39 protein-coding genes (1 of these 39 only partly in view) are annotated in these 57,671 nt (G+C 39.9%); 26 read left to right on the top strand and 13 right to left on the bottom strand.

Features of this window, described 5'->3' with window-relative positions; genetic code table 11:
- Nucleotides 1-552: 552 nt before the first annotated feature.
- The 4 genes from B4U84_RS07295 to B4U84_RS07310 form a co-directional block, all read right to left on the bottom strand.
- Entirely contained in the window at nucleotides 553-2,598 is a 2,046-nt protein-coding gene (locus B4U84_RS07295) for a ribonuclease catalytic domain-containing protein (RefSeq protein ID WP_131116520.1), read from the bottom strand.
- A 221-nt stretch (nucleotides 2,599-2,819) separates the two neighbouring features.
- On the bottom strand, nucleotides 2,820-3,035 hold the full coding sequence (rpsR, locus tag B4U84_RS07300) for a 30S ribosomal protein S18 (protein WP_131116523.1): 216 nt from the start codon (nucleotides 3,033-3,035) through the stop codon (nucleotides 2,820-2,822).
- Between the two features lie 6 nt (nucleotides 3,036-3,041).
- The gene (gene rpmG / locus B4U84_RS07305) at nucleotides 3,042-3,236 is read right to left on the bottom strand and encodes a 50S ribosomal protein L33 (RefSeq protein ID WP_071524727.1); all 195 of its coding nucleotides are present in this window, start codon (nucleotides 3,234-3,236) and stop codon (nucleotides 3,042-3,044) included.
- Between the two features lie 43 nt (nucleotides 3,237-3,279).
- Nucleotides 3,280-3,825: an RDD family protein gene (locus B4U84_RS07310; protein WP_131116526.1), complete on the bottom strand. Its 546-nt coding sequence runs from the start codon at nucleotides 3,823-3,825 to the stop codon at nucleotides 3,280-3,282.
- Nucleotides 3,826-4,068: 243 nt separating this feature from the next.
- On the opposite strand from B4U84_RS07310, the gene B4U84_RS07315 reads away from it, so the two are divergent.
- The 4 genes from B4U84_RS07315 to B4U84_RS07330 all read left to right on the top strand — a co-directional run bounded on the left by B4U84_RS07315 (nucleotide 4,069) and on the right by B4U84_RS07330 (nucleotide 10,919).
- Nucleotides 4,069-5,262 (top strand): acyltransferase family protein, encoded by a 1,194-nt coding sequence (locus B4U84_RS07315; protein ID WP_131116529.1) that lies wholly within the window; start codon nucleotides 4,069-4,071, stop codon nucleotides 5,260-5,262.
- 656 nt (nucleotides 5,263-5,918) lie between these two features.
- Entirely contained in the window at nucleotides 5,919-6,311 is a 393-nt protein-coding gene (locus tag B4U84_RS07320; RefSeq protein WP_044450756.1) for a C6orf136 family protein, read from the top strand.
- Nucleotides 6,312-6,349: 38 nt separating this feature from the next.
- On the top strand, nucleotides 6,350-7,537 hold the full coding sequence (locus tag B4U84_RS07325) for a TRC40/GET3/ArsA family transport-energizing ATPase (RefSeq protein WP_131116531.1): 1,188 nt from the start codon (nucleotides 6,350-6,352) through the stop codon (nucleotides 7,535-7,537).
- Between the two features lie 844 nt (nucleotides 7,538-8,381).
- Entirely contained in the window at nucleotides 8,382-10,919 is a 2,538-nt protein-coding gene (locus B4U84_RS07330; protein ID WP_044450759.1) for a GAF domain-containing protein, read from the top strand.
- A 17-nt stretch (nucleotides 10,920-10,936) separates the two neighbouring features.
- Here the strand turns inward: B4U84_RS07330 and B4U84_RS07335 are convergent, their stop codons facing one another.
- From B4U84_RS07335 to B4U84_RS07345, 3 genes are all read right to left on the bottom strand, one after another.
- Nucleotides 10,937-12,112, bottom strand: a complete 1,176-nt coding sequence (locus tag B4U84_RS07335) for an MFS transporter (RefSeq protein WP_017308922.1) — start codon at nucleotides 12,110-12,112, stop codon at nucleotides 10,937-10,939.
- 78 nt (nucleotides 12,113-12,190) lie between these two features.
- Nucleotides 12,191-13,384, bottom strand: a complete 1,194-nt coding sequence (schE, locus tag B4U84_RS07340) for a schizokinen exporter SchE (protein WP_131116535.1) — start codon at nucleotides 13,382-13,384, stop codon at nucleotides 12,191-12,193.
- Between the two features lie 130 nt (nucleotides 13,385-13,514).
- On the bottom strand, nucleotides 13,515-16,067 hold the full coding sequence (locus B4U84_RS07345) for a TonB-dependent receptor domain-containing protein (RefSeq protein ID WP_131116537.1): 2,553 nt from the start codon (nucleotides 16,065-16,067) through the stop codon (nucleotides 13,515-13,517).
- A gap of 628 nt (nucleotides 16,068-16,695) precedes the next feature.
- On the opposite strand from B4U84_RS07345, the gene B4U84_RS07350 reads away from it, so the two are divergent.
- From B4U84_RS07350 to B4U84_RS07380, 7 genes are all read left to right on the top strand, one after another.
- Nucleotides 16,696-17,595 (top strand): TauD/TfdA family dioxygenase, encoded by a 900-nt coding sequence (locus B4U84_RS07350; RefSeq protein ID WP_242677561.1) that lies wholly within the window; start codon nucleotides 16,696-16,698, stop codon nucleotides 17,593-17,595.
- 85 nt (nucleotides 17,596-17,680) lie between these two features.
- The gene (locus B4U84_RS07355) at nucleotides 17,681-18,250 is read left to right on the top strand and encodes an FcoT family thioesterase (protein WP_131116540.1); all 570 of its coding nucleotides are present in this window, start codon (nucleotides 17,681-17,683) and stop codon (nucleotides 18,248-18,250) included.
- A 5-nt stretch (nucleotides 18,251-18,255) separates the two neighbouring features.
- On the top strand, nucleotides 18,256-18,549 hold the full coding sequence (locus tag B4U84_RS07360) for an acyl carrier protein (protein ID WP_131116541.1): 294 nt from the start codon (nucleotides 18,256-18,258) through the stop codon (nucleotides 18,547-18,549).
- Nucleotides 18,546-25,898 (top strand): non-ribosomal peptide synthetase, encoded by a 7,353-nt coding sequence (locus B4U84_RS07365; protein WP_131116544.1) that lies wholly within the window; start codon nucleotides 18,546-18,548, stop codon nucleotides 25,896-25,898. The genes B4U84_RS07360 and B4U84_RS07365 overlap by 4 nt, the downstream gene beginning before the upstream one ends.
- 202 nt (nucleotides 25,899-26,100) lie before the next feature.
- Nucleotides 26,101-29,478, top strand: a complete 3,378-nt coding sequence (locus B4U84_RS07370) for a non-ribosomal peptide synthetase (RefSeq protein WP_131116547.1) — start codon at nucleotides 26,101-26,103, stop codon at nucleotides 29,476-29,478.
- A gap of 97 nt (nucleotides 29,479-29,575) precedes the next feature.
- Nucleotides 29,576-31,132 carry a long-chain-fatty-acid--CoA ligase gene (locus B4U84_RS07375; RefSeq protein WP_131116550.1) on the top strand — a complete coding sequence of 519 codons (1,557 nt, stop codon included), beginning with the start codon at nucleotides 29,576-29,578 and terminating at the stop codon, nucleotides 31,130-31,132.
- Between the two features lie 234 nt (nucleotides 31,133-31,366).
- Nucleotides 31,367-32,665: an MFS transporter gene (locus tag B4U84_RS07380; protein ID WP_131116553.1), complete on the top strand. Its 1,299-nt coding sequence runs from the start codon at nucleotides 31,367-31,369 to the stop codon at nucleotides 32,663-32,665.
- Between the two features lie 41 nt (nucleotides 32,666-32,706).
- On the opposite strand, the gene dnaN is transcribed toward B4U84_RS07380, so the two are convergent.
- Both dnaN and dnaA read right to left on the bottom strand, forming a co-directional pair.
- A complete protein-coding gene (gene dnaN, locus B4U84_RS07385) occupies nucleotides 32,707-33,876 on the bottom strand; it encodes a DNA polymerase III subunit beta (RefSeq protein ID WP_131116556.1) in 1,170 nt (389 codons plus the stop codon).
- A 386-nt stretch (nucleotides 33,877-34,262) separates the two neighbouring features.
- Entirely contained in the window at nucleotides 34,263-35,636 is a 1,374-nt protein-coding gene (dnaA, locus tag B4U84_RS07390; protein ID WP_017308933.1) for a chromosomal replication initiator protein DnaA, read from the bottom strand.
- A gap of 204 nt (nucleotides 35,637-35,840) precedes the next feature.
- On the opposite strand from dnaA, the gene B4U84_RS07395 reads away from it, so the two are divergent.
- The 7 genes from B4U84_RS07395 (at nucleotide 35,841) to B4U84_RS07425 (ending at nucleotide 44,053) form a co-directional block, all read left to right on the top strand.
- A complete protein-coding gene (locus B4U84_RS07395; RefSeq protein WP_131116558.1) occupies nucleotides 35,841-37,145 on the top strand; it encodes an HhoA/HhoB/HtrA family serine endopeptidase in 1,305 nt (434 codons plus the stop codon).
- A 63-nt stretch (nucleotides 37,146-37,208) separates the two neighbouring features.
- Nucleotides 37,209-37,742, top strand: a complete 534-nt coding sequence (def, locus tag B4U84_RS07400; protein WP_131116561.1) for a peptide deformylase — start codon at nucleotides 37,209-37,211, stop codon at nucleotides 37,740-37,742.
- Between the two features lie 95 nt (nucleotides 37,743-37,837).
- Entirely contained in the window at nucleotides 37,838-39,043 is a 1,206-nt protein-coding gene (locus tag B4U84_RS07405; protein ID WP_131116564.1) for an HMA2 domain-containing protein, read from the top strand.
- 15 nt (nucleotides 39,044-39,058) lie between these two features.
- Nucleotides 39,059-40,354, top strand: a complete 1,296-nt coding sequence (locus B4U84_RS07410) for a hypothetical protein (protein WP_131116567.1) — start codon at nucleotides 39,059-39,061, stop codon at nucleotides 40,352-40,354.
- A gap of 322 nt (nucleotides 40,355-40,676) precedes the next feature.
- On the top strand, nucleotides 40,677-42,908 hold the full coding sequence (locus B4U84_RS07415) for a heavy metal translocating P-type ATPase (protein WP_131116570.1): 2,232 nt from the start codon (nucleotides 40,677-40,679) through the stop codon (nucleotides 42,906-42,908).
- Between the two features lie 132 nt (nucleotides 42,909-43,040).
- On the top strand, nucleotides 43,041-43,337 hold the full coding sequence (locus B4U84_RS07420; protein ID WP_016860963.1) for a DUF5132 domain-containing protein: 297 nt from the start codon (nucleotides 43,041-43,043) through the stop codon (nucleotides 43,335-43,337).
- Nucleotides 43,338-43,468: 131 nt separating this feature from the next.
- Entirely contained in the window at nucleotides 43,469-44,053 is a 585-nt protein-coding gene (locus tag B4U84_RS07425) for an HMA2 domain-containing protein (protein WP_131116572.1), read from the top strand.
- A 6-nt stretch (nucleotides 44,054-44,059) separates the two neighbouring features.
- Here the strand turns inward: B4U84_RS07425 and B4U84_RS07430 are convergent, their stop codons facing one another.
- A complete protein-coding gene (locus B4U84_RS07430) occupies nucleotides 44,060-45,055 on the bottom strand; it encodes a phytanoyl-CoA dioxygenase family protein (protein WP_131116575.1) in 996 nt (331 codons plus the stop codon).
- A gap of 902 nt (nucleotides 45,056-45,957) precedes the next feature.
- Here B4U84_RS07430 and dhaK point away from each other — a divergent pair.
- Nucleotides 45,958-47,031 carry a dihydroxyacetone kinase subunit DhaK gene (gene dhaK, locus B4U84_RS07435; RefSeq protein WP_131116579.1) on the top strand — a complete coding sequence of 358 codons (1,074 nt, stop codon included), beginning with the start codon at nucleotides 45,958-45,960 and terminating at the stop codon, nucleotides 47,029-47,031.
- Nucleotides 47,032-47,067: 36 nt separating this feature from the next.
- On the opposite strand, the gene B4U84_RS07440 is transcribed toward dhaK, so the two are convergent.
- Nucleotides 47,068-49,053 carry a glycosyl hydrolase family 28-related protein gene (locus B4U84_RS07440; RefSeq protein WP_131116581.1) on the bottom strand — a complete coding sequence of 662 codons (1,986 nt, stop codon included), beginning with the start codon at nucleotides 49,051-49,053 and terminating at the stop codon, nucleotides 47,068-47,070.
- 112 nt (nucleotides 49,054-49,165) lie between these two features.
- On the opposite strand from B4U84_RS07440, the gene dhaL reads away from it, so the two are divergent.
- The 7 genes from dhaL (at nucleotide 49,166) to B4U84_RS07475 (ending at nucleotide 54,948) form a co-directional block, all read left to right on the top strand.
- The gene (gene dhaL, locus B4U84_RS07445; RefSeq protein WP_017308943.1) at nucleotides 49,166-49,795 is read left to right on the top strand and encodes a dihydroxyacetone kinase subunit DhaL; all 630 of its coding nucleotides are present in this window, start codon (nucleotides 49,166-49,168) and stop codon (nucleotides 49,793-49,795) included.
- A gap of 492 nt (nucleotides 49,796-50,287) precedes the next feature.
- Nucleotides 50,288-51,445: a sulfate ABC transporter substrate-binding protein gene (locus B4U84_RS07450; RefSeq protein ID WP_017308944.1), complete on the top strand. Its 1,158-nt coding sequence runs from the start codon at nucleotides 50,288-50,290 to the stop codon at nucleotides 51,443-51,445.
- Nucleotides 51,446-51,578: 133 nt separating this feature from the next.
- Nucleotides 51,579-52,463 (top strand): sulfate ABC transporter permease subunit CysT, encoded by an 885-nt coding sequence (gene cysT, locus B4U84_RS07455; RefSeq protein WP_131116584.1) that lies wholly within the window; start codon nucleotides 51,579-51,581, stop codon nucleotides 52,461-52,463.
- Entirely contained in the window at nucleotides 52,450-53,349 is a 900-nt protein-coding gene (cysW, locus tag B4U84_RS07460) for a sulfate ABC transporter permease subunit CysW (protein WP_131116586.1), read from the top strand. The genes cysT and cysW overlap by 14 nt, the downstream gene beginning before the upstream one ends.
- A 110-nt stretch (nucleotides 53,350-53,459) precedes the next feature.
- Nucleotides 53,460-53,726: an NIL domain-containing protein gene (locus tag B4U84_RS07465; RefSeq protein ID WP_017308948.1), complete on the top strand. Its 267-nt coding sequence runs from the start codon at nucleotides 53,460-53,462 to the stop codon at nucleotides 53,724-53,726.
- Between the two features lie 160 nt (nucleotides 53,727-53,886).
- Entirely contained in the window at nucleotides 53,887-54,504 is a 618-nt protein-coding gene (locus B4U84_RS07470; protein WP_017308949.1) for an NIL domain-containing protein, read from the top strand.
- Between the two features lie 105 nt (nucleotides 54,505-54,609).
- Complete coding sequence (locus B4U84_RS07475; RefSeq protein ID WP_044452380.1) at nucleotides 54,610-54,948, top strand: NIL domain-containing protein; 339 nt, start codon at nucleotides 54,610-54,612, stop codon at nucleotides 54,946-54,948.
- 106 nt (nucleotides 54,949-55,054) lie between these two features.
- On the opposite strand, the gene B4U84_RS07480 is transcribed toward B4U84_RS07475, so the two are convergent.
- Together B4U84_RS07480 and B4U84_RS07485 are read right to left on the bottom strand one after the other, a co-directional pair.
- Nucleotides 55,055-55,645 carry a Crp/Fnr family transcriptional regulator gene (locus B4U84_RS07480; protein ID WP_017308951.1) on the bottom strand — a complete coding sequence of 197 codons (591 nt, stop codon included), beginning with the start codon at nucleotides 55,643-55,645 and terminating at the stop codon, nucleotides 55,055-55,057.
- A 205-nt stretch (nucleotides 55,646-55,850) separates the two neighbouring features.
- Nucleotides 55,851-57,671 carry the 3' portion of a BsuBI/PstI family type II restriction endonuclease gene (locus B4U84_RS07485; protein ID WP_242677563.1) on the bottom strand. The gene runs 678 nt beyond the window's last position, so 1,821 of the gene's 2,499 nt are visible here — the last part of the coding sequence; its start codon lies beyond the right edge, outside the window — the gene reads right to left on this strand; the stop codon is at nucleotides 55,851-55,853.

The raw sequence follows: 57,671 nt of genomic DNA on the forward strand, positions 1-57,671 counted from the left end.
CTGGTTTGTCTTAGAACATATTAATGGTAGATGCACCCTGATAACAAACTCCCCTTGATAGCTGTCGGCTACTAGGGGATTTTTTTTATGTACAGAAACAAACATGTAGCCAAATTTCTGCACAAATTTATCCGGAGCATACTGGTTTTTCTCAGAACATATTAATGGTAGATGCACCCTGATAACTCGCTCCCCTTGATAGCTGTCGGCTACTAGGGGATTTTTTTATGTACAGAAACAAACATGTAGCCAAATTTCTGCACAAATTTATCCGGAGCATACTGGTTTTTCTCAGAACATATTAGTGGTAGATGCACCCTGATAACTCGCTCCCCTTGATAGCTGTCGGCTACTAGGGGATTTTTTTGCTCAGAAAAACACATGATAACGCATCTTGGCAAAAATTGCTCAGATGTTTGAAAACTTTATGTTTTGTTTGCACTTCAGATACATTTGTGTATGAGTTAATTGCAAACTAATTTATTTTATCATTTTTATTGTTAGCTACATCGTTAGTTTATGTTGTGATGTGGAAGCACATGTCATTGCTGCTTAGGCTTCTTGATAAATTACTTCCTGAAATTGAATTACATCTTTTTGTGGGTCAGCGTGGGAAACTTTCACTGCAACTTGTTCACCCAATTTTAAAGTACGCCGAAAGGACATTGGCAACTGCAAACCCAAATCTTCCAAAAGAATGAGTGCTAAACCACTATCTTCTCTCAACCACATCAATACTGTGGCGTGCCAAACGTTATCTGTACAACGGCGCAAGTACTCTAATGCCCAATATCTGTTAGTCTGCCGTTCTACCATTGTTACTTCTTGGGTGATGGTGCTGACAGTCATCATTACTTCTTTGAGCTGTTCGGCAGAAAAGGGGAGAATATCTCCGCGCAGATGTGCTTTGATCTGAAAATGGGTGAGCAAGTCGCTGTAGCGGCGAATAGGAGAGGTAGCTTGAGTATAAGTATCTAAGCCTAAACCAGCATGACGCACTGGTGTTATGCTCATTTCACTCTTAGGCATACAACGACGCATAGCACAGGCTCGGACAAAACCTGCTGGTAGTTGGAGTAATTCTTGTTCGGGGGGTAATTCTGGTTGGGGTTGACCACGAAAAGGTAGTGGAATTTTATGAACTTGACCATAACGGGCAGCAACTTCACCAGCTAGTATCATCATCTCTGCTACTAGTTGCCTGGAGAGAGAGTCGTCTAAAACATAGATGTTAATGTCGTCTTCTTTGACTTTAATCATCGCCTCCGGCATATTAATGCTGATGGCTCCTTGGGCATATCTCCAAGTTTTACGCTGATTTGCCCATTTGGCGATCGCTGCAATTTCTGGTTCCGCCTGCACGCCTAAGTCTAACACTTCGTCTACGTCTTCGTAGGTGAGGCGATAAGTCGGTTTAATCAAACTGGCATGAATGTCGTAATCTTCTACCGCCCCAGATGTATCTAAAATGATTCCAAAGCTCAAAGCACAGCAAACTTGTCCTTGCACCAAACTCATCGGTCCAGTTGCCAATATTTCTGGAAACATGGGTACCATACCAGTAGGTAAATAAACTGTGCTACCCCGCTTTCTGGCTTCTAAGTCTAACTCGTCTTCTGGCATCAAAAAGCGTGTTGGGTCAGCGATATGCACCCACAATTTTTCCCGCCCATCTGGAAGTTTCTCCCAACTCAAACCATCATCTATTTCTGTAGTACTTTCATCATCAATTGTGTACACTTTGAGATAGGTCAGATCTAAGCGGTTAGAATCTGGATCAGGTGGGGGTGATTGCCATCGCTGTTGCGACACTTCTAGTACCTTTGGAGGAAATTGAACTGGAATTGAGGAACGACGCAGAAATAAATTTTCATGAGGACTCCACCAACCCAAGTCTACCAATAATTGCAAGGCTCCTTGGGGTGTTGCAGAACGTCCTAGCATGTTCATCGTTTCCAGGACTGGTGCTGGCGGCGGATAGGCACGAGCCAGTGAGTCATAACTTAACCCTACACGCACAATATCGGCAAGCAGTGCGGCATATTTTTCTAAAGCTTCTAAGCGGTGGCGGTCATGTCTTTGCCACTCGACTGCTTCACCTTTGAGCGCTTGCTCGACACGAGTTAAAAATTCTTGTTGTCCTTTTGCTTTGAGCGCTTCTACTTCTAGTTGGTGTTTGCGTTCTGCTACCTGAGCTGCTGTGCGGGGTTCGTAAGAGTCTCCTTTTTGCTTGAAATAGATTTTATCGTCTGATAGCAAGCAATAAGCAGCGTAACACTGAGGTGCTTGTGAACCCGAAAACAGTAGATTTGCCATCGCTTGTGGCGTTACTGTTTCCCCATCCTCTACTAGTAGTTCCCAAGCTACTTCTAAACTTGATGGATCTAAGTAAGGCTTGATTTCTTCTAAAAAACTAGCAATTTGTGAGGATTTATAGCTTTGTCCGTTGACTGTGTAGGTGATTTGTCTAGGCGCGAGACTGTGAGATTGACCCCGTTCATCGATGACGAACCAACGGGTTTTACCGTCTGGACGATCTACCACACCCAAACGGCGATCGCCTTGAAGTCTAAATTCAACTAGCGTCCCCTTCTCCACAAGCCTCGCATCTTAATTAAAATTTTAGATTTTTGGTTTTAGATTTTGGATGAAATAACTTGCTATTAAATCCTAAATCTAATTGATTTTAAGCTTGACTCAACCGATTTTACACTTAACTTTCTTAGATTTTAGATTTTGGACTCAGAAACGCCAAGTGCAATGCTACGTAAACTCAGCTGATTGCTCTAAAATCCAAAATCCAAAAATTATGATTATACTTAGCCTTCTGCATTGATAAACGGCAACAAAGCCAAAATTCTAGCGCGTTTAATCGCTAATGTTAACGCTCGCTGTTGCTGACATGTCAATCCAGTGATTCGACGAGGTAATATTTTACCGCGCTCGGTAATAAATTTACGCAGCAGGTCTACATCTTTGTAGTCAATTGGTTCTCCCGGCTTAATCGGAGACAAACGACGACGGTAATAACTCATGGTTGCCTATTTAATTTCCTTATGAACGGTATGTTTGTTGCAGTGAGTGCAGAACTTTTTGAGTTCTAAGCGATTGGTGGTGTTACGACGGTTCTTAGTCGAGGTATAACGTGAAACACCTGGAGAGCGTTTATCTGGATTTGTACGGCACTCCGTACATTCCAGTGTCAGTATGATTCGGACACCTTTAGCCTTAGCCATAATTTTACAAACAATTAAGCCTGAGAATAATTAACACAAATATCTATCTTCGCACATTTCGTTGCAAAGTTTCAAGCATTCGCTTGACTTTTATATCTAGCGAATAGCCACGACTTGCCGAAACGATTATAGTCTTAGCATAGCGGTCATGCAAAGCTTGCCGCAGCTGGTTGTCAGATGCAGCTGTACCACAATCGATGGCTAAGGGAAGTATTAGCAGTATAGCAGTGGGATTGCGGATAATATTGCTGAAGGCGATCGCAAGTAAAAGCGCACCTAAACCAATGATCGCTTCTCGTTTCAAAAGAGCTTGTAAATCTGGGACTTTTCCCCGTTCAACTTCCAGTACTCTCATATCCAGAGCATACTGACCTAAACTTTGTCCCTGGTTGTTATACACAACTAATACTCGTAACACCAGCCAAGCGATCGCAAAAACTAGTATTTGGAGAAATTGAATCCCAAGCGCACTACTTCCTAACAAAGAGCTTACTGACCAAACAATCAAAAAATCAATCCCAAATGCCATAATTCGTCGCCCAAATTCAACTCTGGGATATTTTGGTGGGGGTCTGTGTTCAATAGCCATTCGATTTTAGATTTTGGATTTTGGATTGACTCTACTTAGAGCATAAAATATTGCATCTGTATAATTTTTAATAAGTATTTTTTGCTTTTTATATATTTTTAATCTTAAAAGTTTTTGACTCTAAATGTTGCGATCGCGATTTAACCAATTCTTAATTGAAGATAAGCATTTTTTATAAGCTAAATACAAAAAACATGAGTAATATTGAGTAAATCTCAAAATAACGAAAATAAAGTTGATTAAATGAGTAAATTAACAGATAAGACCCACGAGAAGAGAGTACATCTTCATTATCTAGATGGTTTACGTGGTTTGGCAGCTTTATACGTGGTTTTTTCCCATCTATGGGAATTACAAGGACATGATTTACCAGGGATATGGCTGAATTTTAGCAAAATTTTTAGATATGGACTTTTTAGTGTAGCTATATTTATTGTCCTTTCAGGATACTGTTTAATGCTGCCAGTAGCTCGTTCTCAAACGGGCTATATTTCCGGTGGTTTATTGAATTATATAAAGCGACGAGCGCGTCGAATATTGCCACCATATTATTCGGCATTGATATTGTCACTAATTGTAGGGATATTACTCACAATTTTAATTAATCTTCACTTTTTGTATTGGAATAATAACATTTGGGGACATTTTGAGCATAACTTTTCACTTTTTGATGTTGTTTGTCATCTATTTTTAATTCACAATCTTATTCCCAATGATGAAATTTATAAAATCAACGGGCCAATGTGGAGTGTTGCTACCGAATGGCAAATTTACTTCTTATTTCCTCTGATTTTACTGCCTATATGGCGGCGTTTCGGCTGGTTTTTAGTGATTAGTTTGGCTTTTTTATTAGGATTATTGCCTTATTATTTATCTCATGGATTAATCGGTAGAGCGCATACATGGTATCTTGGTTTGTTTGCTTTAGGAATGATGGCAGCAGATATTGGATTTTCTCAAAAACACTATTTGCAAAGAATCAGAAAATCACTACCGTGGGGTTTACTAGCCGCAATGTTTTTTGGGATAGCTTTATTAGCTGATATGTTGCAAAAATTTGGCTTAGAAATATGGGTAAATGAATTGTGTGTTGGTTTAGCTGCTGCGTGTTTGTTAGTCTATTGTACTAACTGCATAGTAGAAGAGAAAACACCACCTTTAGTATTAAAAATTTTGCAATCTCCTGGCGCGATCGCACTAGGAACATTTTCTTACAGCTTATATTTAATGCACTCTATAGTTTTAACTGTTCTCAATCAATATCTACATGCTTTACAATTTACCCCTCTCCAAAGAGAGATTATTTTCTATACAACTGGTTTGTCACTATCATTATTGATTGCCTATATTTTCTATTTAATCTTTGAGCGTCCGTTTATGTCTGGCTTCTTACAAAAACGGAAGGTTCAAGATGCTGTGAAAATCGATGGGAATTGATGAGTTGTAAATATTGAGAGAGCTAGTACTCTGACAACCTAACTTTGAGGGGTTAAATAAAAAACCGCAGAGGAAGCAGCGAAAAGTTTGAGCGCCGGCTTCCGGCGATCAAAGCTTTTCAAGAGAGAGAACGCAGAGGAAGAGGAGGAGAGGATAAGATGAGAAATTGGTTTACTCGGCAAAGATGACTTGCAAGACCACTAGTAGTCCGTCAAGCCAACTTTGCTAGGTAAACCAATTTTAGATTCACCTTCTTTTCCTCTTCTCTTGGCGTACTACCTTACGGTAGACACGTAGTGGCTTCCGCAGGTAGCCGCTTGCGCGTCTAAGGCGCCTTGGCGGTAGCCTACGGCAAGCCGCTGTCGCGTCTACATTCCTTTACCCCTCAAAGTTAGGTTGTCAGACCACTAGTACATCCCCCAATACGGTTCGGTTAAGAATTTTTCGTCATAATTTTGGATATGTAGAGACGCGATATATCGCGTCTCTACAGGATTTAAATGCCAATCGATTTGTCTTATCCGAACCGTATTGGTACATCCCCGACCATTCATGCGAAGTCGGGGATTTTGTTGTTCACGAGCAAGCATGAACTATTTGGGGATTTGAGGTAATCTCAAAATAAAGGATTGTCACATCAGGCTGTGTACTGAACTATGGATATCATTCAAATCCTGAAAGAAGATTATCAAAGATTTCCAGCAAATCAAACTTACAGTATCTACGCTGAAGAGGTTTATTTTCAAGACCAAGTATTTAAATTTCGGGGTATTCAGCTATACAAGCTGATGATTAAATTTATTGAGACTTTTTTTCTAAATCCCAAAATGGATTTGCATGATATTCAAAAAGAGGGAGACACAATTACAACTAAGTGGACACTCAGTTGGAATACTCCGCTTCCCTGGAAACCACGCATTTCTATCCCTGGTTGGAGTGAATTACGTCTCAACTCTGATGGTTTAATCGCTTCTCACATAGATTATTGGAATTGTTCGCGTCTAGATGTGATCAAACAACATTTCTCTGCTAAACAATCGATAATGTAAATAAATGTAAAAACCTCTCAGATAAAGCAGAATCATCCATGCGCGTAATTTTAATGACCGGGAAAGGTGGTGTAGGTAAAACTTCCGTAGCTGCTGCTACTGGATTGCGTTGTGCAGAACTTGGTTATCGTACCCTGGTTTTGAGTACAGACCCCGCTCACTCTTTAGCTGATAGTTTTGATTTGGAACTAGAACACGCTCCTCGGAAAATTCGCCCAAACTTGTGGGGTGCGGAACTAGATGCGCTACAAGAATTAGAGGGTAATTGGGGTGCTGTCAAGCGCTACATCACTCAAGTTTTACAAGCGCGAGGTTTGGATGGAGTACAAGCGGAAGAGTTAGCTATCTTACCAGGAATGGATGAGATTTTTAGCTTGGTAAGAATGAAACGCCATTACGATGAAGGCGATTTTGATGTTTTGATTATTGACTCCGCTCCAACAGGTACAGCGTTGCGACTGCTGAGTTTACCAGAGGTCGGTGGTTGGTATATGCGCCGTTTTTACAAACCGTTTCAAAATATTTCTGTTGCTCTGAGACCTCTGGTTGAACCTTTGTTTAAACCTATTGCTGGTTTTTCTTTACCAGATAAAGAAGTGATGGATGCACCTTATGAGTTTTATCAACAAATAGAAGCGCTTGAAAAAGTCTTAACTGACAATAATCAAACCTCAGTGCGTCTGATTACCAACCCGGAAAAAATGGTAATTAAAGAATCTCTTCGCGCCCATGCTTACTTGAGTTTATATAATGTTGCGACCGATTTAGTTGTCGCAAATCGCATTATTCCTAACGAAGTCCAAGACTCATTCTTTCAGAAATGGAAAGAAAATCAACAGCAATATCGTCAGGAAATTCACGACAATTTTCATCCTTTACCTGTGAAAGAAGTTCCTCTGTTTTCTGAAGAAATGTGTGGTTTAGCAGCCCTAGAACGATTAAAGGAAACTCTCTATAAAGATGAAGACCCCAGTCAGGTTTATTACAAAGAAAACACGATTAGAGTTGTACAAGATCACAATCAATACAGCTTGGAGTTGTATTTACCAGGAATTCCGAAAAACCAAGTTCAACTTAGTAAAACAGGTGATGAATTAAATATTACTATTGGTAATCATCGCCGAAATTTAGTTTTGCCACAAGCATTAGCTACACTGCAACCAGCAGGGGCAAAAATGGAAGATGATTATTTGAAAATTCGCTTTGCTGAGGCTGTAAATAGTTAATTTTTAGAGGTGGGTAATCCCCACTTCATCAATAATTTTGCAATTCAGTAAGTCGCACAAATAAAGCTAATTCGTGAGGATCGTCATTTGTCATTTGTCCTTTGTCATTAGTAAGCGTCAGGACTTACGCACGGGTCACAGAAAAATAAACCACAGAGACGCAGAGTACACAGAGGAATGAGAGTTTGAGAGGTTTTTTGCGTAAGTCCTATAATGATTGCAACATACAGCAGTTTTCAGGTAAATGAGGTACAAATTTAAAAAAAAGCCATATACCAAAAAACTTTCAACTCTGTTCACTGTTTAGAGTTCCCTGTTCCCTGCTGTATTTTTGGTAAAGACGCGATCGCACGCTAAATTTTGTCTCGAAAAACCTATAAAATCGTTGGGTTGAGGGATTAGACCCATGATTCACCAGCTACATCCGCATAAATTGTCGGGAAACTGGGTCTGTCAATATGAAGATGTTCTTAAATAAACTGTACAGACGGTTGCATTAACAATGTAGGTCGATACATTAACAATGCAGGTCGATACATTAACAATGCAGGTCGATACATTAACAATGTAGGTCGATACATTAACAATGTAGGTCGATACATTAACAATGCAGGTCGATACATTAACAATGCAGGTCATCCGATTTTGGAATCATTGGTCAGCAGTTCTTAATTAATATTTCTTAATGACATAGTAGATACACTAAATTGCTATTATGTTTCAATAAAAATTATATTAACTTTCGTATAAATTAAAACTAAGTTTTATTGATGCAGTATATATGATTATACACTGTTACTTAACTTTCTCTTAATCACAACTAATACGTCATTTTTTTTAACACATGCAGGTTATTATCAAGCCAGAAACCCTACGGCTTCGGATTGCCAACCGTATTCGTCTTTCTTCAGAATTGCAAGATGTTTTGACAACAACGGTAGCAGAATTACGCTCATTTCTTGAAAGCGATCGCGTCAAGATTTATAAATTCCATCCGGATCAAAGCGGTCAAGTGATTGCGGAATCTGTGGATAGTAATAAGTTACCTTCGCTACTAGGTTTAAATTTTCCCGCAGATGATATTCCGCCGGAAGCTAGAGAACTATTTATCAATTCACGGGTGCGCTCAATAGTGAATGTTGATAGTCAACAAATTGGTCGCATACCCCTATGTGAAGATTTGGAAGACGCAGAAAATTTTTCTGAACAAGACTTTTACCGTCCGGTAGATCCTTGTCATGTGGAGTATTTAACGGCGATGGGAGTTAAGTCTTCTGTTGTAGTTCCGATTATGCATCACAACCAACTTTGGGGACTGTTGGTATCTCACGATTCGGAATCTCGTTTGATTCCAGAATCAGAATTAGAAGTGTTACAAATGGTGGTTGATCAACTTTCCTTAGCGATCGCTCAAAGTACTCTGACTATCCAAGCCAAGGAAAAAGCCACAAGGGAAATCATCAGCAAACGTATTGCTACTCTGCTACATTCATTACCCACAATTGAGTATCAGTCAGCTTTAGCAGAAACCATTGCTGCTTTTGGTGGTTCTGGTGGTAGGCTTTGTATTAAAAATCCAGCCGTGATGGAAAGCTTTGCGGATTGTTTGCAACTTGATAATGAGCATATCAAAATTTATGCTTACGGCAAACAACCTGTGATCCCAGACCAGGCAAAATACAGACATATGGAGCAATATAACGTCTGGCAGGAACGCTATAAGTCTGGTAAATATCATATCTGGGCGATTTTAGACGTTTATAAAGTTCCTGGTTTGCGAACTTTGCAAGTTGCTTTTCGAGCCACCAAAATTCGCAGTATTTTAATGATTCCACTCAATTATCGTCAAGAATTGCTAGGATATTTAAGTATTTTTCGGGACGAAGTTGAAACAAAAATTCTTTGGGCGGGTGAATTTGACCCTGATGGACGACAACTGTATCCCCGTCAATCCTTTGAAGTTTGGCAAGAATCGAAAGCCGCCCAACCTCGTGAGTGGAGTGTCGAAGAAGTAGAATTAGCACGAGAGCTAGGTCAACAATTTGCCTTTGCAATTCACGAAAACGAGCAATCTCAACAAATACGAACGCTTGTTACCAACGCCAGCACTCCAGTTCAACAAGATACTACCAACTTAGAGCAATCGATCAAACAACAACAAGCTCTCTCAGAGGTGATTGCGAAAATCAGAACCTCTCTTGATATTGAAACGATTTTTCAAACGACGAGCAAAGAAGTTTGTGAATTATTACAAGCGGATCGTGTAAGTGTGTATCGCTTCAACAGTGATTGGGGTGGTGAGTTTGTCGGTGATTATGAGGTGAGTAACCCAGAGTGGTTACATTTATCTAAACTCGGCGTTAATACAGTTTGGAACGATACTTATTTACAGCAAACACAAGGGGGACGTTACCGCGATAATCAGACATTGGCGGTGGATGATATTTATCAAATGAAATTTGAGCAATGTCATATCCAACTTTTGGAACAATATCAGATTAAAGCCTTTGCGATCGCTCCGATTTTTGTTGGTGAACAACTTTGGGGTTTGCTAGCAGCTTATCAACACTCAGCCCCCCGCCATTGGGAATCTTCTGACATTCACTTCCTAACTCAAACAGCAGCTCAACTAGGAGTAGCACTCCAGCAAGCTGAATTACTTACAACAACAAAACAACAGGCTGTTGAATTGCAAAAGGTAGCAGAACAACAGCAGTTATTATTAGATGTGGTGACAAAAATTCGCGCCTCTCTCGATCTCGCGACGATTTTTCAAACGACTACCAAAGAACTTTGTCAATTACTGCAAGCGGATCGCGTGAGTGTTTATCGCTTTAACAATGATTGGAGTGGTGAGTTTGTCGGTAGTTTTGAAGCAGCTAATCCAGAGTGGTCAAATTTAGACAAACTTGGCATTAATAGTATTTGGCATGATACTTATTTACAAGAAACACAAGGGGGACGCTATCGCCACAATCAAACATGCGTCGTTGATGACATTTATCAAATGGAATTTACTCCCTGTCATATTGATATTTTAGAGCAGTTTCAGATCAAAGCCTTTGCGATCGCTCCGATTTTTGTCGGTCAAAAACTTTGGGGTTTGTTAGCAGCTTATCAACACTCAGCCTCCCGTCACTGGGATTCATCTGAGATTAAATTCCTAACTCAAATAGCAGCCCAACTTGGGGTAGCACTTCAGCAAGTTGAATTGCTTGCCAAAACCCAACAGCAAGCGGTTGATTTACGAAAAGCACTGGATGAATTGCAAGCGACAGGAGAACAGAAGCAGTTCTTGATTAGAGTGGTTGAAAAGATGCGGAAGTCTTTGACATTTTCTACATACGATCACGATATCGAGGACAATTCATCACTTAAGTAAAGTTTTCTAAAAGCAAATTAATCATTCTGCACATTCATATCTGCTTGCGACTTTACCCATAACAAGAAAGGAATTGCTAACAGTTGACTAATCACGGAAAAGCCAATTAAAACAGTAATTGACCAATCGTATAACACACCCATCATAGTACTACCTAAAAACCATGCCAAACCATAGCCAGCACTGAATATTCCATAAGCAGAAGCCCGTTTGTATTTTGGTACAATTCCAGCAATGGTAGCTTTTAAAATTGATTCTTGAGCGCCCATACCAATCCCCCACAAAATCATACCTGTAAGAGCAAAACTCGTGTTACCAGAAAAAGTTAATGGTGCAAATAAGCAGGAAATCAGCACTGCCAAAATCAAGATAAATATTCCACTGCGGTCAAATAATCGCCCAAATATCAGTGCAGCTATAGCATCAACGCCCATCGCCAATGCATAAATTAAAGGAATTATTAACCCAGAAGCAATTTCTTGTTTTTGTAAATGATAGGCAATGAGGGGAAAGTCTGCATATCCAGCTGCTACAAGGGCGACAGCACCCAAATAAATCCAAAAAACTTGTGGTAATTCTTCCTGCTGTTGGCTAGTTGTTTCTGCTTCTAAATCTTGGGGGTTTGGATATAAATAAGGCAATACCAATAGCATCATTAAACCCAAAATTGCTGGCACAATCAGAATGAGAAAACTATTTTGATAACCGCCCTGAAAATACAAAACAGCCGCAACAGCTAAAGGCCCCATAACTGCACCAGTCTGATCCATCGCTTCATGCAGTCCAAAGCCAAAACCTCTACCAATTTGGCTGACACCGTGAGACAGCAGTGCATCGCGGGGTGGTGTGCGAATAGCTTTACCTGTACGTTCAGCAATCATCAAACCAGCTGCAACTTCCCATCTACCTGCGAAAGCTAAAAGAGGGACGACAGCTGTATTTACAAAGTAACCAATAGTAGTAATATTCCAATATTGATGGGTTCTGTCACTCAAATAACCAATAGCAAGACGCAAACCGTAACCGACTAATTCCCCAAATCCAGCGATTAAGCCGACTAAAGTGCCACTCGCTCCCAAAGTTTCGAGATATGCACCTGTAATGCTACGCGCTCCTTCATAAGTAGCATCCGCACATAAACTGACAAAACCTAGTAAGATTACAAACTTTAAAGCAGTGGTGTTTTTTCCCATTCCCTAAATCTTTTTGATGTTTTACCCTTCCAATTGAATCATTAGGTTTTGCCAAAAACCGTTTGGGTAAAACAGCCTTTATCTGTTTTCTATGTTTTCTTGAGCGTATGCTTTCGGAATCACAAGTACACTTAATAAACTCACAACTGCACTGATGATAAACATCACCGTGTATCCTGCTCGTTGAGCAATAATTCCACTGAGAATCGTGGCAGCAATTCCACCTAAAAACATAACCGAAACTTGAATAGTATAATCAGTTGCAGCAGTTGCGCGATCGCTCTTATCCATCATGGCACTAAGCAAGGCTGTATAAGCCATACTTTGAGTGGCGCTGACTAGAATGCACACTGCATACAACACAGGCAAACTGGCAACGCCCATTGCTGGTACGATGTACAAAAGTGTGGTCAAAGCTGCTACCAGTCCAAACAAAATTAAAGACTGTCTGCGTCCCAAACGTGTAATTATCACTCCAGCAACCAAGGCTAGAGCAATGCGGGCGCTGTAGCTAACTATACCCAATAACCAGCCAATGTCTGATAAAGACAAACCCCTATCTACCAAAAGCGGACGAATCATTGTACTCGTCATACTTTCACCCGCCATATACAGCAGAACAACGAAAAGCCACGGTAGGATTTTTGGGCGAGAGAAAAAGCGAACAAATATTTGGAAATAGGATTTGTTAACTTTTGAATTTGCTAACGCTTGTTCTCTATAAAGCAAAGTTGGTATTAAATTGAGCAGTATAAAAACCGACATAGCAATTAAACTATACTGCCATCCCACTTTTTCCAACAGAATCAGCGCCCCACCACCGCCAATAATTGCTCCGAAAAAATTTCCCCCAGCTTGAATTGCATTACCTAATCCTCGTTCTTGAGGTTCGAGCAAATTTACCGCTAATGCATCAGTAGCAATATCTTGGCTAGCAGAGAACAAAGACGCCAAAAACATGCAAATAAGCAAACCCGTCAAGTTATTTTGAATATCAATAAAAGCATTAAAAAATATAATTGCTGCTAATAACAATTGAAAACAAATAATCCAACCGCGATAATGTCCTAAATTACCTATACGGTAACGATCAATTAATGGCGACCAAAGAAACTTTAGCCCCGAAGGAAGAATTAAAAAACCCAAAAATCCAATCACATTCAGCGACATATTTTGTTGTCGCATAAAAACAGGTAATGCCTGAATAAAAAATGTGGTAGGAATGAACTGAGAAATATAAAGAGTAGCAAGCAAAATCAGTTTATAAAGCATAAAACAAAGCAGGGTAACGCCTTTTTTAAACCACACCGAATATACATCCCACCCCTTAATCCCCTCCCCGCAAGGGGGGAGGGGCGGTTTTGGCGTTAGACAAAACCGGGGTGGGGTTCTTTGTTTTGTTTCAAAGATTCGCACGGACTTGCACACCATATGTTACCGGATCACCAAATCCCGCCGTCACATTTGGTGGTGGGAAAAAGAATCCAGAAGTAATATAGCGAGTATCAAATAGGTTATTTGCATATAAATAAATGCCGTAGTTAGGCCCTTCGTAACCAATACGAGCATTTACTAATGCGAAGGGATCTTGTTTAATTGCATTGGCATCATCAAAATAATTTGTCCCGTAGCCGCGTAATTCTAAACGAGCAAAAATCCCACCGGGACTACGATATTGAGCTGCTAAATTATAGGTAAATTCTGGCGAGAGGGGAACGCGATTGTCACTAAAATTTGCACCAGTAAATGGATTTGTATAATCTTGGAATCTGCTGTCTACATAGCCAACTGAGCCAATTAAATCTAGTCCTTGTACAGGAGTGGCTTTAATTTCAAATTCTACTCCGGTGATGTTGACATCAGCATTGGCGACGTTGCGGAAAAATCCGAAGTTATCAGCTAGTAAGATTTGATAACCATCAACATTGGTATGAAATACTGACAAGTTTGCTGTTAAGCGATTGTCTAGCCAGGAAGATTTTAAACCGATTTCGTAAGTCCAAGATTTTTCCTCTCCATATCGGCGTGTGTCTTCTGTGTCGGCGCGGTAGTTGAAACCGCTTGGTCGATAACCTTTGGAGATTGTGCCATAGGCCAATAAATTTGGGTTGAATTGATATTGCAAGCCAAACCGAGGAATCCATTCATCGCTTTTTTGATCTGCTCCCCGTAGTTCGGGACTGCTAGGGATGACTCCGCCATTGGGAATTTCATAGACACGGCGGCGATCTAGGGAGAGGTTAGAAGATTCATAGCGCAGACCTGCAAAGAGGGTCAATGGTTCAATTGGTTTGTAATCTAGTTGTCCGAAAACGGCGTGGGTATTACGAAACTGTTCTGCGGAAAGGCGATCGCGTCCTGGGGAAAATAAGCCAAAAGCTGTGGCTCCAGTTTCTGTGTATTCGATTGTGTCATTGGCGGCATTGAATTCGCGAGACTCGTAGTATCCACCTAAAAGCCAGCGTAAGCGATTAGCACTTTCTGGGGATTGAAACCGGATTTCCTGTGACCAGACTGTAGAATTTATATCGACAATCTGCCGCAGAAAGTCGCGCTGGGGGACGTTATCTCCTAAAAAGTTATCTTGATTGGTAAAGCGTCGTGCTGTAATTGAGGTAACTTGGAATCCTGCACCGTCATAGTTAACTTTTAGGGCTTGGGTATCACTACTGACTCGCGCGTGACCATCAACTGTTTGTTCACTTTTGAAGGGATCGTCACTGTTGCGGGGGACAAAGGTAGGATTACCACTATCGGTATAATTAGCGTACGTGTTAAATGATACGTTCCATTCTGGTGTTGGTGTCCAAAGGAATTGCGCTCGTCCGACGAGTTGCGATCGCTCTCCAACTGTGCGATCAAGAAAGACATTATCTACCAAACCATCTCGTCCGCTGTAGACTCCAGCAAATCGAAACCCAAGCTTGTCAGGAATCACCGCATTGCTCAGTGATAGTTGCACTTCCCGGCTATTATAGTTGCCGTAACTAGCTGAAAATCGCATTTCAGGAGAATCCGTTGGCTGACGGGAAATGATATTCACCACCCCACCAGGACTGCTTCTACCATAAAGCGTACTTTGTGGACCTCGCAGTACTTCTACCTGTTGCAAATCAATCAAACCCAAGTCTAAAAAGCCACCGTAATCAAACGGAACATCATCGATATAAAAGGCGACACTATCTTGGCTAGCGAGAAAGTTAAAGTTGCTCAAACCCCGCATACTGTAGTAGTTAAATTCCGCACCCCCGGAAGATGTCGGAAAAAAGCTAAAGTTGGGTGTGTTATTGGCGATCTCACTGAAAGAACTAATTTGAGCATCTTCGAGTTCTTGCTGAGGAATCACCGTCAGACTCAGTGGTACATTCTGTGCGTCTTCTGAGCGCTTCTGCGCGGTTACTGTCAGTTCAATATCTGGTTCGCTGGGTTTTTGGTTATTGGCTGACGGTTGAGTTTCTGGTGTTGTTGGTGTCACTCCTAAAACTAAACCTTCATCGCTGTCAAACAGTTCGACGTTTGGGATCTGTGTTGTTCCCACTACGGTGATTTGGATACTATTTGCATCTTGATTCACCGCCACTATTTCCGTAATTCCCGCAACTGGCTTTTCTTGACGGAATGTATTACCACTTGCTAAACGCAGTTGTGCATTGGGAATATTTGCAATAAAGTTATTACCTTCAATTTTAGTTGTGACTTGCAATTTGTCAGATGCAGTTGTTTCTAAAATAACTTCTAATCCACTAGCTGTTTGATTCAACTTTATCCCTGTTACTGGAATAGTAGACTGCTTTTGTTGAGCTAGCCACTGCTTAACAGTTCTATGAGGAAGCTGAATATCTGAAAGTTGGGGAATTTGATTATCTTCTTTTGTTGTAGCTAAAGCTTGTTGATTGATAAATATGGCTAGTATTACAGCTAGTCCAAAATTTCCCAGTAGATACAGTTTCCTCATTCGCTCCTCACACCAAAAAATGATCTCAAATTGTCAAGAAAATTTAACTAAAATTAGGCTATTAGTAGCAAATTTACTCAAGCGTTTATGTTGCTCAATTGTTTGCCTTTGCGGTAACAGTGTCAAATGACGAACTGTCATACTTTCGTAAATGGTGTTCTCGGTTGAAAAGGGGTGTGGGGGTGTGGGGTGTAGGAGGAGTCAAACAATTTTGGATTTATTCCCAGGATAAATCCCCTTTCTTATACCCTGCTCGGAATGGTCGGTCAATCGATTTTGGATTTTCGATTTTGGAAAATGGAATTGACAATCTGTCTTACAACTCACCTCCACCTTGTTCAGTAGAGGAGAAAGTGTGATGCTTTTTGATGTTTTGTGGTAAAAATTTTTTGCTCAGGTATTAGTTCACTAACTGTAATGTTTGACAGCCTGTCGTTTGACAGTTATGGATGCATTGGTCACAATGAATTTTAACGTTTAATCTGATATTTAATAATGCAAAATACTCATAAAAATAGTATTTTTGCTTTATACAATCAAGATTTTATTCAATAAATATTCATTTTAAATATTTAAATAATTAGCTAATAATTCGACTTGTTTTAGATTTTTTCAAGGGTAAAATTAATTGAATAACGGTGAAATTATGAAAATAAATTTACCATCTTTAAAATCTATTGGTGCAGAAATTTTAGATATAGATGTTGTTTGCGTTACTCCATCAGAAGTTAAACTAATTAAACAACTTGTATATGAGCATAAGTTGATTGTCTTCAGAGAACAAAATATTAATGAAGACCAATATTTAGAATTTGCCCGCAAAATAGGAACGCCACAAATCTATCCTCAAGATAATTATCATCATCCAGATTATCCCGAAATATTTGTGTCTGCGAATATTGCTAAAGATGGGAAAAAATTTGGAGTCAAAGGAACTGGTAGATATTGGCATACTGACTGTGCGTTTCTGGATGAACCTCTACCATTGACGATGTTATATCCGCAGATTTTGCCAAATTCGATGAGAGAAACTTACTACATTGATATGCAGGAAGTTTATAAAAATCTGCCTACTAATTTGCGGGATTATGTTGATGGGAAATACATGATACATGAAGCTAAATGGCGTTATAAAGTGCAAGAGTGGGATATTGACAGAGCGATCATTGATATTATGAATGATTTTGAACAAAAATTTCCGCCTGTTAAACATCCAGCGATTATTACTCACCCCGTTACTCAGGAAAAAATATTGTACATGAATCAAGGTTTTACCACTGGAATTGTGGGTTTTGATTATGAAATTAATCAAAAAGTTTTGCCAGAATTATTTGCATTTATTGAACGTGATGAGCATATTTATACGCACGTATGGAAAGAGGGTGACATTATTTTGTGGGAGAACAGGTCTTTGAATCATAAAGCATCTATAGTACCGGAAGGTGAAAAAAGTGTGAGCTATCGTATCGGTATTTATGATGGATTACCATTTTATGTTGTTGATGAAGAGCTAACTTTAATATCCTGATATTGAGTTGAGTACTAAAGTACTCACTACGAACGAGAAGTTAATTTTACTGACAAATCCATTGAGTTCAATAATTAGCAAATTTATGGATATAAGACATAATTTTCATAATATAGATGATGTAAATCAGAATTTATTAGATACTTTTTTGGAGCCATATAAACAAGGTTGTAAATATCTGAAAAAGGCTCAATTTCAATATTGCGAACCAGTAAATCAAGGACAATGGTTTTTGAAAGCTGATTTTTCGATTCCTGAATCTTGCTATATTGCTGATACTGGACATTTTAATTCGGTAGAGTTTAATATTTGCTATAACCAATTATTCTATGTGATGATAGCTTATTTGGTAGAAAATAAGTTATTGGATGTCATGAAAGATTGGGATTTAGAAATATATAAACGCCGTCAATTAAGTGATTTTTTGATTGTCAAATTTTTCAGCACTTTTAAAAAACCAATTAACTCTAGTAATTTTCAAGGAACTCTAGGAATTAATAAATTTTCGGCTCGTGGTGATTTAATTATGCTTAAGACATCATGCGCCTTTTATGATGATAATGGTGGTTGGTCTGAAGGTGAAGTTACTATCGCCATTCTGAATAGGAAATCGAATCAAGATATTCATAGCGATCGCTCAACTATTCTTGCTTAAACCGCATGTCTAAAATTGCATTTTTCACAACTTATATTCAAGAAGAAATAGCTAAAGCAATTGGAATCAGCGCCTCTCAATTAGATGTTGAGATGTCTTTGAATTATTTGGGACTTGATTCACTGATTGCTGTAAAGCTGAGAAATAAGTTTAGAAAAGAGTTGGAAGTAGATGTTCCGGCGGTAAAATTTCTAGAAGATACTAGTGTTGCAAATCTAGCAATATTAGTAAATGAATTGAGCGAAAATGCTGACTCGAAAATAGAAAAGGATGATGAGTGGTTGGAAGGAGAATTATGAATTTAGTTGAGTTTCTCACGCACCTCTCACAGCAAAATATAGAATTGTGGATTGAAGATCATAAACTGCGTTATCGCGGTCCCAAAGAAGTATTAACTTCCACAGTTTTAAATCAAATTAAGCAGTACAAAGCAGAAATTATCGATTTGCTGCGCCAAGGTGTTTACTCTTCTAAATCTTATCCTCTTACTTACGGTCAGCAAGGTTTATGGTTTTTATATAAACTTGCACCCACAAGTGCAGCTTATAATATTGCTTTTACAGCTCGCATCCGCTCTTATTTAAATATTCCAGCTTTACAACGAGCGTTTGAGAAGTTGATTGCTCGTCATCCGACTCTACGAACGACATTTGGACAAAAAGATGGTGAACCTTTTCAACAGGTTCATGAATACCAAGAAGTTTGTTTCGAGAACACCGACGCTTCAGCTTGGAATGAAGATGAGTTGACGAGTAAAGTCATCGCAACATATCAGCGTCCCTTCGATTTGGAACAAGGTCCTTTATTGCGGGTAAATCTCTTTATTTGCTCTGAACAAAATTATCTAATTTTACTGACGATACATCACATTGTTGTTGATGGTTTTTCTTTTGGAATTCTTCTTGATGAGTTGCGTCTGCTCTACGAAGCGGAAAATACGGGTCGAGTCGTATCCTTACCTGCTATTAAGTACCAATATCTAGACTTCGTACAGTGGCAAAGAAATATTTTAGCAAGTTCTGTGGGCGATGAACTGTGGAATTACTGGCGCCAACAATTAGCGGGTGAGTTACCAATATTAAAATTACCAACTGATCGACCACGACCACCAATTCAGAGCTATCGGGGAGCTTCCCATACTTTTGAATTAAATCAACAGTTGATTTCTGAGCTTCGAGAAATGGCGAAAGTTCAAGGAGCAACCCTTTATATGACTTTGTTAACAGCATTTCAAGTGTTGCTTTACCGCTTGTCAGGTCAGGAAGATATAATCGTGGGTGCGCCTGTTGAGGGTAGAAGTCAGCCGGAATTTGCCGAAACTGTGGGGTTGTTTGTCAATATGTTGGCTTTACGGGTAAATTTGGCTGGAAATCCGACATTTTCTCAGCTTTTAACTCAAGTCCGCCAAACTGTATTGGATGCTCTAGCTCATCAAGATTATCCCTCTACTTTATTAATAGAGCGATCGCAACTCAACCGCGATCCGAGTCTTCCAGGTCTTTTTCGAGTTTCCTTTAACTTGTTAAAGCTCAGTGAAATTGCTAAAGACTATGAATTATCTGTATTGAATCAAACTCAAATTCGAGAAGATTGGGGTGGGTTAACTCTCGAACCTTTTGTGATTCCCCAGCAAGAAGGACAGAATGATCTTGTCTTCGATATGATGGAGACAACTGAATCATTACTTGGTATCTTCAGGTACAACACCGATTTATTTGAACAGGCGACAATTACCAGGATAGCGAGTCATTTTCAGACTTTGCTCGCAGGGATTATTGCTCACCCAGAACAGCAAATTGGTTCATTACCTCTGCTAACGGAAGCTGAAGAAAATGATTTGCTCTGGAAGTGGAACAACAACCAAGTTGAGTATCCCCAAGATCGAGTTATTCATCAGTTGTTTGAGAACTGTGTGAACAAGACACCAAACGCTATTGCGGTGGTATTTCCAAATGTAGAGACGTTCCATGAAACGTCTTTACAAATTACCTATCAAGAATTAAACAGCAAAGCGAACCAACTCGCACACTACCTGCGTTTTTTGGGAATAGGTCAAAACCAGCTTGTGGGAATTTGTGTGGAACGTTCCCTAGAAATGATAGTTGCATTATTGGGAGTTCTCAAAGCGGGTGGAGCTTATCTACCTTTAGATCCTGCGTATCCTCAAGAACGCTTGAGGTTCATGCTGGGTGATTCCCAAGTATCAGTATTGCTGACTCAACAAACATTAGTAGCGAGTTTACCAGTAGAGGATTTAACTGTAGTTTGTTTAGATCGAGATTGGAAAGAGATTTCCCAGGAAAGTGAAGCGAACCTGGTGAGTGATGCGACATCACAAGATTTAGCTTACGTGATTTACACATCAGGTTCCACAGGGAAATCTAAGGGAGTGGCGATCGCTCATCGCAGTTTGGTAAATGCATTTCATGCTTGGGAAAAAGCTTATCAACTCCAGTCTCTGACAAGTCATTTGCAAATGGCGAGTTTTGCTTTTGATGTGTTTTCCGGGGATGTAATTCGCGCTCTTTGTAGTAGCGCTAAGTTGGTTTTATGTCCGCGTGAGTGGCTGTTGGAACCAGAAAAGTTGTATAAACTGATGTTGGTGGAGAAGATTGATAGCGCGGAGTTTGTTCCCGCTGTGTTGAGAAACTTGATTCAGTATTTGGAAAGAACTCAGCAAAATCTTCACTTCATGAGGTTGTTGGTAGTCGGTTCAGATAGCTTGTACATCAAAGAATATCAAGAGTTTCAGCGTTTTTGTCACGAGCAGACACGTTTGATTAATTCCTATGGGGTAACGGAAGCGTGTATTGATAGCACGTATTTTGAATTGGGGATTGGGGATTTATCAGTGCGATCTTTTGAAAGAAATGGATTGGTTCCGATTGGTCGTCCATTTGCAAACACGCAAGTTTATATCTTAGATCAGTATCTGCAATTAGTTCCGATTGGGGTTGCGGGTGAACTATATATTGCTGGTGCTGGTTTAGCTCAAGGTTATTTAAATCGTCCCGATTTAACCAAAGAGAAATTTATCCCTAATTCCTTCTACCCGCACTCCCCTATTTTGTACAAAACAGGAGATTTAGCGCGTTATCTTCCTGACGGTAATATTGAATTGCTCGGTCGAATTGATGATCAAGTGAAGATTCGGGGTTTCCGAATTGAACTGGGAGAAATTGAAGCAGTTCTGAGTAGTCATCCGCAAGTACAAGCAGCAGTGGTGATGGTTCGAGAACTGCAAACCGAGAATAAATCTATCGTTGCATATGTTGTTTCTCAAAAGCAGTCCTTAACAACTAGTGAATTGGGTAACTTTCTCAAACAGAAGTTACCTGATTATATGATTCCGTCTGCGATCGCCATCTTGGAAACTTTACCTTTAACACCCAACGGTAAAGTAGATCGACGTGCTTTACCAATTCCAGATCCAGAACAGAATCGAGAAATAGACTTTGTTCCACCGCGCACAGCAACCGAAGAAGCGATCGCTAATATTATCGCTGTTGTTTTGGGACTCAAACAAGTAGGCATTCACGATAATTTTTTTGAATTGGGGGGACATTCCCTACTTGCGACTCAAGTTATTTCTCGATTACAACAAACCTTAAATATTGAGTTACCGCTACGCTGTTTGTTAGAATCTCCCACAGTTGCTGGATTGAGTGCAGCACTTACATCTTTCACAAAAACAGAATCTTTAGTTGATTTACCAACAATTGTCCCAGATCCAGAACAGCGCTATCAACCTTTTCCCCTCACCGACATTCAACAAGCTTATTGGTTAGGACGCAATGAAGCTTTTGAATTGGGGAATATTGCTGCTCATGGTTATTTAGAACTAGATTGCGATCGCTTAAATTTAACAAAGTTGAATCAAGCTTGGCAAAAACTGATCTTGCGTCACGATATGCTCCGCGCAGTCATTTTACCAGATGGTCAACAGCAAATTCTGCCAACAGTACCTGCCTATGAAATAGAAGTTTTGGATTTGCAAGATTTAGACATGATGCGTGAGCAGATGTCCCATGAAATCTTACCTGCGGATCAATGGCCTTTATTTAGAATTCGAGCTACACCTATAGATGAACAGCGTACCAGACTCCACCTCAGTTTTGATGCTTTGATTGGTGATGCTTGGAGTTTGTTTGTCCTGATGCGGGAGTGGTCACATCTATATATATATAGTAATTCTGAATTTGGATTACCACCCTTAGAACTTTCCTTCCGCGATTATGCGCTTGCGGAATTAACTTTAGAAAATACATCCCAATATCAACGTTCTCAAGAATATTGGTTTAACCGACTAGATAGCTTACCACCAGCACCAGAATTACCCCTAGCAAAAAATCCGAATGCGATCGCCAATCCTCGGTTTCAACGTCGCAGTTCGCAACTGTCTTCAGAACAATGGCGAAAATTACAAAACCGCGCTCACCAATTTAACTTAACTCCTTCTGGAGTTTTACTGGCTGCTTTTGCAGAAATCCTGAGTCAATGGAGCAAAAGTCCCCAGTTTATTATTAATCTCACACTATTTAAGCGTTTACCTTTACATCCCCAAGTCAATGAGATTGTCGGAGACTTCACCTCTTTGACACTTTTGGAAGTTAATCACTCAGTTCCTCAAAGCTTTCGCAACCGCGCTCAACAATTACAGCAACAACTATGGCAAGATTTAGATCACGGTTATATCAGTGGTTTGCAGGTACAGCGAGAACTTAGTCGTCAACGCGAAAGTTACCAATTGATGCCGGTGGTATTTACTAGTACCCTGGGTTTAGAATCACTTGGTCAGAATACATCAATATTAAATCAGTTAGGCGAGATCGTTTATAGTATCAGTCAAACCCCGCAAGTTTGGTTAGATCATCAAGTTAGAGAGCAAAACGGAACTTTAATATTTAACTGGGATGCGGTTGAAGAACTTTTCCCCGCAGGTTTGCTCGATGATATGTTTGCTGCTTACTGCGATTTGCTCCAACGACTAGTTACCTCAGATGCTGTTTGGAGCGACCAGCGACAATTACGAAAACCCACAATTGCAAATCATCCCACCGCACCAATTTCTGAAGAAACTTTGCACAGTTTGTTTATCAAGCAAGTGCAAATCCAAGCCAATTCCCCAGCAGTTATTACCCCAGAGCATACCCTAACTTACCAGGAATTATACCAACGCGCTGTACAATTAGCATCTCAACTGCAAGAATTGGGAGCTACCACCAACAATGCGATCGCGATCATCATGGAAAAAGGTTGGGAGCAAATTGTCGCTGTACTAGGAATTTTAATCTCCGGTGCGGCTTATCTTCCCATCGATCCCGAATTACCAGCAGAACGACAATCGTATTTACTCACCCAAGGACAAGTTAAATTAATTGTCACTCAACCCCATCTTCACCGATCTTTGCCATTAGGTGTTCAACAAGTATGTGTGGAAAGTCAACTCACAGGAGATTGGTCAGATATAAAACTAGTCCAAACTCCCGATGATTTAGCTTACATCATCTACACTTCCGGTTCCACAGGTTTACCCAAAGGGGTAATGATCGATCATCGGGGTGCGGTAAATACAATCTTGGATATCAACCGACGCTTTGGAATTAAATCAAGCGATCGCATCTTAGCGTTATCAGCATTAAACTTTGATCTCTCAGTCTACGACATCTTCGGTATGTTAGCGGCGGGTGGAACTATTGTTATCCCGTCCCCAAATAAAACTAAAGATCCCGCACATTGGTTAGACTTAATCAAATCAGAGCAAGTTACCCTGTGGAACTCAGTTCCAGCTTTGATGCAAATATTGGTAGAATATCTTGCCAACCAACCACAACAAACATCATCTCTACGTTTAGCTTTGTTGAGTGGAGATTGGCTACCTCTAAATTTACCAAAACAAATCCAAACATTGTGGTCAAATGTCCAAATCGTGAGTTTGGGAGGAGCAACAGAAGCTTCCATCTGGTCAATTTACTATCCAATTACCCAAATTCACCCCAACTGGAAAAGTATTCCCTACGGAAAACCACTTGATCATCAAAAAGTTTATATATTAAATCATAATTTGCAGCCAACTCCTGTTTGGGTGACAGGACAACTATATATAGGAGGAATCGGTTTAGCAAAAGGTTACTGGAACGACCAAGAAAAAACAAACGCTACCTTTATTACTCATCCCGACACCAAAGAAAAATTATATAAAACAGGTGACTTGGGACGCTATTTACCCGATGGGAACATAGAATTTTTAGGAAGAGAAGATTTTCAAGTCAAAATCAACGGTTATCGCATTGAACTCGGTGAAATTGAAGCAACATTAAAACAGCATCCCACCATCAAAGAAGCAATAGTCACCACAGTCGAACAAACACAACAACTAATCGCTTATATTGTGAGCGAACGCAACATTACACCAACTCCCAATCTAGGGGAAGCTTACCAACCACCTCAACAGGAAGGAGTATTGAGCGATCCTGGAGAACGCATCGAATTTAAACTTCAGCAACCAGGAATCCGCAAATCAGAATCATCTCAAATCACTATTCACTTACCGAAACCGGAATTTGACCAAACACCTTATCTAGAACGCCAAAGTTACCGACAATTTCTACCCCAACAGATTTCCTTAGAACAATTTAGCAAATTTCTCAACTGTCTCCAGCAAATCCAACTCGGTGATTATCCCATTCCCAAATATCGCTATCCTTCTGCTGGAAGTCTTTATCCCGTACAAACTTACTTATTCATCAAACCCAACCGCATCGAAACCCTTCCAGCAGGAATATATTATTATCATCCCAGCGACCACCGTTTAATCTTACTCCACAGCACCAACGAAATAGACAGCAGCGCTTACCGTGAGAACCAACCACTTTTTGAACAATCTGCTTTTGCAATATATTTGATTGGGAAACTGAGTGCGATCGCACCGATGTATGGAGAACTCGCCAAAAACTTCTGTCTTTTAGAAGCAGGACACATCGGTCAATTACTCATGAACAGCGCACCAACCCAACAAATCGGACTCTGTCCCCTTGGTTATCTAGAATTTCCCCAAATTCAAGATTTATTTAAATTAGAAGCAAATCAGATTCTCCTTTATAGCTTTATCGGTGGAAAAATAGATCCAACTGATTCTCAGCAATGGTCATTACTTAAAAACACCCAAACTGCCAAATCAAATTCTACCCAACTACGAGAATATCTACAGCAAAAACTTCCACAATACATGATACCTGCTGAATATATTCTCATTGACACCTTACCCCTAACCCCCAACGGAAAAATAGATCGAAAAGCTTTACCAACTCCCAACCTCACAACATCCAAATCAGCAACCTTAGTACCCCCGCAAACCGAAATCGAAAAAACAATAGCCGAATTCCTGCAAAAACTCCTGCAAACCGAAGCAGTCGGAATACATAATAACTTCTTTGAATTGGGAATAGACTCACTCAAACTCGTGCAATTGAAAAATCACTTACAAACTCAACTCCAAATCAACATTTCCATGCGTCAACTATTAGTCGAAACAACCAACATTCAACAACTAGCATTAGCAATTGACGAACAACAAATCATAGCCAAAATCACACAAAAACCCTTACCCACAGAACAAGACGACGACAAAGAAATAATCCAAATCTGAATATATTATTCGTGTGCATCGGTATTTGTTATAGAACCTAAGCACACTCTACTACTAGCGTGTCAAGGCTAAAATGTTGCAATAAATTTCTCTTATATCTCTGCGTTCTCTGCGCCTCTGCGGTTTATCAATACACTATTTAAAGATAGACACGCCACTACAAACCCTTAGTGTCTTGGCGGTTCAATAAAACAAAAAAATTATGAACAGAAACCAACTTTTAACCGAACTCCAAAAACGAGGAATCAAACTCTGGTTAGAAAACGACCTCTTAAACATCGAAGCACCAAAAGGAGTCTTAACACCAGAACTACGCCATTCCCTCAAAGAACATAAACAAGAAATTATCAAACTACTAAATCTCAACAATACAAAAACAACTTCCTTACCAATCATCAAACCAAATTCTCAGCAACATCACCAACCATTTCCACTCACCGACATCCAACAAGCACATTGGTTAGGACGCAACAAAGTATTTGAATTAAGCCATGTCAGCAACCATGTTTATATAGAATTTGAAACTAGTAATTTAGAAATATCACGCCTTACAGCAGCTTGGCAAAAACTCATTCAACGTCATGATATGCTACGGGCGATAGTATTACCCACAGGAGAGCAACAAATTTTAGAAAAAGTTCCAGATTATCAAATTACCATCTTAGACTTGCGAGAATTTGAAACTCAAAAAATCGAAACAGAATTAACAGCAATTCGCGAACAATTATCTCAAAAAAACTTCCCTTCACACCAATGGCCTTGGGTTGAAATTCGAGCCACTTATTTAAACAAACAACAAATCAGACTCCATATCAGCATGGATTTATTGTTGATAGATGCTGCAAGTATTCGGATTTTATTTCACGAATGGAATCAACTTTATCAAAATCCCGAATTATCATTACCACCATTAGAATTATCATTTCGAGATTATGTGATTACAAAAAATTCTCTCCAAAACTCAGAATTAGTCAAGCGATCGCAAACTTACTGGTTTAATCGTTTAGATACCTTACCACCAGCACCGGAATTACCCCTAGCTTGTTTTCCTAGTGAATTAAAAGAGTATACATTCAAACGCCGTGCTGGAAAACTGGAACCCCATATATGGCAAAAATTAAAACAGCGAGGTCAAAAAGCAGGTTTAACTCCTTCTATAATCTTACTGACCGCTTTTGCAGAAATTTTAACTTTGTGGAGTAAACATCCTCACTTTACTCTCAATTTAACTGTACTCGAACGTCTACCCCTCCATCCTCAGATCAATCAAATTATTGGAGATTTTACCAATACAAATCTCTTAGCAATAGACAATTCATCCCCAAACACATTTACAGATCTAGCTTTAAAAATACAGCAACAATTACTACAAGACTTAGATCATATCTATATTAGTGGAGTAGAAGTACTGCGGAAATTGCTCAGTCAAAAGCAAACAGAATTGACCGCAGCTATGCCTATAGTATTTAGTAGTGTTTTAGGTTTGGGTTCTTTTACTCAGAGAGATTTAGAATATAACTTTTTGGGAGAGGTGGTGTATGGTATTAGCCAAACCCCCCAAGTTTCCCTAGAACATCAAGTTACAGAACAACATGGAACCCTAATTTTTAACTGGGATGCGGTAGAAGCACTCTTCCCTATTGGGATGTTGGATGAAATGTTTACAGTTTACTGCAATTTATTGGAGCGTTTAGCCGAAGAAGATAAATTGTGGACAGAACCCATAGAATTATTACCACCAATCCCAATTCATCCTCATACACCAATCCCGCAAACAGCTTTACTCCATACTTTGTTTTTTGAACAAGTATCCCAACGTCCACAACAACAAGCTGTAATTAGCAGCGATCGCATTCTCACCTATCAAGAGTTAAGCGATCGCGTCACTGAATTAGCGCAAAAACTAGGCGATCGTTCTCAGGTGGCGATCGCCATTATTATGGAAAAAGGTTGGAAACAGGTTGTCGCTGCTTTGGGTATCCTTGCTGCTGGTGCGATCTATGTCCCCATTGATCCGGAACTACCAAAGGAACGTATATGGTATTATTTACAACAAGCAGAAGTCAAACTGGTACTGACTGAAACTCGCCTTATTCATAGCCTGGAATATCCAGAGAATATCCCAATTCTGTGTATAGATTCTCTACAACCTTTACCGTCTTATCCACCATTAAAGCAAATCCCAAAACCCACAGACTTAGCTTATATCATCTACACCTCTGGTTCTACAGGAACACCTAAAGGTGTGATGATTACTCATCAAAGTGCAGTCAACACAATTTTAGATATTAACGAACGCTTTGGTATCAATTCAAGCGATCGCATCTTAGCAATTTCTGCTCTCAGTTTCGATCTCTGTGTTTACGACATCTTCGGCATCTTAGCAGCTGGAGGAACAATAGTCATTCCTGATCCTATAAACAGCAAAGATCCATCTCATTGGAGCGACTTAATTACCAAACATCAAATCACAATTTGGAACTCCGTTCCTGCTTTCATGCAGATGTTAATTGAGTATAACTCAAATCAACCTCAAGTTCTATTTAATACTCTTAGGTTAGTTTTATTGAGTGGTGATTGGATACCCCTGAATTTACCCACTCAGATACAAGCATTATCCCCAGAAGTCGAAATCATTAGTTTAGGAGGAGCAACGGAAGCTTCCATCTGGTCAATTTATTATCCAATTACCCAAATTGACCCCAACTGGAAAAGTATTCCCTACGGAAAACCATTAAAAAATCAATATATTTATGCATTAAATAAATCTATGAAAATATGTCCTGTTTGGGTGACAGGAGAATTATATATTGGCGGTATCGGACTAGCAAAAGGTTACTGTAAAGACGAAGAAAAAACAAACTCTAGCTTCATTACTCATCCCGACACCAAAGAAAAATTATATAAAACAGGTGACTTGGGACGCTATTTACCCGATGGAAATATTGAATTTTTAGGAAGAGAAGATTTTCAAGTCAAAATCAACGGTTATCGCATTGAACTCGGTGAAATTGAAGCGATATTAAAACAGCATCCCACCATCAAAGAAGTTGTAGTCACCACAGTCAGAGAAACACAACAGCTAGTCGCTTATATTATTCCACAACCAGAGCCAAACATCACCACTAAAGAAGTACGTTCTTTTCTCCAAACCAAATTACCAACATACATGATCCCCTCTACTTTTATCTTTTTAGCATCTTTCCCGCTCACAGCAAATGGTAAAGTGGATCGTCAAGCGCTACCTATCCCTGAACCTACGCAACCAGAATTAACACAAACTTTTACTCCTCCTCGTAACCAAGCAGAAGAATTATTAATAGCAATTTGGACTGAATTATTTCAACTTCAGCAAATCAGCATCCATGACAACTTCTTCGCATTAGGCGGACACTCGTTTTTAGCACTACAATTAATCTCAAAAATCAATCAAAAATTTAGCACAAATATTCCTCTCAGTACACTTTTTTACTATCCAACTGTAGCCGAATTAGGAATTTTCGTCAGTTCTCTTACTACAAACTTAAGCAATAAAAGGGAACAGGGAACAGGGGACAGGGGACAGAGTGGTTTGGGATGAGGATTTAACCCCAACTCAAACAAACAACTTATAGAAGATGGGGTTTTAAACCCCGATGGGGAATAGATAAAAAATAGACAAATTTTGGGAAATACCAATGATATATAATCATGAAATTTCAACATTAGCAGAATTAGCCTCTGTACAAGCTCACAAATTTCCAGACGCTAAAGCTTTGAGATTCAATGATCATATTCTCACCTATCTACAACTCGATTCACAAAGTAATCGTGTCGCTAACGCACTTTTAGCCCAAGGAGTAAAGGCGCGATCGCGAATTGCATTATTAGCAAAAGATTCACTTCATAGTTATGAAATTTTATTAGCTTGCTCTAAAATCAACGCCGTTTTAGTACCGATTAATTGGCGTTTGGCTGCTTTGGAAATTAGCTATATTATCAATGATGCTAAGGTTGAAGTGATTTTTTTTGGTTCTGAATTTCATCAACTGCTTGAATCAATTAAAGACCAACTCAACGACATCAAAACTTTCATCAACCTAGAAAAATATTATACATGGTATCAGCAAAATAGTCAAACTCAGCCTGAAATTACGACTCAGCCCGATGACGTTGCTGTGCAAATCTATACTAGTGGGACGACCGGGCGACCAAAAGGTGTACAGTTGGGACATTACAGTTTCTTTGCGATCGCCAAGGAATTTTCCAAACAAAATCAAAGCTGGATCGGTTGGAATCAAAATGATCAAAGTCTGGTAACTTTACCTTCCTTCCACATCGGAGGTTTATGGTGGACTATTCGTGGTTTAGCTGCGGGCGCGGAAAATGTTTTACTCGCAACTTTTGACAGTGTTCAGGTTCTCGAAGCGATCGCCAAATATCGAATCACCAAAACCTGTATGGTTCCCGCGATGATTCAAGTACTGTTATCTGAACCTAGCTGTCAACAAACAGATTTTTCCTCATTGGAATATATCGTTTACGGTGGTTCTCCCATTGCGGAATCAGTTCTCAAACAAGCGATCGCTACATTTAACTGTAAGTTTGTGCAAATTTATGGTATGACCGAAACAGGGAACTGTGCTGTATGTTTACCTGCGGATGATCATACCTCTAGCAATCACGATAGGCTAAAATCTGCTGGTAAAGCCTTTCCTGGTGTATCGATAGCCATTTTAAATTCTCGTTGTAAACACGTAGAATGTGGTAAAATAGGTGAAATTTGTATTAAGTCCCCTGCCAACATGATTGGTTATTGGCAATTACCAGAAACAACAGCAAACACATTAGTAGATGGCTGGATTCATACTGGTGATGCAGGTTATGTTGACGCCGAAGGTTACATTTATATTTGCGATCGCGTTAAAGATATGATTTGCTGTGCTGGCGAGAATATTTATCCGGCAGAGATCGAGAATATATTATATGCACATCCAGCCGTAGCCGAAGTAGCCGTAATTGGAATTCCCGATCAAGATTTTGGCGAAACAGTAAAAGCGATCATCGTTTTAAAACCAGGAATCAAAGCAACCGCACTAGATATTATCAGTTTTGTCAAAGGAAAAATAGCCGATTTTAAATTACCTCGAAGCGTTGAATTTGCCCAATCCTTACCCAGAACACCCAGTGGTAAATTACAAAAAGGTAAACTGCGGGAAAAATATTGGCAAGGATATCAACGTCGCGTGAATTGAAAATGGGGATCGGGGAGCGTGAATTGAAAATGGGGATCGGGGATCGGGGATTGGAGATTGGGGATCGGGGATTGGAGATTGGGGATTGGNGAATTGAAAATGGGGATCGGGGAGCGTGAATTGAAATTGGGGATTGGGGATCGGGGATTGGAGATTGGGGATCGGGGATTGGAGATTGCGGATCGGGGACAAGGGAAATACGGGAGACAAATGACAAATAACAAATGACAAATTATGCGAAATTCTAAAATTCCAATTTGGCAACCGTTAACTGTACGCAATTTTCTACTTTTATATATTGGTGAAAGTGTTTCGCTGCTTGGCGATCAATTTTATTTAGTAGCATTACCTTGGTTGACAATTCAGTTAACTAACTCTGGTGTGAGTTTAGGTACAGTATTAATGGCAGCAGCGATCCCGCGTGCTGTTTTAATGCTAATTGGTGGTGTGGTGAGCGATCGCTTTTCACCTCGCTCCGTTATGCTTGTTTCTAATGCCTTTCGCGCAGTACTGGTTATCTTATTAACAACAATAGTTGCTTTAAAACTGACGCAGCTATGGCATCTTTATTTGTTTGCGATCGCCTTGGGTATCACGGATGGCTTTTTTATTCCCGCCGCCAAGTCAATCATACCTAGTCTTGTCAGCAAAGAACAGTTAGTAGCAAGTAACACTTTAAGTCAAGGCACTTCCCAACTAATTCTATTAATTGGGCCTGCTTTAGGTGGTTTACTGATTGCAACTAGCGATATTGAGACAGCGTTTGCAATTGATGCTGTTACTTTCATTTTTACAACCGTCACACTTTTGCTAATGAAAAGCAGTCTGAGGTCAAAGACAGAAAAGACAATTCCAGACACTACATTGGATGAAAAATCAAAACAAGTCTATGACTCATCTATTCAAAATCCTACCTTAACTAACAAAGCTGTTCGTTTAATTGCTAGTATCCGTGAGGGACTGAACTATGCATGGCATAATCCGGCTCTCAAAGCAGTTTTGTTGGTGTTAGTGATGTTAAATTTTCTTTTTATCGGTCCGTTACAAGTTGGTATGACATCACTAGCCCATAGTCGCTTTCCAGGAGGGGCTGTTGCTTTAGGAATAATGAATTCGGCTTGGGGTGGTGGTGGATTGTTAGGAACGCTCATGCCTCAACTTTTGCAACACCTGCCAAAGTTGGGAATTTTAATGCTGAGTCTTGCTAGTATACAAGGTTTTGGTCTGTTCCTCCTCAGCTTCATCCCAAATATAGTACTGGCTAGTATAACAATCGCTATATTGGGTTTATGTAGTGGGTTTTTTACTGTTGTAGGAATTACTTGGATTCAAAAGCAAACTCCACCTGAAATGCTAGGAAGAGTTATGAGTTTGGGAATGCTTTCTTCCTTTGGTATTGCTCCTTTTTCCTACGCTTTAGCTGGGATCTTAGCTGATTTAAATCTGACAATTCTTTTCAGTGTTACAGGTGGTATCATGCTGCTCGCAACTGCCTTGTTGACAGCCAATCCATCAGTACGCACAATTGATTAGAGACTTCTCAATCAAAAAATGGCAGCATCCCAAATTTATATTCAATTACGCAACTGTACAGGCATAGCTAAATAGGTCATTTTTAAACCACCCAAAGGAGTAAAAATTACTGGGGTAAGGTTTGTATTCATCTGCATTAAAATTTCGGAAGCTGGCAAAGCTTTTAAGCCTTCCATTAAATATTTAATGTTAAAAGCTATATCTATATCTTCTCCTGATATCTGGGCTGGCATAGATTCCATTGCACTACCCACATCTTGAGATTCTACAGACAAAGTTATTTCTTGAGCATCACCATTAACGCTGACTTTCACCAAATTATTTTTTTGGTCTGCGAGTACAGCAATTCGTTCTAAACTACTTAATAATTGCTTTCTTTCTAATGTCAATTCTCTTTGAAATTGTTTGGGAATGAGTAGATGGTAAGCAGGATACTGCCCTTCTAAAGTGCGGCTAGTCAAGCGTTGATGCTGCCATTCAAATACAACTTGACCTTGATCAAAATACAAAACCACAGGTTCTTCAGATTCAGAACTATGAGCCAACATCCGCTCTAATTCCCGTAAGGCTCTTGCTGGTACTGTTACCTCTAAACTATCTTTGCTACTAGCGTCTGGACTCTCATTTGTAGTTTCTACCACTGCGAGGCGATGTCCATCGGTAGCCGCAAATTCTAGGGTATCTTGCTTAATTGTCAAATGTACGCCAGTCAGTACTTGCTTGGTTTCATCTCCACTAGTAGCAAACAATGAACCGCGCAAACCTTCAATTAGTGTAGTAGCACTGAACTGCATAGGTTGAGCATTTTCAATTACAGGTAATTCTGGAAATTCTTCGCCTCCCATTGCTCGCACCTGATAACGTCCGCTCTTAGGTGTGAGTGTGACAATTAAACCGCTATAGTCTGGTAAGTTCTCGACTGTGGGAGATGATTCATCCTCTAGGGTAATTTCTCCCTCTGGTAAACGAGAAACTATATCATTGAGTAATTTCGCAGGTAAAGCGATCGCTCCTGGTTGTACCACATCAGCACTGAAACTAGTGCGGATACCCAAACTCAAATCAAACGCTGTTAAGCTAACTTGATTTGTTTCAGCATCAGCCTGCAACAGCACATTCGCCAGAACTGGATGAGTGGGACGAGAAGGAACAGCACGGCTGGTTAGTGAGAGGTGAGTACTGAGATCGCTTTGAGTACAAACAAGTTTCATGGTCAAACTTAGCTGGTGTGCTTGGATATGGTAGCACTCTTAGGCAAGGATCGGGGATCGGGGATTGGGGATCGGGGATTGGGGGTAATAGGGATTGGAAATTATTGGAAACTAATAATTACTAACCACAAATGTGTGTAAATTGTGGAAAACTTGTGGAAAAGTTGGGATATTTTTCCACAAGGTAATTATGCTCATTAAAGTTTTCCACAGAATCTTCATGAGTTTTCCACAGAATCTTTATGAATTTTCCACAATCTAATTTATTCTTAATACTTTTTTATAGTTTACTTAATAATTTGAGTTGTTTGTCAAGTGTCATTGGTCAAGTGTCATTGGGAAGAAACTTGTTAAATAATTTTCCCTTGTCACCGATCCCCGATCCCCTACTTAGGACGACTTGTTAGATTAATGCGATCGCTCAGTTGACGTAGTGTTTGTGCCAAGTTTTTATCTGTTTGTTTTAATTGAGTGATTTTTTCACAACTGTACATAACTGTTGTGTGGTCTTTCCCGCCAAATTCCTCTCCGATTCTAGGCAAACTTAAATCCGTGTGCTGCCGCATTAGATACATTCCTATCTGACGAGACCAACTAATTTCTCGTCGTCGTGAGTTGCCTTTAAGATCTTCAATGGTAACATTAAACTCATCGGCAATTATGGTCAAAATTGTATCCGGGGTTGCTTCTACTTTTTGAGTAGGAGGCTCTAATACTGGAGTAATATTTTCTACCGTCATAGATAAACCCCAAATAGAAACATATGCCAACGCTCGAATAAATGCTCCTTCCAATTCTCGAATATTCGAGGTGTAATTAGAGGCAATATATTCAATTACATCCTCCGGTAGACTGATATTTTCATACTCGGCTTTTTTTTGCAAAATAGCCATTCTAGTTTCTAAATCTGGCGGTTGGATATCAGCAATTAAGCCCATTGCGAACCGAGAACTCAGACGTTCTTGCAGCCGAGGAATATGATTAGGAGGGCGATCAGAAGCAATCACAACTTGTTTGCCAGCTTCATGTAAAGTATTAAATGTATGAAAAAACTCTTCTTGGGTATATTCTTTACCCTCGATAAACTGAATATCATCAACTAAAATCAAATCTGCTGCTCGGTAGTGTTCGCGAAAACTTTGCATACTGTCTTTGCGAATAGCAGTGATTAAATCATTCGTGAACTGTTCGGTAGAAACATAGAATATTTTGGAATCTGGGCAAATTTCTAAGCGATAGTGTCCGATCGCCTGCATAAGATGAGTTTTACCCAAACCCACACCACCGCACAAAAACAAGGGATTAAATTCTCTACCAGGTGATTCAGCAACCGCCAAAGCAGCAGCATGAGCCATACGATTATTGGCTCCGACTACAAATCGTGAAAAGGCATATTTGGGATTGAGTTCAGTAGTCTTCAGGCGATTTTTAACAGCATTGTCAGCAATATTACTCTGAGGTGGTAATGATAAAGATGCTTCTTTATCTGTAAACTGAGACACATCATCACCTTGAGCTACAGTAATATAAATTACTACAGGATAACCCAGAATATCCTGAACAGCATTAGCAATTGTCTTAATGTAATATTTTTGCAGCCAATTACGGGCAAAGGGGTTAGGAGTACAAATTACTAAATAGTTATTTTCTAATCTTTCAGCGCTAGCAGTTTTGATCCAAGTTTCAAAGGTGGGGCGAGATAGTTCTAGCTGCAAGCGTTCCAGAACCTGACTCCACAGACTATCTATGGGAATTGCCATTATCTACCACCTTTGCTGCTAACCGTCACAATAATATAAGCAAAGACCAATTTAACATTTAGCCACTTTACACCAGGAAGATGCTTTTAAGTTGTAATCTATGTTTGAACTGTCTTGCATTATTTGGACTTCCCCGGTAGGCAATATCCTATCACCATATTGCCGCAAGGAGGCTCACAGATTCAGATGGAGGAATAAGCACGGATGAAGAAAGTAGAGAATAACTTGCAACAGAGAAATCTTAATACTGAGTTAAGTAAGTTCACAGACACCGTTTTGCAAGACGCGGACGGTGTTTTAAATAAATTTTCCGCGTCAGAGCATTCCCACCTCTCCAGGCCTTCTACATGGTTACTGCTTGTGGTCAGCGTAGCATTTATATCCATAACTGGCTGTAATCGTAGCGTAAATATACCGAAAAATCAAACACCTAATTCTCAAGTGCAGAACCCGATTAGCGCTCCTCCTGCTCCTCCTCCGATTTTGCAATCATCTGGAGATCCTAATTTTGTGGTAAATGTGGTGCAGAAGGTAGGACCGGCTGTGGTTCGCATTGATTCTGCTAGAACGATTACATCATCAAGAGCGGATGACTTCGGTGATCCATTTTTCCGGCGATTTTTTGGAGATGAACCACAACCTCGACAGCGAGTCGAGCGGGGTAGTGGCTCTGGTTTTATTATCAGTACCAATGGTCAAATTTTGACCAATTCTCATGTCGTCAATGGTGCTGATACAGTAACGGTAAGATTAAAAGATGGTCGTACTTTTGACGGACAAGTAATAGGGGAAGACCCGGTTACAGATGTTGCTGTAGTGACGATTAACACTAGTAATTTGCCAACTATTGCTTTGGGTAATTCTGAGGGTTTGCAGCCAGGAGAAGCAGTAATTGCAATTGGTAATCCTTTGGGTTTAGACAATACCGTCACCTCTGGTATTATTAGTGCTACGGGACGTTCAGGTAGTGCGATCGGAGCCAGCGATAAACGTGTTGATTATATTCAAACTGACGCTGCGATTAATCCTGGTAACTCTGGTGGACCTTTACTAAATAGTCGTGGGCAAGTCATCGGTATGAACACCGCCATCATTCGTGGCGCTCAAGGATTAGGTTTTGCTATTCCCATCAACACGGCTCAAAGAATCGCTCAAGAATTAATTGCTAATGGAAAAGTAGACCATCCCTATTTGGGTATTCAGATGGTGACGCTAACACCCGAAATTAGAGAAAGAATTGGTAAATTAGGCATTAATATCACAGCAGATAAAGGAGTTTTATTGATTGATGTCATCACACGCTCTCCCGCAGCTAATGCAGGACTTCGAGAAGGTGATGTGATTCAAAGTATTAATAATCAATCTGTCACTGATGTCGAACAAGTGCAAAAATTAGTAGAAAACAGTACAATAGGAACTCCCTTACAATTAGAAGTACAGCGCGATGGACGCAATTTGCAAGTTGCAGTTAGACCTGCGGCTTTGCCAGTTCAGCGTCAAACTGAATAAATTATGAATGATCAAGATTTTATGACTGATCATTCTTAATGATGAGATTAGGAGTTTGAAATAATGAGCGAAATGCTCTCAATCATTCAATTAGGTAATACCATACTTCGTCAAAAAGCAGCTGAAGTTGAAAATCTCCAAGACGAAACCATTCAGAAGCTGATTGACGATTTAATAGTTACAGTTGGTGAAGCTAATGGTGTAGGCCTTGCTGCTCCTCAGGTTGCTCAATCATATCGTGTCATGATTGTGGCGTCACGGCCTAATCCCAGGTATCCTCATGCTCCACACATGGAACCCACAGCTATGATTAATCCCCGGATCATTGCTCACTCTAGTACTGTGAGTAAAGATTGGGAAGGTTGCTTAAGCATTCCTGGAATCAGGGGTTTAGTACCAAGGTATGAGTCAGTAGAAATTGAATACACAGACAGATACGGCAAAATACAAAGGCAATTATTAACTAATTTTGTGGCTCGTATATTTCAACACGAATACGATCATTTTGATGGTATAGTGTTTCTAGACCGCCTAGAAAGCAACTTGGACATTGTTACAGATCAAGAATACCAAAAATTAATAGTTAATAATTTTTGACAAAAAATAATTCTAAAGAGCTATACAAAAAGCGGAAATTTAAGTTAAATTTAATCTGATGTTAACCTTTTGGCTTTGAGGTAGCTATTGGGTAAATGACAAAAACTATTAGTAGTCGCAAGGGGTTAAGTCAACCGCTGCAACCATCTTCTGGCTTAATCTTTGCTCATCAGCAAAGCGATGAAGTTCATAAACATAAGGGTGAAGTATCTACACGGTCAACAGCACAATCAATGCTTGGCAAGCTGAAAATTATTCATGTAACTCAAGGCCGCGTGCGAATCCGTGCCACTGACGTCAGTCATAACTCGATACTAGAAAGTTTATCCCGGCAATTACAGCAGCATCATGGTGTAACGGAAGTTACGACTAATTACAAAACGAGCAGTTTGCTGGTTAAATTTGATGAAACTAGACTGTCTTTGCCACAGATGTTGACAATACTGCAAGAGTTTGGCATTCAGGAATATCAAGCTGTTTCAGATTCACAAAGTAATAGTGATCCCTTCGCTGCTTGGAAATCCGTAGAATTTTGGAAAGAGCAAGGACTTTCGTTTATTCCTTTATTTGCAGGATTAGGAGTCACAGGGGCGATAGGAATTAACGGGTTGGCAGCAATTCCGGTATACATGATTACAGCAGACGCAACCCGACGTGTGATTGAATATATAGAACCTCAATTATTGGGATCTAAAAAAAATAAAAAATTGAATACAGCTTCTGCAACCCAATCAATAACAAAACATCAAGTTACACCTCAAACCTCTTTAGCAAAAGTGGAGCAAATTACAGTCGTCAAACAAGAATTATTCCCAACAAAAAATCTGGACAATGCAAAGATTACTTACAACATTGTTCATGCGATTCCGGGACGTATTAGGATGAGCTTACCAAAACTAGCTCATGACCAAGATTACGCAAAACGCTTGGAGAGATTGCTCAAAGCTGATCCCCAAGTTACAAACGTACGTATCAATTGTGATGCAGCATCAGTGGCGATCGCCTATCAACCGAACAATATCAAAGTCTCTCGCTGGATTGATTTGATGCAACTAGCACAGCAGGAGACAACTGCACCACATGTTATTTATAAAGACGCTGGGACGCCCAGACACTCTGATGTCCAAAAGCAAGCAGAAAAACTAGTTACTCCTGCGCCCATCCAAGAAAAAGAATTCCAGACAACAAAAGTGGAATCAACGCCAGAGGTAACTGGCTTATGGGCTAACTTCAAAGCTCCAGCTTTGTCTTATGCTCTCGCCTTTATGGCGAACTTTCCGATTAATGCAGCCCCGGACTGAGGAGGGAGGAAAGCAATGGTTGGATCGATATTACGACTGGTATCTACCCCAGAAAAAAAAACCCAGATAAAAATTACGCCGCAGACTGATCACACTGAGCAGAAATCGCCCCAAGAAGTCTACAGCATTACCTATGCAATGTCAGGACAAGTCGGGTTGTGCGTACCTCGTATTTCCAGAGATTCTAGATATCTCGAACGACTTCAGAAGTTGCTGCAAGCAGAAGCTTTAGTCACAAATGTGCAAATAAATAGTACTGCTGCATCTGTGGTAGTAACTTACAACTGTGGAGAAATGTCAGATGAAGCGATGCGATCGCATCTCATTCATCTAATTCAGTCTGCTGCACAAGAGCTAGTCACGATTCAACCAGGAAATTCCCACCTCCAAACTAGTCAAAGACAAAGTGGACAGATTAAGTCAATTGAACTTGAACAGGTAAAAGAAGCTTACAGCATTACCTGTGCAATGCCAGGACAAGTCGGGTTTTGCGTTCCTCGCATTTCTAGAGATGATCAATATCAAGAGCGTCTTGTAAAATTGTTGAAAGCAGAGGCTTTGGTTACGAAGGTGCAAATAAATATCACTGCTGCGTCTATTGTGGTAATCTACAAATCTGGAGTTATGTCAGATTATGAGATGCGATCGCATCTAGTTAATCTGATTCAATCTGGCAGAGAACAGCCAGCAACGATACAACCAGCAAATTCATACCCAACAGTTAACGAAACAACAAATGTACAAAAACAAGAGCAGGAGAAATTATCAGTTCTCCCTGCATCTTCCCATCCTCTGGTCACTAAATGTTTTAACACCACTGCTGTTAAGAAAATGGCAGTTGCAACAATTACACAACACAAATTTCTACCTAGCAAAAACTTACCTCAAGTAAATATAAACAAGCAAGCATCCTCCGAAATTCACAACGGTGGAAACCAGAGTACTTGTTTATCTACAGCAAAAATCCTGCCAGTATCTTCGTCTGGTTCTGATTCTGCTCTACTTTCGCAGAAAACACAACACAAAGCCAAAGTAGCTTACAGCATTGCTCACGTCATTCCGGGAAGAATTCGTTTTCACGTACCTCGGATCACTCGTGATCCCCAGTATGTGCAATGCTTAGAGGCTTTATTAAAAGCAGATCCAACAGTCATCGGCGAACGAATCAACCGTGCTGCGGGATCAATAGTCATAACTTACAAATCTGCGGTGAAAGCCAATACCAGAGATCCGGATCGCAGTGTTTTGGAAGCTGCAATATCCCACTTAGCAAACCTGCTACAATCTGCTAGTGATGTAGCAGTTGCCTAACTGCAAGGAACCCAAAAGCAGAAATTTTCAACCAAAAACAGGCTTGAAGACACGTTTGTAGTAAGGACTTTTAAGGACTTTAGTCCTCATTGCAAACTATCTTCTCGTCACCAATAAACCTCTTTGCAGGTTAAAGGGGAAGGATTTTTCAATTCCTTTAATACCAATTTGAAAAAAGAATGCGACAGATAGATTGACGACAGAACTCTTATGCACAAAGAGTTTCCCAATCCAAAATCCAAAATCCAAAATGGTATAACCCCTCCCCCGACTTCTGCAAGAAGTCTAATGTTCACCAATATTTTTTTATGAGAGAGAAGCAATGGTACAAGTTAAGGTGGGTCTACCATCCTCCGCAGGTCAATCACAACTGAATTTGACCCAAAAGAATGGAAAAGCCCATTTTATAGAATATAAAGGACATTCACGCACCCATCTTCCCAAAGTAGACTATACTGTTGTTCATACAATTCCGGGAAGAATACGCTTAAGAATACCTCGCTTGCGTCATAATCCAGACTACGCACAGCGCCTCCAAGTTCTGCTAGAAGCAGATGCGTTAGTCACATCCTTTCGACTCAAGCCAGCTGCTGCATCGGTTGCGGTTACTTATAACCCCAAAACAGTTTCAGAATTTAAGCTGCGCCATCATCTAGGCCATGTATTTCAATCCGCAGCAGAAGTTGTGGTTTTTAAGCCAACAACGCCAAAAATCACAAAAGAAACAGAGGTATCTTGGCCTGGATTACAACTTTCTGGCGCTGCGACTGCTTTAGCTGTGCTGGGTGGTCCATTGGGTTTAACCATTCCGCCGATTTTGATGGTAGGAACCATTTCTCTTGCTACCTTGCCTGTTCTCCAACGCGCTTGGAAAGGAATTATACTAGAGCGAAAATTAAATATAGACTTTTTGGATTTAATTGCGATCGCGATTACAACAATCCAAGGTCGATTTCTCGCCCCAGCATTAATGCTAAGTTTAATTGATATTGGCGAAAAGATTCGCGATCGCACAGCTCGTTGTTCCGCACAGCAAACCTTAGATTTACTCAGTTCCCTGGGACAATTTGCTTGGGTAGAACGAGATGGTGAAAAACAACAAATACCCATTCAGGAAGTCCAGCGCGGCGATATCGTCATTGTCTATCCAGGGGAACAAGTCCCCGTTGACGGTACAATCTTGCGGGGGAAAGCGCTGCTGGATGAACAAAAACTAACTGGTGAGTCTGTACCTGTGTTGAAAACCAAGGGTCAAAACGTCTTCGCTTCTACCTTGGTACGGGAAGGACGCATGTATATTTTGACAGAAAGAGTTGGCAATGATACACGTGCTGGCAAAAGCCTCCAGTTAATGGAGCAAGCTCCCGTCCACGATACTCGCATGGAAAACCATGCAGCCACAGTAGCACAGAAAACAGTATTGCCAACTTTGTTACTAGGAGCAACAGTATTTGCCCTGACTCGCAACCCAGCCAGAGCCGCCAGTGTCTTAACTCTGGACTTTGCTACCGGAATTCGGGTATCTGTACCAACTACAGTTTTAGCAGCCCTTACCCATGCCGCAAAACGTGGTGTTCTGATCCGCAGTGGTAGAGCGCTAGAGCAACTGGCACAAGTAGACACCATTATCTTTGATAAAACTGGTACTCTTACTCAAGGGGAAGCTGCTGTTGTTGGTGTGGAAAGTCTCAATAGAGCCGTCTCTTCTCTCAGAGTGCTGCAACTAGCTGCAACTGCTGAACAGCGTCTAACTCACCCAGTTGCAGAAGCAGTTATGCGTTATGCCGAAGCTCACAAAGTTGAGATATTACCGCGTAGCAAGTGGGACTATCAGCTAGGCTTGGGTGTGAAAGCAGAGATCGACGGCGAGACAGTTTTTGTGGGTAGTGAACGTTTCCTGCGTCTTCAAGAAATAGATATGTCCAGTTTGGAGGGACATCAAAAACCAGCTTCGGGAATTTATGTTGGCAGCAATGATCAGCTTTTAGGTATAATAGAATATAGTGACCTATTGCGTCCTGAAAGCCGCGAAGTCATTAGCAGACTGTTAACGGTAGAAAATGTGGAAGTACACATGCTCACCGGAGACAATCAGCAGACTGCTAATGCTGTAGCTGCACAGCTTGGCATTGCCCCAAGTCATACCCACGCCGAAGCTTTTCCTGAGCAAAAAGCAACAGTCGTTCGTGAATTACACGATCAAGGCAAGACAGTTGCCTTTGTTGGTGATGGGATTAATGATTCACCTGCCTTAGCCTATGCCGATGTTTCCGTTTCCTTCGCCAACGGTTCCGATATTGCTCGTGAAACAGCAGACGTGGTACTGATGCACAATGATTTGCATGGCTTACTAGAAGCGATCGCGATCGCTCGCCAAACCAAGCAATTAATTCAGCAAAATACGGGCATTATTGCCATTCCTAACTTAGCTGCTTTGATCGTAACCGTATTCTTTGGATTGAATCCTTTAGCAGCGACAGTAGTTAACAACGGTTCCACAGTTGTTGCGGGAATCAACGGTTTACGTCCCCTTCTCAAACCAACAAATGGTTAAAAGTTGGTTGTTACTTGTGAACTACCAACAAAATTCTAAATCTCTATCGACAGCAGGATGAGATATCCATCTCAAATGAATTAAGGTTAGAGGTTTTAAAAGAAAATCCAATTCACGTGAGGTTAATAAATAATGGCACCGAAAATTACTGACTTTGTAGAAGATGCTGGCGCACCTGGAATTATCGCAGGTATTGGTGCGGTCATTTTAGCACCTGTTGTGATTCCAGTAGTAGCAGGAGTTGGTAAACCAATTGCGAAATCTTTGATCAAAGGTGGACTAGTTCTTTATGAAAAGAGCAAAGGAGCTTTTGCAGAATTAGGCGAAAGCTGGGAAGACATGGTAGCTGAAGCTAGAGCAGAACTTGCTGAATCTAAGCAACTGCCAGCTGTTGAAGCTGCTGATAATATATCTGACAATGGTGCATAACACAAGTGTTAGGTAAAAGTTAAAGGGCAAAGGGAAAGTTTTTCACTTTAGCCCTTTAACAATTTTGGATTTTGGATTAAATTCTCCTTCAATTGGAATAAAATTTGTAATTACTCAAGGAGAGTGGTTACGTGTTGAAAAATGGTAATGGCAGTCTTACTCAGATGCCAAGAACAATGTCGGAAAAAATCATTAAAAGACGGCCTAAACCAATACTGACAAAAATTGTTAGTAATACTCCAGGTAGATTGCGTTTGCGAGTTGCTCATTCCCATCGTCAAAAGGAAGAAATGCAAAGTCTCGCTAAAAGCTTGGAAGCAAATCCTAGTATCAATGATGTGCGAATGAATGTTCATCAAGGGAGTATTACCATCCAGCACAATCGCGACGACGAGAGTTTCCAAAACGTTCTCGCTACCCTATATGATTTAGGGATTATTTTTGCTGATATTACTGGTGGAAAATCTGAAGCAGCAGCAGGAGTATCTGATTCAATTGTTGATTTGAACAAGCGAGTCCACGATGCAACCAAGGGTTTAATTGACTTACGAATCATTATGCCCATAGGACTTGCTAGCCTTTCTATTCGCCAGTTACTCACTAAAGGTTTGCAATTAGAAATTATTCCCTGGTATGTGTTGGCATGGTATGCATTTGACAGCTTTATCAAGCTGCATGGTAGTACAAACCAATCAACATCTACGACTGAAGAATAGAATTAACTACCTATTCAACTTAACAGTAGCGGAACGATGAAGTTTAGAAAGGAAAACGAAAACATCAGGAAAAAGGCGGAAAAAAGTATCTTTACAGGCTGCAACAAAAGAGTAGTGGGAAGCAAGATAATCAATCGGCTCATCGGTAAAATGGATATTTGGATGAAGAACATGGTTTTCAAACTCTGCTTCACATCCTTTGTTAAATTTCAATGGTTCTCCTAAATCTGTACCATACTTGTAGTGCATCATCGCAATCATATGTCTGGGACTATCTGCATAGTTTGGCATACCTCGGTGCCAAAGTTGTGAGTGTCTAATCAACACACTCCCTTTCTTTGTATTGGCACGAATTGGTGGAGCAATTTTTCGGCGAGCTTCTAGAGCTGCTGATTCAATTCGCGCACCAACATTTTTAATTAGATGCGTACCAGGCCACAACTCGATACTACCATTATGTTCGGTAATATCGATTAGTCCAAAATTAACTATTAATGCTGTATCAATACCATCTACATGAACTGGTTGTGTTCCACTCCCAGGACAGTTGGCGTTACCACTATAAAACTTGTTAAATGTACCTTCTCCAAATATTTGCTTAGTCACTTGGACAGCAAATGGATTGCTTACTATCTCGCGAAAAATATAAGGAGCGAAAGGAGGAGGGATTTGTTTTAAGTGTCCTTTTACTTTACCAACAGCATCCCAATTAGGCTTAACCAAAAGCTGCCTAGTGTCCTCTAACATTTTTTCATGTAGTGCATCTAAAAACTTATGGAGTACAGCATTTTCTAAAATAACGAACCCGTGTATATTGATTGCCTGAACAGCTTGAGCGAGATGATCTGGCGACAACTCACCCTTGGCAAATTCTTCAGTGCTAATTGTGATAGTTGTTTGGCATTCACTACCTGTAGGATCTAACAGAAAGTTTTCCACTGTAGAGAGAGAAGCAGATTTTTGATTAGCAAAAGAAGATTTTAAAGATTCTGCATGGGACATAATTTCACCTAGAAACTCTTTAAATGATATTGAAATGTCATTGATATTTACTTGCAATATTTAAACTATAAATATGCATAATCAGCACATTTGTAGCAAAATTTTTCTGCTACAAGTCTGCCAAAATTATTGTGCTTGTTGATTATTTATAGATTAAAAATTATTCAGTAAATTACGATAGTTAGAAATTACTAGTACTGCATTTCATAAATTCGTAAGCCTTATCAATTCCTATGATTAGCACCAAAAAGTTTAGATTTTGGTTACGAGCTTATGAAATTCCGTATTCATATTTATAACTGAAAAACATTTTATAACTTGAAATTTTTACTTGATAAGTTATTACAACCAATCAATATGAAATCTTTAAAAAAACCAGCACATTAAAATATATTTGTTAAGCTTTTATGAAGCACTTAACCTTCTAATAACACTCTAATATGAAGACGAATACAAAGACCCCACCCCCTAAGCGCAAGCGGGGAGGGGCAATAGGGCGAATTCATTGTAATGAGAGAAAATCTATACTCCACGTCTTTCGTTTTTACTTGATCAAAAAAACAAAGAGCGATGACGGTAGATTTAGACTTCTAATTTTTCTCTGGTGAAAATGAAGTGTCTCTAGGGTTAGGGGAGGGGTAAAATTCTATCAGCTTCACGAAGAATTGGTATAAATAAGTAGGCGGAAAAAATATATTTATGTTAAAAAATATAAAATTTATGAAACACTTAGCTAATGACAAATAACATAGACGCGTAAGCAGCTTATCCTAGAGTCGGACAAATGACGACCCTAACAAGTAGAGAAAAGATGCGTTTTTGAGATAGAAGATAGATTGAATTACTTTGGCATTCAGCTTAGATAATAAAGATATTTGACCTCAATTCTCACTCAGCAAAATATGAAAAAACTCATCAATAATCCCCCTGATTTTGTGCGCGAAAGTTTAGAAGGTATGGCGATCGCTCACCCAGATCTAATTCAAGTCAATTTCGACCCTCATTTTGTCTATCGCACTGATGCACCTATCAAAGGTAAAGTAGCAATTATATCTGGGGGCGGTAGTGGACACGAACCAATGCACGCTGGTTTTGTGGGGATGGGAATGCTGGATGCTGCTTGTCCTGGTGAGGTTTTTACTTCGCCTACCCCTGATCAAATGCTCGCAGCAGCCAAAGCTGTAAATGGTGAAGCGGGAATTTTATACATCGTGAAGAACTACTCCGGCGATGTGATGAATTTTGAAATGGCTACGGAGTTAGCTCGAAGTGAAGGTATCCAGGTGCTGAATATCTTAATTGATGATGATGTTGCAGTCAAAGATAGTCTTTATACTCAAGGACGACGCGGTGTCGGAACAACAGTATTAGCAGAAAAAATCTGTGGTGCAGCAGCCCAAGAGGGGTATGATTTACAACAACTAGCTTCTTTGTGTAGGCGCGTAAATTTACAGGGACGGAGTATGGGTATGGCCCTGACTTCCTGTACAGTACCAGCCAAAGGTACACCAACGTTTACACTTGGGAACCAAGAAATGGAAATAGGTATCGGGATTCACGGTGAACCCGGAAGAGAACGCATGAGTCTGAAATCAGCAGATGAAGTTGCTGAGATGTTAGCGCTATCAATAATTGAAGATGCATCCTATACTCGCACACTACGAGAATGGGACGAAGAAACAGGTGAATGGCAAGAAGTGGAATTGGTAAATGCAAATTTTGCCAAAGGCGATCGCCTCCTAGCTTTTGTGAATAGTATGGGTGGTACGCCGATTTCTGAGTTGTATATTATCTACCGCAAACTCGCAGAAATTTGTCAAAAGCATGGACTCCAAATAGTGCGAAACTTAATTGGTGCTTATATTACTTCCTTAGATATGCAAGGTTGCTCGATAACTTTACTTAAGCTAGATGACGAGATGATTCGTCTATGGGACGCACCTGTAAAAACCCCAAGCTTGCAATGGGGTATCTAACTCAATTATTCAACAAAAATCAAATAACAAATAAAATTACTCTTTAAAACCCGTATACAACATCATAACTCTACCATTACCTGTGTATCTGCCGGGAAGTTGATCTTTCATTAGCTTTTTAGTTTGGCTTCCTCGTGTTTCTTCTACCCATATTTGGTAGCTATCATTATCAAAATACACTTCAGCTACACCAATGAAAGCAGCAGAAGCATTAGTAATACGGAAAAGAGGATCTTGGGGCTTTTGTTCACCAGCAGCATAAAATAATCCACCCAAAAGTTCAGTTAAGCCACCGTTTTTAGTCTCAATTTTTGTCTTACCTTTCTCTGTTTTAAAACCGAGAATCCACAGTTTTGCTCCATTATTAACTATATTAGTCTCTAAATCACCTTCAGGATTTACTTGGCGTACCCAAATATCTTGAGCAGGATTTAAAAATCTCAGTTTATCCATAACAGCATCATCAATAAATAAATCTCCAGTACCCTTACTTTCTAAACTTAGGTGACTGATACTGCGATAAACAACAGTTCTCTTAGCCACATTCTTCCATTTCAACTTAGAACCAAAATCAACAAAGAAGTTTTCCACAATCAGTGTTGGTTTACTACCGTTATCTGCGACTATTTCTCCTTTACCATTCATGACTCCTCCTGTACTAATAAATCTTTCTACTTTACCTCGTAGTCGCAGAGAACCGTCAATGATAAATGTTCCCTTCCCACCAGGTACTACTACTGTTGTGGCGCCAGAATCAATTGCCTTTTGAAAAGCAGCTGTATCATCTTTATTATCATTAGCAATTGCGCCAAATTTCTCAACGTTTACCCATTTTTTGGGATCATCCCATTTCAACTTGGGAAACTGTTTAAGAGGAAGTTGCAGTGACTTTGATGGTGAAGTAAATTGTGAAATTATGGGATGGGATGTATATTCCTTCAAAATAGAGCCTGTAACTATCTTTTTACCTTCTCTTGTATTATTTAAAAGAATTTCTTTATATCCAGAAGATATGACATTTCTACCATAAATAAAACCAGCCGAAGAAATTCCTGGAAGTTTATTAGCGCGATCGCGACCAACCAATTTAGCATTTACTAGAGTCAAAGTACTACCAGGATCAACACCGCCAGTGGGATCAATACCATTGATAATTGCCGATACAGAATTAATGCTATTAAAACCCTCCAAACTCATTGCTTGTCCATTATTAAAAATACCTGCAAAATTTTGCTCGCGGACAGTAATATTCTGCATGGTAATACCATTAATAGCGTTATTGGTACGCACACCATAATCAAAACCAACAACTTCTACATCCTCAATCAAAAGAGGACCAACTTCACCATGAGTTAAAGCTAAACCAGTAGTTCCCTTTTTGTCTTCAGAGATAATCTTGACGCTTCTGACTGCTCCTTGATTATTAGCAACAAAATTCAATCCCTCTGCACCGGGATTATTTTTTCCAATATTAATAGTCAGATTTCTCACAGAATTACCAAAACGTTGAGCCGCTATACTTGCTTTAAATTCTTCTGAATTGGTATCTAAATCTGGATCGAATCCTGTGGAAATGACTGGTCGAGGTTTGTTGGCGTCTTGGAATAGAGGAGATTGAGCTTGAAGGCGAATAATCACGCGATCGCGACTTTGTCCTTGTAGTGTAGTATATTTATAATCCGAGCGATTACGCTCTCCAGCTGGCCAATGTAGACTATTAGAAATATCATAAATACCGTTTGGTAAGTAAATAATTCGTCCTTGACCAGGAAATTTATTCAGTGCTTTTTGAATTGCTTCTGTGTCATCCTTTCCATCATTGGGTACAGCTCCATATTCTCGGTCAGTAACATCTATTACCCCTACATTTTTGGGAAAAACAATATTTTCTGGCACACTTGGAGTAGCTTGCGCGATTTGAATCTCAGCATTTTTGGTATATTCAGCACAAGTAGAAGTGACAATGGCCACAAAAATCAAACAGGGAATTTGTTTTAAAATAGAGGCTTTAGCAAAAAACACAAGTTGATCTTCTCTTAGATACTTTACTATTCCCTTTTACATTTGTTAATTGCCAAAACCGTAAAAACTCGGATATTTTTTATGATATCTGCGTTCAGCAGGAGGTATAAAGATGGTGACAACAGAGCAGATTTTGCAGTGGTTACAAAGATTTGCAACTATAGTTGAAGCAAACAAAGACTACTTAACAGAATTAGATGCAGCCATAGGTGATGCTGATCATGGTATCAATATGGAACGCGGCTTTAAAAAAGTAATTACTCAATTGCCAACGGTTGCAGATCAAGACATCGGTGGTATTTTGAAAACGGTGAGTATGACCCTAATCTCCACAGTTGGGGGTGCAAGTGGTCCACTTTATGGCACATTATTTCTAAGAGCAAGTACGGTAGTAGCTGGTAAAAAAGAACTTAGCGAGCAAGATATGCTGGCTATGCTGCAAGCGGGATTAGATGGTGTCCTTACCAGGGGGAAAGCACAACTAGGCGATAAAACAATGGTCGATTCCTTGTCACCAGCTGTAGCAGCTTTTGGACAAGCTGTCACAGGAGGTGAAAATACATTGTCAGCAATGCAACAAGCTGTAGCAGCAGCAGAAAAGGGAATGCAAGATACAACACCAATACAGGCTAAAAAAGGTCGCGCTAGTTATTTGGGAGAACGAAGTATCGGACATCAAGATCCAGGGGCGACTTCTGTTTATTTAATGTTGCAGAGTTTGCTAGATGTTATCAGTCATTAGAGACGCAATGAATCGCGTCTGTACAATGGTTGATATTCCTCACGTCTGTACGTTTTGAACTCGAAGTTTCTCGTTTCAACCCCCAATCCCCGTTATACCATTTCACAAAAAATCTGATACAAATACAGGTCCGTAGAGACGCGATATATCGCGTCTGGAACAAAATTTATATGTATCGCGATTAACGTGAAATGGTATTACCCCTTCGCTCCTAATCCCCACTCCCTTGGGGGAGTGGGGGCCCCGAGTTCCCCAAAGGGGACCCCTACCTTCCCCAACTCCCAATCCCCAATCCCCGTACTCTATGAGAAGCCGCTGACGCGTCTACGCGAAGCGTCTCCTCTGGAGAATCCCCAATCCCCTTCCCTATCAATAATGCGTAGTTACTCTCTTGATTTTTGAGCAGCACACATGTAATATAACTCACAACTAATCATAATTACTATAAGCCGAGCGACGAATAGTAGATTTTATGTAAACGGGGTAAATCGAATGAGTTCATGGCAGCGTGTTATTACAAAATCAAGACAAACCTTAATAAAAATTACTAGTGGGATGAGAGTTAACTCAATTAAAGGTTTTCTATCACTTGCTTTAGTTGGGGTGAGTTTAAGTGTGGCGATCGCATCCTGTTCTGGTGGTAATGGCAACAATACTGCTAGTAACTCCACAGCTAGTCCTGTTTCAGCAGCAAATAACAAGCAAGATGTTGAAGTAACTCTCGTTTCCTTTGCCGTTACCAAAGCTGCTCACGATGTTATTATCCCTAAGTTTGTAGAAAAATGGAAGCAAGAGCATAACCAAAACGTTACCTTCAGGCAAAGTTATGGTGGTTCTGGTTCCCAAACTCGTGCAGTGATCGATGGTTTGGAAGCAGATGTAGTTCACCTAGCGCTGGCTTTAGACACTCAAAAAATTGAGAAAGCCGGACTTATTGAACCTGGATGGGAAAAAGAAGTTCCAAATAATGCTGTTGTCTCTAGATCTGTAGCTGCTCTCATCACTCGCCCAGGGAACCCAAAAGGTATAAAAACCTGGGAAGACTTAGGAAAAGGCGACATCAAGGTGATTACCGCTGACCCTAAAACATCAGGTATTGCTCGTTGGAATTTTCTCGCCCTGTGGAACTCAGCCATTAAAACAGGTGGAGGAGAAGAGAAAGCCCTCGATTTTGTCACCAAAGTATACAGTAACGTACCAATATTAACTAAAGACGCCCGTGAAGCTACTGATGCTTTCGCCAAACAAGGTCAAGGAGACGCCTTAATTAACTACGAAAACGAAGTGATTCTGGCACAACAGAAGGGTGAAAAAGTTGATTATGTAATTCCAGATGTGAATATTTCTATCGACAACCCAATAGCAATAGTAGATAAGAACGTTGATAAGCACGGTACTCGTGAAGTAGCAGAAGCTTTTGTTAAATATCTATTCACTCCAGAAGCACAACAGGAATTTGCAAAATTAGGATTCCGACCTCTAGACGAAGCAGTAGCCCAAAACAAAGAACTCAAAGCACTTGCCGATAAATATACAAAAGTAAATAATCTGGGAAATGTTCAAGACTACGGCGGATGGGCTGAAGTGCAAAAGAAATTTTTTGAAGATGGAGCAGTTTTTGACCAAATTCAATCCAATATCAAGCGTTAGTCAATAGTCAAGGGTCAAGGGTCAATTGTCAATTGTCAATAGTCATTGGGAAGAGACTTGTTAAATAATTCTCCCTTGTCCCCAATCCCCGATACCCGATCCCTGATCCCCAATCCCCAATCCCCCAATCCCCATGACCGTATCCTCTCCTTCATCACCACCTCAACAAAAAGCTAGAAACCAGACTCCAGAATGGAAGAAGTTTTTGGATCAATTTTTCCATCTTCCTTGGACATGGCGAATTACCTTGGGATATCTAACAGTGATGTTAATTGTCCCAATCGCCGCCATGTTTTTGAAAGCGGCGACTAAATCTCCGACTGAGTTTTGGCAAATTGCTACTAGTCCCATTGCCTTGTCGGCTTATACCGTAACTTTTTTGACAGCTTTGCTGACAGCTTTACTCAATGGTGTTTTTGGTACTTTAATTGCTTGGGTCTTGGTTCGTTATGATTTCCCAGGCAAAAGATTTATTGACGCCACCGTAGATTTACCGTTTGCATTACCAACAGCAGTAGCAGGTTTAACACTAGCCACAGTCTACAGTGATAATGGCTGGATTGGTTCGCTATTTGTCCCCTTTGGTATCAAGATTTCTTTTACTAGTTTGGGTGTAGCAGTGGCAATGATTTTTATCTCGCTGCCTTTTATAGTACGGACAGTGCAACCTGTACTCCAGGAAATGGAGAAAGAAATCGAAGAAGCTGCTTGGTCTTTGGGTGCATCTCAATGGCAAACTTTCTGGAAAGTGATTTTACCGCCTTTATTTCCCACAATTTTGACAGGTGTAGCCTTGGGTTTCTCCCGTGCTGTTGGCGAATACGGCTCGACAGTGATCATATCTTCCAACACTCCCTTTAAAGATTTGATTGCACCTGTATTGATATTCCAACGTTTAGAGCAGTATGACTATTCCGGTGCAACGGTAATTGGCATGGTACTACTAGTGATTTCCTTGGTGATATTGCTAGCAATTAATTTCTTACAAAGTTGGGCAAGAAGATATGACACAAAATGAAGAAGCCTCTTTTCCACAGCCCCATTTTCACACAACAGAAGCTAACCCCAACAAACAAAAGCCAACCAAAACAAAGAATTTTGTTCCTGTCATACTAATTGGGGTGGCGCTGGTATATTTGGCGTTGATGCTATATATTCCTGCTGTCAACGTTTTTTACCAAGCATTCAAAAATGGAGCTGGGCCATTTCTTTCTAATTTGACAGAACCAAATTTTTTGAATGCAGCCAAGCTGACAGTATTATTGGCTTTAATCGCTGTACCAGTAAATACTATATTTGGTTTGTGTGCAGCTTGGGCGATCGCTCGTCACAAATTTCCTGGTCGCACTTTAATTTTGAGTATCATAGACCTACCCTTTTCAATTTCACCCGTCGTCGCTGGTTTAATGATTGTGCTGCTCTACGGACGAAATGGGTGGTTTGGGGGCTGGTTGCAAGAACATGGAATCAAAATTATTTTTGCTTTTCCTGGGATGTTACTGGCTACAGCTTTTGTCAGTATGCCGTTTGTGGCGCGTGAAGTCATTCCGGTGTTAGAGGAGTTAGGAAGCGACCAAGAAGAAGCAGCGCAAACTTTGGGTGCAAACAGCTGGCAAACATTCTGGCGTGTAACATTACCGAATATCCGTTGGGGTTTGCTTTATGGCTTAATTTTGACCAACGCCAGAGCAATGGGTGAATTCGGCGCAGTTTCAGTAGTCTCTGGAAACATCGCTGGTAAAACCCAGAGTATGCCTCTATTTGTAGAGGATGCTTATAAACAGTATGAAACAGAAGCAGCCTATTCAGCTGCTGTAATCCTAGCGTTGCTTGCAGTCGTAACTTTGGTGTTGAAGGGGATCTTAGAACGGAAAACAGGAATCAAATCATCAAAAGGTCATTAGTCATTTGTTATTTGTCATTTGTGAGGAAGAGAAACTAATGACTATTGTACAGACGCGATGAATCGCGTCTAATAACTGATTAATTCAAAAGTGGAACAGGAGAATTCAATATGGCTTCTCACAATACCCTTACCAACAAACGAATTCGCGTTAGAATTCCCAAAGACTATCGTCAGGAACCTGTTATCTCTCGCTTAGTTTCTGACTATGGTCTTACAGTAAATATCTCTGCTGCTGTTCTCGGAGCTAATGCTATTGGTGATGGTTGGTTTGACCTAGAGTTACAAGGAACACCGGAAAAAATTGATGGTGGGCTGAGTTATCTCAAAGAATTGCAACTGGAAATTTGGGAAGACAGCAACATAGGTAATTGGTAAAAATTATTGTTTGTTGGTGTTTGGTTGTTGGTTATTGTTTGTTGATTGTTTCAAACATCAATAACTAACAACTAATTACTATAAGAACGCAATATTTCAAACATTTGAAATCCTCCCTGCGCTCCTGCTATTAACATTTATATTTTCCAGTATATTTTGTATGACGACCTTTAAATATAGATGTGCAAAAATACCTCCAGTCCACATTCGGATTCGAGTTCCTCAGCATTATCATCGGCAACCTGTAATTTCTCGATTAATCTCCCGCTATAATCTCACAGTTAACATTAAAGCAGCTTCTCTTACAGTAGATATTGATAGCTGTGGCTGGTTCGATTTAGAACTTCAGGGTAATCCAGAACAAGTTATTAATAGCCTCTCCTATTTGCAACGAATAGGTGTGGATCTTATGCAAATAGGTATTGTAGGAAATATTTTAACTAGTGAAGACTCTCAGTCTTTTCCAATTTCAGATAATCATATAAATCCCAGTGAACATACTGATTTAGTAACAAAATGGGAAGACCAAATCTATCCGCAAATCTCCAACAATCAAACCAATATACTACGTTTGCAACTGTGTATCTCGAAAAATCACTACCACACACCTGTCATTTCTGAATTAGTTTCTCGCTATGGAGTAACAGTTAATATTACCGGAGCTTTACTAAAACCGGATATCCAAAATGATGGTTGGTTTGACTTAGAAATTTGGGGAAGACAAGATCAGCTTTTTTCTAGCTTTAGTTATTTGCAAAGTTTTTTTATTAATACTTGATTAAGTATAGCAATCCTAAAGTAATTTTAGAAATTGAGAAAGTTAAATCCCGACTTCTTCAAGAAGTCGGGTTTCTAAATATAAATTCATGATTATATCAAGAAAATGAGAAAAATAAATCATCGTCAAAATCTCAAAAAAACCAAACTATCTCTGTTAGATCAAACATCAAAACACAACAGTAAGACTCAAGTTCGTCTTCGTCTTTATATCCCTCAATGCTATCAAAACCAACCTATAATTTCTCAATTAATTTCAAAATATGGTTTGGTTGTAAATATTACTGGAGCTAGTTTAGAAAAAAATGCAGGCAAAGAGGGATGCTTTGATGTACAACTCAAGGGAGATATATCACAAATTTCCTCTGGGTTAAGTTACTTGGTATCTCTAAATTTAAAAATTATAAGTAAGCCAAATGCTGATGGAGATAGTTGGTATTGTTAGTTGTTAGTTATTATATGCTAGGTGTTTATAAGCATCAACAATCAATAACTAACTACCAACAATCAACAACTAAATACTCATCACTAGATACTAATCATACTTCTAGCTAGATTTCATAGTGCCATATTTGTTCTTCTTTCAGGACAATTCGATGTAAAGGTAGTCGGTAAATGAATCCTCTTTCCTCTAAATTAATGAGAACTCTCGTAATCGTCACACGAGTTGAATTCAACATTTCTGCAATATCTTGATGAGTTAGACGTAAATCAATTAATTGTCCAGTTTCTACTGCACGACCAAACTTTTTAGCTAACCAACTCAGCAGTTTAATGAGCATAATTTCTACTGTTTTATAGCTGCGAATCATCATCAATGCTTCTGCTTGTTCTATTTGTGCTAGTAAGATCTCTGTGAGTTCATATGATTGATTGACAGGAAAAATACTAACTTCTACTTTGGTTAAGCACTCTATTTCATATGGTTCTATTTTTGATAAGCTTCTACCAATAACATCTCCTGGTCCCCAAATTCCTAAAGTGACGAGTGTACCGTCTTCATGCCAGGTTAAATTTCTTACTACTCCTTTTTCAATCTTCCAGAGTATATTCGGTGGAAGTGGTATAAAAGAGCGTTGTTTCAAATACCGAGTAATAGTTTTATGAGAATAATTTATCAAAGGAGAAGAGGGAGATATCACGGATTAACTCCTTTTCAACGATAGATTAACCGTAGTTTTAAAATATCTCAATTTTGAAGCAATTGATATAGATCAACTTGAAATTTTAGATTTTCAAAGATGATTAATGGCAAATAACTGATACTATGAATCACAATCAAGATTTCTCAACCATCCACTCAATCGTGTTGTTAGGTGTACTGTTACCTATTTAGAACCAGAATTTTCAAGAACGATTCTCTGGGTCTTCATAGGGGCCAAGGAATCTCTCCCCATTGAAATGAATCATATGATCAGGTTGATCTGCGACCCAAACTTCAGTTTCCCAAGAAATCTCAGCAAGATACCGAGTCATTTCCCTACGGCTTGGAAAAGCTGTAACAAAAACTAGTCCTTTACCACCAGACTGAAAGAGTTGCCTTAATTCATTGTGACGTTTCAAGTTGACCGGACCATGACTAGTCACAGCTTCTATCAATACAAGCCAATCTTTCCGTTGATAGTGAACTACAATGTCTGGCATTTTACCGTGAGGATCTAACTCAATCCCCATTTCTCGGAATTTCTGAGTTTCATTAATAATGAACTTATCCCCAGCATCGCCTACATAGAGAACTCTACCTCCAGGCGTAAATCTGGGACAGAAGCTTTCCAAAATGTCTTTTATTAGTATATTTTGTCCACCTGATGAGATCTCAATGGCTTGACCGTCAGGCAAGGTTACGGGAATCATCGGTATATTGCGATTCCTCGCCTGCAATAAATTTGTGACTGAAACAGCATAATTTCGACAAGCCTCTTCCCACTGCTCAGAGCCATAGGATTTCAGAAGTGATAATGCTTGTTGATGAAGTTGATAACACCATTTGGGGCTATTAATTGGTCGGTCTGGTCGATCTGGATTCTCAACAACTATTCCCATCTGCACAAACTGATGCATCGTCTGTCGTCGAACTGTTTCGCGTGTATTCGGTGCATATTGTTTCCCATAGTAATCGTGAAACCAATCCATCATTTCTGTAATTCCACGTCTTGGTGCTGTTGCTTGATTCCAAGGTGTTTCAGGTCGAATGTCTGCCAATGCGAGTAAGCAAAGTGCTGATCGTTCGTTCTGTTGCTCTCTTGGAGCAGAAATATCTTTGAGAATTGCAAGAGCCTCTTCAATTCGTTTAGCAGCCCGAACTGCATTTGTAACTTCGCTCATAATCGACAAAGTTTTATGTACAACCTGATCAAGTTGCTCCTGATCAAACTGAGAATCACCAATTTGGCTTCCTAGTCTGATTAAATCATCTTTACAAGGGTACTTAATTATACGCAGATCTGTTGCATTGATTTGTGTGTGTCCACTAAACTGCCGGAAGTAATTATCAAATAAAGTTGAATTGAGGAATGCTGCTAAACCTCGTGCCAGATCAGGGTTCATTCCCTGACCTTTAGCATGGTAGTAGTTAAGATGATTTTCTATACCTAGCGCTGGTGCGTCTAAAGGAGAACAGACAGCAGCAACAACACGACGCTTTTCCTCCTTAGCAGAAAAACGCTTGATCAAAACGTACCAACCTGATTGAACTAACCATTTGCTTGTTTGTTGGTTTTGCTCAATTGCGATCGCCTTACGAGGATTGCTAGGTGGAAATAAAATTTTCCCTGGCTTCACAGTTTCTGGGTACAGTAGTGGAACATTCTGCTCATCCAAGCAAGTTCTTAAAAACGATTTGAGACGAAAATCGACAACCGGACCCGTTGAAACTTCTAAACCCATTTCATCCAAAGTAGATGAGAATTTATCCATTTGCACTCTCAAAGAATCTTCAAGGGAGTTTGTCACAATATGAATAAAACTCTCGGAATCATTGGTTTCAACTACTTTACTGTAAGGAATATATCTTAATTCTGAAAAATCATCTAATTTAGTTTCAAAATTCCTAGTTATTTCTACATAATCAGGCTTAATTTTAGTTTTACTAGCATGAAAAATAATATTTTCTTGCAATACGTTATCCTCTGCAAAAGCTGCTGAACGGCTCTCAAAAACATGAATTTT

This window comes from Westiellopsis prolifica IICB1 (genome assembly GCF_004323185.1).
Lineage (GTDB): Bacteria > Cyanobacteriota > Cyanobacteriia > Cyanobacteriales > Nostocaceae > Pelatocladus > Pelatocladus prolificus_A.

Coding starts and splice junctions, on each gene's coding strand:
- rpsR (WP_131116523.1), bottom strand. CDS start 3,035: ATGAGTTATTACCGTCGTCGTTTGTCTCCGATTAAGCCGGGAGAACCA.
- rpmG (WP_071524727.1), bottom strand. CDS start 3,236: ATGGCTAAGGCTAAAGGTGTCCGAATCATACTGACACTGGAATGTACG.
- B4U84_RS07310 (WP_131116526.1), bottom strand. CDS start 3,825: ATGGCTATTGAACACAGACCCCCACCAAAATATCCCAGAGTTGAATTT.
- B4U84_RS07315 (WP_131116529.1), top strand. CDS start 4,069: ATGAGTAAATTAACAGATAAGACCCACGAGAAGAGAGTACATCTTCAT.
- B4U84_RS07320 (WP_044450756.1), top strand. CDS start 5,919: ATGGATATCATTCAAATCCTGAAAGAAGATTATCAAAGATTTCCAGCA.
- B4U84_RS07325 (WP_131116531.1), top strand. CDS start 6,350: ATGCGCGTAATTTTAATGACCGGGAAAGGTGGTGTAGGTAAAACTTCC.
- B4U84_RS07330 (WP_044450759.1), top strand. CDS start 8,382: ATGCAGGTTATTATCAAGCCAGAAACCCTACGGCTTCGGATTGCCAAC.
- B4U84_RS07335 (WP_017308922.1), bottom strand. CDS start 12,112: ATGGGAAAAAACACCACTGCTTTAAAGTTTGTAATCTTACTAGGTTTT.
- schE (WP_131116535.1), bottom strand. CDS start 13,384: ATGCTTTATAAACTGATTTTGCTTGCTACTCTTTATATTTCTCAGTTC.
- B4U84_RS07345 (WP_131116537.1), bottom strand. CDS start 16,067: ATGAGGAAACTGTATCTACTGGGAAATTTTGGACTAGCTGTAATACTA.
- B4U84_RS07355 (WP_131116540.1), top strand. CDS start 17,681: ATGGATATAAGACATAATTTTCATAATATAGATGATGTAAATCAGAAT.
- B4U84_RS07360 (WP_131116541.1), top strand. CDS start 18,256: ATGTCTAAAATTGCATTTTTCACAACTTATATTCAAGAAGAAATAGCT.
- B4U84_RS07365 (WP_131116544.1), top strand. CDS start 18,546: ATGAATTTAGTTGAGTTTCTCACGCACCTCTCACAGCAAAATATAGAA.
- B4U84_RS07370 (WP_131116547.1), top strand. CDS start 26,101: ATGAACAGAAACCAACTTTTAACCGAACTCCAAAAACGAGGAATCAAA.
- B4U84_RS07375 (WP_131116550.1), top strand. CDS start 29,576: ATGATATATAATCATGAAATTTCAACATTAGCAGAATTAGCCTCTGTA.
- B4U84_RS07380 (WP_131116553.1), top strand. CDS start 31,367: ATGCGAAATTCTAAAATTCCAATTTGGCAACCGTTAACTGTACGCAAT.
- dnaN (WP_131116556.1), bottom strand. CDS start 33,876: ATGAAACTTGTTTGTACTCAAAGCGATCTCAGTACTCACCTCTCACTA.
- dnaA (WP_017308933.1), bottom strand. CDS start 35,636: ATGGCAATTCCCATAGATAGTCTGTGGAGTCAGGTTCTGGAACGCTTG.
- B4U84_RS07395 (WP_131116558.1), top strand. CDS start 35,841: ATGAAGAAAGTAGAGAATAACTTGCAACAGAGAAATCTTAATACTGAG.
- def (WP_131116561.1), top strand. CDS start 37,209: ATGAGCGAAATGCTCTCAATCATTCAATTAGGTAATACCATACTTCGT.
- B4U84_RS07405 (WP_131116564.1), top strand. CDS start 37,838: ATGACAAAAACTATTAGTAGTCGCAAGGGGTTAAGTCAACCGCTGCAA.
- B4U84_RS07410 (WP_131116567.1), top strand. CDS start 39,059: ATGGTTGGATCGATATTACGACTGGTATCTACCCCAGAAAAAAAAACC.
- B4U84_RS07415 (WP_131116570.1), top strand. CDS start 40,677: ATGGTACAAGTTAAGGTGGGTCTACCATCCTCCGCAGGTCAATCACAA.
- B4U84_RS07420 (WP_016860963.1), top strand. CDS start 43,041: ATGGCACCGAAAATTACTGACTTTGTAGAAGATGCTGGCGCACCTGGA.
- B4U84_RS07430 (WP_131116575.1), bottom strand. CDS start 45,055: ATGTCCCATGCAGAATCTTTAAAATCTTCTTTTGCTAATCAAAAATCT.
- dhaK (WP_131116579.1), top strand. CDS start 45,958: ATGAAAAAACTCATCAATAATCCCCCTGATTTTGTGCGCGAAAGTTTA.
- dhaL (WP_017308943.1), top strand. CDS start 49,166: ATGGTGACAACAGAGCAGATTTTGCAGTGGTTACAAAGATTTGCAACT.
- B4U84_RS07450 (WP_017308944.1), top strand. CDS start 50,288: ATGAGTTCATGGCAGCGTGTTATTACAAAATCAAGACAAACCTTAATA.
- cysT (WP_131116584.1), top strand. CDS start 51,579: ATGACCGTATCCTCTCCTTCATCACCACCTCAACAAAAAGCTAGAAAC.
- cysW (WP_131116586.1), top strand. CDS start 52,450: ATGACACAAAATGAAGAAGCCTCTTTTCCACAGCCCCATTTTCACACA.
- B4U84_RS07465 (WP_017308948.1), top strand. CDS start 53,460: ATGGCTTCTCACAATACCCTTACCAACAAACGAATTCGCGTTAGAATT.
- B4U84_RS07470 (WP_017308949.1), top strand. CDS start 53,887: ATGACGACCTTTAAATATAGATGTGCAAAAATACCTCCAGTCCACATT.
- B4U84_RS07475 (WP_044452380.1), top strand. CDS start 54,610: ATGAGAAAAATAAATCATCGTCAAAATCTCAAAAAAACCAAACTATCT.